The 51,808-nt window shown below is 59.5% G+C and carries 66 protein-coding genes, 3 tRNA genes and 3 pseudogenes (1 of these 72 cut by a window edge); 40 read left to right on the plus strand and 32 right to left on the minus strand.

The window, feature by feature from the left end:
• Nucleotides 1-184: 184 nt before the first annotated feature.
• The 5 genes from modA (at nt 185) to csrA (ending at nt 4,247) form a co-directional block, all read left to right on the plus strand.
• Complete coding sequence (gene modA, locus ACLCGK_RS15180) at nt 185-943, plus strand: molybdate ABC transporter substrate-binding protein (RefSeq protein ID WP_410952295.1); 759 nt, start codon at nt 185-187, stop codon at nt 941-943.
• The gene (gene modB / locus ACLCGK_RS15185) at nt 943-1,623 is read left to right on the plus strand and encodes a molybdate ABC transporter permease subunit (RefSeq protein ID WP_061551762.1); all 681 of its coding nucleotides are present in this window, start codon (nt 943-945) and stop codon (nt 1,621-1,623) included. The genes modA and modB overlap by 1 nt, the downstream gene beginning before the upstream one ends.
• Before the next feature lies 1 nt (nt 1,624).
• Nucleotides 1,625-2,716 (plus strand): molybdenum ABC transporter ATP-binding protein, encoded by a 1,092-nt coding sequence (gene modC, locus ACLCGK_RS15190; protein WP_410952296.1) that lies wholly within the window; start codon nt 1,625-1,627, stop codon nt 2,714-2,716.
• 57 nt (nt 2,717-2,773) lie between these two features.
• Nucleotides 2,774-3,796: a DNA topoisomerase IB gene (locus ACLCGK_RS15195; protein WP_013973191.1), complete on the plus strand. Its 1,023-nt coding sequence runs from the start codon at nt 2,774-2,776 to the stop codon at nt 3,794-3,796.
• A 253-nt stretch (nt 3,797-4,049) separates the two neighbouring features.
• The gene (csrA, locus tag ACLCGK_RS15200) at nt 4,050-4,247 is read left to right on the plus strand and encodes a carbon storage regulator CsrA (protein ID WP_004375914.1); all 198 of its coding nucleotides are present in this window, start codon (nt 4,050-4,052) and stop codon (nt 4,245-4,247) included.
• A 45-nt stretch (nt 4,248-4,292) separates the two neighbouring features.
• Here csrA and ACLCGK_RS15205 read toward each other — a convergent pair whose 3' ends face one another.
• Genes ACLCGK_RS15205 through ACLCGK_RS15220 form a run of 4 tightly spaced genes read right to left on the minus strand, consistent with a single transcriptional unit; the run spans nt 4,293 to nt 7,585 of the window.
• Nucleotides 4,293-4,646, minus strand: coding sequence for a response regulator (locus ACLCGK_RS15205; RefSeq protein WP_085622082.1), 354 nt, complete (start codon nt 4,644-4,646; stop codon nt 4,293-4,295).
• Between the two features lie 11 nt (nt 4,647-4,657).
• Nucleotides 4,658-6,103: an ATPase domain-containing protein gene (locus tag ACLCGK_RS15210; protein WP_410952297.1), complete on the minus strand. Its 1,446-nt coding sequence runs from the start codon at nt 6,101-6,103 to the stop codon at nt 4,658-4,660.
• Between the two features lie 6 nt (nt 6,104-6,109).
• Entirely contained in the window at nt 6,110-7,267 is a 1,158-nt protein-coding gene (locus ACLCGK_RS15215) for a two-component system sensor histidine kinase NtrB (protein ID WP_410952298.1), read from the minus strand.
• Nucleotides 7,268-7,309: 42 nt separating this feature from the next.
• Nucleotides 7,310-7,585, minus strand: coding sequence for a hypothetical protein (locus ACLCGK_RS15220; RefSeq protein WP_043935716.1), 276 nt, complete (start codon nt 7,583-7,585; stop codon nt 7,310-7,312).
• A 201-nt stretch (nt 7,586-7,786) separates the two neighbouring features.
• Between ACLCGK_RS15220 and ACLCGK_RS15225 the strand changes: the two genes are divergently transcribed.
• Both ACLCGK_RS15225 and ACLCGK_RS15230 read left to right on the plus strand, forming a co-directional pair.
• Nucleotides 7,787-7,871, plus strand: a tRNA-Leu gene (locus ACLCGK_RS15225).
• A 103-nt stretch (nt 7,872-7,974) separates the two neighbouring features.
• Complete coding sequence (locus tag ACLCGK_RS15230; RefSeq protein WP_015270882.1) at nt 7,975-8,388, plus strand: DoxX family protein; 414 nt, start codon at nt 7,975-7,977, stop codon at nt 8,386-8,388.
• Between the two features lies 1 nt (nt 8,389).
• Here ACLCGK_RS15230 and ACLCGK_RS15235 read toward each other — a convergent pair whose 3' ends face one another.
• Complete coding sequence (locus ACLCGK_RS15235; protein WP_015270883.1) at nt 8,390-8,587, minus strand: hypothetical protein; 198 nt, start codon at nt 8,585-8,587, stop codon at nt 8,390-8,392.
• A gap of 459 nt (nt 8,588-9,046) precedes the next feature.
• Here ACLCGK_RS15235 and adhP point away from each other — a divergent pair, with 459 nt between their 5' ends.
• Complete coding sequence (adhP, locus tag ACLCGK_RS15240; RefSeq protein ID WP_013973198.1) at nt 9,047-10,057, plus strand: alcohol dehydrogenase AdhP; 1,011 nt, start codon at nt 9,047-9,049, stop codon at nt 10,055-10,057.
• 165 nt (nt 10,058-10,222) lie between these two features.
• Nucleotides 10,223-10,459, plus strand: coding sequence for a hypothetical protein (locus ACLCGK_RS15245; RefSeq protein WP_247846079.1), 237 nt, complete (start codon nt 10,223-10,225; stop codon nt 10,457-10,459).
• 317 nt (nt 10,460-10,776) lie between these two features.
• On the opposite strand, the gene ACLCGK_RS15250 is transcribed toward ACLCGK_RS15245, so the two are convergent.
• Nucleotides 10,777-11,991 carry an aldose 1-epimerase family protein gene (locus ACLCGK_RS15250; RefSeq protein WP_410952299.1) on the minus strand — a complete coding sequence of 405 codons (1,215 nt, stop codon included), beginning with the start codon at nt 11,989-11,991 and terminating at the stop codon, nt 10,777-10,779.
• A gap of 217 nt (nt 11,992-12,208) precedes the next feature.
• On the opposite strand from ACLCGK_RS15250, the gene ACLCGK_RS15255 reads away from it, so the two are divergent.
• The 4 genes from ACLCGK_RS15255 (at nt 12,209) to ACLCGK_RS15270 (ending at nt 14,747) form a co-directional block, all read left to right on the plus strand.
• Nucleotides 12,209-13,102: a LysR substrate-binding domain-containing protein gene (locus tag ACLCGK_RS15255; RefSeq protein WP_013973201.1), complete on the plus strand. Its 894-nt coding sequence runs from the start codon at nt 12,209-12,211 to the stop codon at nt 13,100-13,102.
• 98 nt (nt 13,103-13,200) lie between these two features.
• Entirely contained in the window at nt 13,201-13,905 is a 705-nt protein-coding gene (locus tag ACLCGK_RS15260; protein WP_410952300.1) for an SDR family oxidoreductase, read from the plus strand.
• Between the two features lie 55 nt (nt 13,906-13,960).
• On the plus strand, nt 13,961-14,515 hold the full coding sequence (locus ACLCGK_RS15265) for a pyridoxamine 5'-phosphate oxidase family protein (protein ID WP_410952301.1): 555 nt from the start codon (nt 13,961-13,963) through the stop codon (nt 14,513-14,515).
• A 40-nt stretch (nt 14,516-14,555) separates the two neighbouring features.
• Nucleotides 14,556-14,747: a hypothetical protein gene (locus tag ACLCGK_RS15270; RefSeq protein ID WP_367244602.1), complete on the plus strand. Its 192-nt coding sequence runs from the start codon at nt 14,556-14,558 to the stop codon at nt 14,745-14,747.
• Between the two features lie 49 nt (nt 14,748-14,796).
• On the opposite strand, the gene ACLCGK_RS15275 is transcribed toward ACLCGK_RS15270, so the two are convergent.
• The gene (locus tag ACLCGK_RS15275; RefSeq protein ID WP_180355391.1) at nt 14,797-15,243 is read right to left on the minus strand and encodes a hypothetical protein; all 447 of its coding nucleotides are present in this window, start codon (nt 15,241-15,243) and stop codon (nt 14,797-14,799) included.
• 264 nt (nt 15,244-15,507) lie between these two features.
• A pseudogene (locus ACLCGK_RS15280) lies at nt 15,508-15,702 on the minus strand (hypothetical protein); the annotation flags it as partial.
• A gap of 108 nt (nt 15,703-15,810) precedes the next feature.
• On the opposite strand from ACLCGK_RS15280, the gene ACLCGK_RS15285 reads away from it, so the two are divergent.
• From ACLCGK_RS15285 to ACLCGK_RS15295, 3 genes are all read left to right on the plus strand, one after another.
• Nucleotides 15,811-15,878 (plus strand) — tRNA-OTHER (locus ACLCGK_RS15285).
• 144 nt (nt 15,879-16,022) lie between these two features.
• On the plus strand, nt 16,023-16,316 hold the full coding sequence (locus ACLCGK_RS15290; RefSeq protein ID WP_367244600.1) for a hypothetical protein: 294 nt from the start codon (nt 16,023-16,025) through the stop codon (nt 16,314-16,316).
• Nucleotides 16,313-16,741, plus strand: a complete 429-nt coding sequence (locus tag ACLCGK_RS15295; RefSeq protein ID WP_410952302.1) for a hypothetical protein — start codon at nt 16,313-16,315, stop codon at nt 16,739-16,741. Before ACLCGK_RS15290 ends, ACLCGK_RS15295 begins: the two co-directional genes overlap by 4 nt.
• A 458-nt stretch (nt 16,742-17,199) precedes the next feature.
• Here the strand turns inward: ACLCGK_RS15295 and ACLCGK_RS15300 are convergent, their stop codons facing one another.
• On the minus strand, nt 17,200-17,424 hold the full coding sequence (locus ACLCGK_RS15300) for a hypothetical protein (protein ID WP_367244599.1): 225 nt from the start codon (nt 17,422-17,424) through the stop codon (nt 17,200-17,202).
• A 52-nt stretch (nt 17,425-17,476) separates the two neighbouring features.
• On the minus strand, nt 17,477-17,662 hold the full coding sequence (locus ACLCGK_RS15305; protein ID WP_015270896.1) for a hypothetical protein: 186 nt from the start codon (nt 17,660-17,662) through the stop codon (nt 17,477-17,479).
• 347 nt (nt 17,663-18,009) lie between these two features.
• Between ACLCGK_RS15305 and ACLCGK_RS15310 the strand changes: the two are divergent.
• Nucleotides 18,010-18,450 (plus strand): annotated as a pseudogene (locus tag ACLCGK_RS15310) (Rad52/Rad22 family DNA repair protein); the annotation flags it as partial.
• Between the two features lie 283 nt (nt 18,451-18,733).
• Here the strand turns inward: ACLCGK_RS15310 and ACLCGK_RS15315 are convergent.
• The 3 genes from ACLCGK_RS15315 to ACLCGK_RS15325 all read right to left on the minus strand — a co-directional run bounded on the left by ACLCGK_RS15315 (nt 18,734) and on the right by ACLCGK_RS15325 (nt 20,148).
• Nucleotides 18,734-19,387: an SLATT domain-containing protein gene (locus ACLCGK_RS15315; RefSeq protein ID WP_367244598.1), complete on the minus strand. Its 654-nt coding sequence runs from the start codon at nt 19,385-19,387 to the stop codon at nt 18,734-18,736.
• A gap of 137 nt (nt 19,388-19,524) precedes the next feature.
• Nucleotides 19,525-19,821: a hypothetical protein gene (locus ACLCGK_RS15320; protein WP_410952303.1), complete on the minus strand. Its 297-nt coding sequence runs from the start codon at nt 19,819-19,821 to the stop codon at nt 19,525-19,527.
• A gap of 114 nt (nt 19,822-19,935) precedes the next feature.
• Nucleotides 19,936-20,148 (minus strand): hypothetical protein, encoded by a 213-nt coding sequence (locus ACLCGK_RS15325; RefSeq protein ID WP_054572104.1) that lies wholly within the window; start codon nt 20,146-20,148, stop codon nt 19,936-19,938.
• Nucleotides 20,149-20,434: 286 nt separating this feature from the next.
• Between ACLCGK_RS15325 and ACLCGK_RS15330 the strand changes: the two genes are divergently transcribed.
• The 4 genes from ACLCGK_RS15330 to ACLCGK_RS15345 all read left to right on the plus strand — a co-directional run bounded on the left by ACLCGK_RS15330 (nt 20,435) and on the right by ACLCGK_RS15345 (nt 24,916).
• Nucleotides 20,435-20,590, plus strand: a complete 156-nt coding sequence (locus ACLCGK_RS15330) for a hypothetical protein (protein WP_410952304.1) — start codon at nt 20,435-20,437, stop codon at nt 20,588-20,590.
• The gene (locus ACLCGK_RS15335) at nt 20,590-20,856 is read left to right on the plus strand and encodes a hypothetical protein (RefSeq protein WP_410952305.1); all 267 of its coding nucleotides are present in this window, start codon (nt 20,590-20,592) and stop codon (nt 20,854-20,856) included. The genes ACLCGK_RS15330 and ACLCGK_RS15335 overlap by 1 nt, the downstream gene beginning before the upstream one ends.
• 761 nt (nt 20,857-21,617) lie before the next feature.
• Nucleotides 21,618-24,017 carry an autotransporter domain-containing protein gene (locus tag ACLCGK_RS15340; RefSeq protein WP_410952306.1) on the plus strand — a complete coding sequence of 800 codons (2,400 nt, stop codon included), beginning with the start codon at nt 21,618-21,620 and terminating at the stop codon, nt 24,015-24,017.
• Nucleotides 24,018-24,082: 65 nt separating this feature from the next.
• The gene (locus ACLCGK_RS15345) at nt 24,083-24,916 is read left to right on the plus strand and encodes an alpha/beta hydrolase (protein WP_410952307.1); all 834 of its coding nucleotides are present in this window, start codon (nt 24,083-24,085) and stop codon (nt 24,914-24,916) included.
• 377 nt (nt 24,917-25,293) lie between these two features.
• Here ACLCGK_RS15345 and ACLCGK_RS15350 read toward each other — a convergent pair whose 3' ends face one another.
• The 9 genes from ACLCGK_RS15350 to ACLCGK_RS15390 all read right to left on the minus strand — a co-directional run bounded on the left by ACLCGK_RS15350 (nt 25,294) and on the right by ACLCGK_RS15390 (nt 30,503).
• A complete protein-coding gene (locus tag ACLCGK_RS15350) occupies nt 25,294-25,728 on the minus strand; it encodes a MarR family winged helix-turn-helix transcriptional regulator (RefSeq protein WP_410952308.1) in 435 nt (144 codons plus the stop codon).
• Nucleotides 25,725-26,150 carry an SRPBCC family protein gene (locus ACLCGK_RS15355; RefSeq protein WP_410952309.1) on the minus strand — a complete coding sequence of 142 codons (426 nt, stop codon included), beginning with the start codon at nt 26,148-26,150 and terminating at the stop codon, nt 25,725-25,727. Before ACLCGK_RS15355 ends, ACLCGK_RS15350 begins: the two co-directional genes overlap by 4 nt.
• Nucleotides 26,151-26,244: 94 nt before the next feature.
• Nucleotides 26,245-26,490: a hypothetical protein gene (locus ACLCGK_RS15360; RefSeq protein ID WP_410952310.1), complete on the minus strand. Its 246-nt coding sequence runs from the start codon at nt 26,488-26,490 to the stop codon at nt 26,245-26,247.
• Complete coding sequence (locus tag ACLCGK_RS15365) at nt 26,480-26,788, minus strand: hypothetical protein (protein ID WP_410952311.1); 309 nt, start codon at nt 26,786-26,788, stop codon at nt 26,480-26,482. Before ACLCGK_RS15365 ends, ACLCGK_RS15360 begins: the two co-directional genes overlap by 11 nt.
• A 74-nt stretch (nt 26,789-26,862) precedes the next feature.
• A complete protein-coding gene (locus tag ACLCGK_RS15370) occupies nt 26,863-27,087 on the minus strand; it encodes a hypothetical protein (RefSeq protein ID WP_410952312.1) in 225 nt (74 codons plus the stop codon).
• A gap of 75 nt (nt 27,088-27,162) precedes the next feature.
• Nucleotides 27,163-28,686, minus strand: coding sequence for a hypothetical protein (locus ACLCGK_RS15375; RefSeq protein WP_410952313.1), 1,524 nt, complete (start codon nt 28,684-28,686; stop codon nt 27,163-27,165).
• Nucleotides 28,687-28,755: 69 nt separating this feature from the next.
• Complete coding sequence (locus ACLCGK_RS15380) at nt 28,756-29,286, minus strand: DUF2514 family protein (RefSeq protein WP_410952314.1); 531 nt, start codon at nt 29,284-29,286, stop codon at nt 28,756-28,758.
• A complete protein-coding gene (locus ACLCGK_RS15385; RefSeq protein WP_410952315.1) occupies nt 29,283-29,729 on the minus strand; it encodes a structural protein P5 in 447 nt (148 codons plus the stop codon). The genes ACLCGK_RS15380 and ACLCGK_RS15385 overlap by 4 nt, the downstream gene beginning before the upstream one ends.
• Before the next feature lie 144 nt (nt 29,730-29,873).
• A complete protein-coding gene (locus tag ACLCGK_RS15390; RefSeq protein WP_410952316.1) occupies nt 29,874-30,503 on the minus strand; it encodes an acyltransferase in 630 nt (209 codons plus the stop codon).
• A 698-nt stretch (nt 30,504-31,201) separates the two neighbouring features.
• Here ACLCGK_RS15390 and ACLCGK_RS15395 point away from each other — a divergent pair.
• The 7 genes and pseudogenes from ACLCGK_RS15395 (at nt 31,202) to ACLCGK_RS15425 (ending at nt 34,537) form a co-directional block, all read left to right on the plus strand.
• A complete protein-coding gene (locus ACLCGK_RS15395; protein ID WP_410952317.1) occupies nt 31,202-31,450 on the plus strand; it encodes a hypothetical protein in 249 nt (82 codons plus the stop codon).
• Nucleotides 31,447-31,716, plus strand: coding sequence for a hypothetical protein (locus tag ACLCGK_RS15400; protein WP_410952318.1), 270 nt, complete (start codon nt 31,447-31,449; stop codon nt 31,714-31,716). Before ACLCGK_RS15395 ends, ACLCGK_RS15400 begins: the two co-directional genes overlap by 4 nt.
• 274 nt (nt 31,717-31,990) lie before the next feature.
• Nucleotides 31,991-32,395: a DUF2591 domain-containing protein gene (locus tag ACLCGK_RS15405; protein WP_410952319.1), complete on the plus strand. Its 405-nt coding sequence runs from the start codon at nt 31,991-31,993 to the stop codon at nt 32,393-32,395.
• Nucleotides 32,383-32,715, plus strand: a complete 333-nt coding sequence (locus ACLCGK_RS15410) for a hypothetical protein (RefSeq protein ID WP_410952320.1) — start codon at nt 32,383-32,385, stop codon at nt 32,713-32,715. Before ACLCGK_RS15405 ends, ACLCGK_RS15410 begins: the two co-directional genes overlap by 13 nt.
• Nucleotides 32,712-33,086 (plus strand): hypothetical protein, encoded by a 375-nt coding sequence (locus ACLCGK_RS15415; RefSeq protein ID WP_410952321.1) that lies wholly within the window; start codon nt 32,712-32,714, stop codon nt 33,084-33,086. The genes ACLCGK_RS15410 and ACLCGK_RS15415 overlap by 4 nt, the downstream gene beginning before the upstream one ends.
• A 43-nt stretch (nt 33,087-33,129) precedes the next feature.
• A pseudogene (locus tag ACLCGK_RS15420) lies at nt 33,130-33,468 on the plus strand (class I SAM-dependent methyltransferase); the annotation flags it as partial.
• Nucleotides 33,469-33,472: 4 nt separating this feature from the next.
• Entirely contained in the window at nt 33,473-34,537 is a 1,065-nt protein-coding gene (locus ACLCGK_RS15425; RefSeq protein ID WP_410952322.1) for an integrase, read from the plus strand.
• Nucleotides 34,538-34,639: 102 nt separating this feature from the next.
• Here the strand turns inward: ACLCGK_RS15425 and ACLCGK_RS15430 are convergent.
• Both ACLCGK_RS15430 and sohB read right to left on the minus strand, forming a co-directional pair.
• Nucleotides 34,640-34,713: transfer RNA gene (locus ACLCGK_RS15430), tRNA-Cys, on the minus strand.
• Nucleotides 34,714-34,867: 154 nt separating this feature from the next.
• Nucleotides 34,868-35,887 (minus strand): protease SohB, encoded by a 1,020-nt coding sequence (gene sohB / locus ACLCGK_RS15435; protein ID WP_015270902.1) that lies wholly within the window; start codon nt 35,885-35,887, stop codon nt 34,868-34,870.
• Nucleotides 35,888-36,084: 197 nt separating this feature from the next.
• Between sohB and ACLCGK_RS15440 the strand changes: the two genes are divergently transcribed.
• The 4 genes from ACLCGK_RS15440 (at nt 36,085) to ACLCGK_RS15455 (ending at nt 39,287) form a co-directional block, all read left to right on the plus strand.
• Nucleotides 36,085-36,795, plus strand: a complete 711-nt coding sequence (locus ACLCGK_RS15440; protein WP_410952323.1) for a histidine phosphatase family protein — start codon at nt 36,085-36,087, stop codon at nt 36,793-36,795.
• Nucleotides 36,796-36,851: 56 nt separating this feature from the next.
• Nucleotides 36,852-37,169: an SCP2 sterol-binding domain-containing protein gene (locus ACLCGK_RS15445; protein ID WP_410952324.1), complete on the plus strand. Its 318-nt coding sequence runs from the start codon at nt 36,852-36,854 to the stop codon at nt 37,167-37,169.
• A gap of 246 nt (nt 37,170-37,415) precedes the next feature.
• The gene (locus ACLCGK_RS15450) at nt 37,416-38,483 is read left to right on the plus strand and encodes a phosphotransferase family protein (protein ID WP_061551182.1); all 1,068 of its coding nucleotides are present in this window, start codon (nt 37,416-37,418) and stop codon (nt 38,481-38,483) included.
• 36 nt (nt 38,484-38,519) lie between these two features.
• Entirely contained in the window at nt 38,520-39,287 is a 768-nt protein-coding gene (locus ACLCGK_RS15455; protein ID WP_410952325.1) for an SDR family oxidoreductase, read from the plus strand.
• Here ACLCGK_RS15455 and ACLCGK_RS15460 read toward each other — a convergent pair whose 3' ends face one another.
• Together ACLCGK_RS15460 and ACLCGK_RS15465 are read right to left on the minus strand one after the other, a co-directional pair.
• A complete protein-coding gene (locus ACLCGK_RS15460) occupies nt 39,288-40,109 on the minus strand; it encodes a class I SAM-dependent methyltransferase (RefSeq protein WP_410952326.1) in 822 nt (273 codons plus the stop codon).
• 176 nt (nt 40,110-40,285) lie between these two features.
• On the minus strand, nt 40,286-40,636 hold the full coding sequence (locus ACLCGK_RS15465; protein ID WP_015270907.1) for a hypothetical protein: 351 nt from the start codon (nt 40,634-40,636) through the stop codon (nt 40,286-40,288).
• Nucleotides 40,637-40,841: 205 nt separating this feature from the next.
• On the opposite strand from ACLCGK_RS15465, the gene ACLCGK_RS15470 reads away from it, so the two are divergent.
• From ACLCGK_RS15470 to ACLCGK_RS15485, 4 genes are all read left to right on the plus strand, one after another.
• Nucleotides 40,842-41,033: a hypothetical protein gene (locus ACLCGK_RS15470; RefSeq protein ID WP_003257401.1), complete on the plus strand. Its 192-nt coding sequence runs from the start codon at nt 40,842-40,844 to the stop codon at nt 41,031-41,033.
• Between the two features lie 74 nt (nt 41,034-41,107).
• Nucleotides 41,108-41,491: a glycine zipper domain-containing protein gene (locus ACLCGK_RS15475; protein ID WP_013973215.1), complete on the plus strand. Its 384-nt coding sequence runs from the start codon at nt 41,108-41,110 to the stop codon at nt 41,489-41,491.
• A 136-nt stretch (nt 41,492-41,627) separates the two neighbouring features.
• Entirely contained in the window at nt 41,628-43,457 is a 1,830-nt protein-coding gene (locus ACLCGK_RS15480) for an SLC13 family permease (protein ID WP_039614496.1), read from the plus strand.
• Between the two features lie 137 nt (nt 43,458-43,594).
• Complete coding sequence (locus ACLCGK_RS15485) at nt 43,595-45,019, plus strand: GGDEF domain-containing protein (RefSeq protein ID WP_061304096.1); 1,425 nt, start codon at nt 43,595-43,597, stop codon at nt 45,017-45,019.
• A 1-nt stretch (nt 45,020) separates the two neighbouring features.
• Here ACLCGK_RS15485 and ACLCGK_RS15490 read toward each other — a convergent pair whose 3' ends face one another.
• Nucleotides 45,021-45,782 carry a sulfite exporter TauE/SafE family protein gene (locus tag ACLCGK_RS15490; protein WP_023662099.1) on the minus strand — a complete coding sequence of 254 codons (762 nt, stop codon included), beginning with the start codon at nt 45,780-45,782 and terminating at the stop codon, nt 45,021-45,023.
• A gap of 98 nt (nt 45,783-45,880) precedes the next feature.
• On the opposite strand from ACLCGK_RS15490, the gene ACLCGK_RS15495 reads away from it, so the two are divergent.
• Complete coding sequence (locus tag ACLCGK_RS15495) at nt 45,881-46,786, plus strand: LysR substrate-binding domain-containing protein (protein ID WP_410952327.1); 906 nt, start codon at nt 45,881-45,883, stop codon at nt 46,784-46,786.
• Nucleotides 46,787-47,013: 227 nt separating this feature from the next.
• Here ACLCGK_RS15495 and ACLCGK_RS15500 read toward each other — a convergent pair whose 3' ends face one another.
• The gene (locus ACLCGK_RS15500; protein WP_410952328.1) at nt 47,014-47,349 is read right to left on the minus strand and encodes a hypothetical protein; all 336 of its coding nucleotides are present in this window, start codon (nt 47,347-47,349) and stop codon (nt 47,014-47,016) included.
• 274 nt (nt 47,350-47,623) lie between these two features.
• Here ACLCGK_RS15500 and ACLCGK_RS15505 point away from each other — a divergent pair, with 274 nt between their 5' ends.
• The 3 genes from ACLCGK_RS15505 to ACLCGK_RS15515 all read left to right on the plus strand — a co-directional run bounded on the left by ACLCGK_RS15505 (nt 47,624) and on the right by ACLCGK_RS15515 (nt 49,029).
• On the plus strand, nt 47,624-48,202 hold the full coding sequence (locus ACLCGK_RS15505) for a cysteine hydrolase family protein (protein WP_410952329.1): 579 nt from the start codon (nt 47,624-47,626) through the stop codon (nt 48,200-48,202).
• 120 nt (nt 48,203-48,322) lie between these two features.
• Nucleotides 48,323-48,523, plus strand: a complete 201-nt coding sequence (locus ACLCGK_RS15510) for a hypothetical protein (protein WP_013973221.1) — start codon at nt 48,323-48,325, stop codon at nt 48,521-48,523.
• A 320-nt stretch (nt 48,524-48,843) separates the two neighbouring features.
• Nucleotides 48,844-49,029, plus strand: coding sequence for a hypothetical protein (locus tag ACLCGK_RS15515; RefSeq protein WP_280044273.1), 186 nt, complete (start codon nt 48,844-48,846; stop codon nt 49,027-49,029).
• Between the two features lie 176 nt (nt 49,030-49,205).
• Here ACLCGK_RS15515 and ACLCGK_RS15520 read toward each other — a convergent pair whose 3' ends face one another.
• The 4 genes from ACLCGK_RS15520 to ACLCGK_RS15535 form a co-directional block, all read right to left on the minus strand.
• Nucleotides 49,206-49,661, minus strand: a complete 456-nt coding sequence (locus ACLCGK_RS15520) for a terminase small subunit (RefSeq protein ID WP_410952330.1) — start codon at nt 49,659-49,661, stop codon at nt 49,206-49,208.
• 166 nt (nt 49,662-49,827) lie between these two features.
• Nucleotides 49,828-50,568 (minus strand): hypothetical protein, encoded by a 741-nt coding sequence (locus ACLCGK_RS15525; RefSeq protein ID WP_410952331.1) that lies wholly within the window; start codon nt 50,566-50,568, stop codon nt 49,828-49,830.
• Between the two features lie 45 nt (nt 50,569-50,613).
• On the minus strand, nt 50,614-50,898 hold the full coding sequence (locus tag ACLCGK_RS15530; protein WP_410952332.1) for a phage holin family protein: 285 nt from the start codon (nt 50,896-50,898) through the stop codon (nt 50,614-50,616).
• Between the two features lie 235 nt (nt 50,899-51,133).
• Nucleotides 51,134-51,808, minus strand: partial view of a hypothetical protein gene (locus tag ACLCGK_RS15535; RefSeq protein WP_410952333.1) — the 3' portion only. The gene runs 543 nt beyond the window's last position; only the last 675 of its 1,218 coding nucleotides appear in the window; its start codon lies beyond the right edge, outside the window — the gene reads right to left on this strand; its stop codon occupies nt 51,134-51,136.

Consider the following 51,808-nt stretch of genomic DNA (forward strand, 5'->3'; position numbering starts at 1 on the left):
CTTCGCGGGCTTGCCCGCTCCCACAGGTTCACCACTGGTTTTGAGTGCTGCGCAGTACTGTGGGAGCGGGCAAGCCCGCGAAGGGGCCGGACCTGCCCATGCATCATCCTGCCCCCTCTTCCCGGCCCATGACCTATCGCTATATAGTTAAGGATATAACGATAAGCCCCAAGGAGCTGTCTTCATGCGTATCTGCCCGCCCCACGTGGCTGCCACCGCCCTGGCCAGCCTGCTTGCCCTCAACACTGCCTGGGCCGATGAAGTCCAGGTCGCGGTCGCAGCGAACTTCACAGCCCCTATCCAGGCCATTGCCAAGGACTTCGAGAAAGACACTGGCCACAAGCTGATTGCTGCCTATGGCGCCACCGGCCAGTTCTACGCACAAATCAAGAATGGCGCGCCGTTCGAGGTATTTCTCGCTGCCGACGACAGCACCCCAGCCAAGCTCGAGCAGGAAAACGCGATTGCCCCGGGCTCACGCTTCACCTACGCCATCGGCACCCTGGCGCTGTGGTCGGCCAAACCCGGCTATGTCGACGCCAACGGCGAAGTGCTGAAGAACAACCAGTTCAAGCACCTGTCCATTGCCAACCCGAAAACCGCGCCCTACGGCCTGGCCGCCACACAGGTGCTGGACAAGCTGAAGCTGACCGAAGCCACCCGGCCCAAGCTGGTCGAAGGGCAGAACATTACCCAGGCGTTCCAGTTCGTATCCACCGGCAACGCCGAGCTGGGCTTTGTCGCCCTTTCGCAAATCTACAAGGACGGCAAGGTCGAAAGCGGTTCGGCCTGGATCGTTCCCTCGTCCCTGCACGAACCCATCCGCCAGGACGCGGTAATCCTCGAAAAAGGCAAGGACAACCCCGCCGCCAAGGCCCTGGTCGACTACCTGAAAGGCCCGAAAGCCGCGGCAGTGATCAAATCCTACGGTTATGAAATCTGATGCCACTGGATGCCAGTGACCTGGGTGCCATCTGGCTGACCGTGAAACTGGCCAGCATGACCACCCTCATCCTGCTGATCGTCGGCACGCCCATCGCCTGGTGGCTGGCGCGCACGCGCTCGTGGCTGCGCGGGCCGGTGGGCGCGGTGGTGGCCTTGCCGCTGGTACTGCCACCCACGGTGATCGGTTTCTACCTGCTGATCGCCCTCGGCCCAAATGGCTGGCTGGGCCAGGCGACCCAGGCGCTGGGCCTGGGCAGCGTGGTGTTCAGTTTTACCGGCCTGGTGATAGGCTCGGTGATCTACTCCATGCCGTTCGTGGTCCAGCCGCTGCAGAATGCCTTCGGCGCCATTGGCCAGCGCCCGCTGGAAGTGGCCGCGACGCTGCGCGCCAGCCCCTGGGACACCTTCGTCCACGTGGTGCTGCCGCTGGCCCGTCCGGGCTTCATCACCGCCAGCATCCTCGGTTTCGCCCACACGGTGGGCGAGTTCGGCGTGGTGTTGATGATTGGCGGCAACATTCCCGACAAGACACGCGTGGTCTCGGTGCAGATCTTCGACCATGTCGAGGCCATGGCCTATTCGCAAGCGCACTGGCTGGCCGGTGCCATGCTGGTGTTCTCGTTCCTGGTGCTGCTCTTGCTTTACGCAGGACGCCGCGGCAAGGCTGGCTGGAGCTGAAATGAGCGCATCGATTGTGGCGCGCCTGCAACTGGCACGCGACGACTTCACCCTGGACGTAGACCTGCACCTGCCCGGCCGTGGCATCAGTGCGTTGTTCGGCCACTCCGGTTCTGGCAAGACCAGCTGCCTGCGTTGCCTGGCGGGGCTGGAACGGGCCGCCAGCGCCTACATCGAGGTCAACGGCGAAGTCTGGGAAGACAGCGCCCGCGGATTCTTTCTGGCACCACACCTGCGCCCGGTAGGCTACGTGTTCCAGGAGGCCAGCCTGTTCCCGCACCTGTCGGTACGCGGCAACCTGGAGTTCGGCTGGCGCCGGGTGGCCGCTGCCGAGCGCAAGGTCAGCCTAGACCTGGCCTGCCAGCTGCTGGGTATCGGCCACTTGCTGGCACGCCGGCCGGCGACCTTGTCCGGTGGCGAGGCGCAGCGGGTGGGCATTGCCCGCGCCCTGCTCAGCAGCCCGCGCCTGCTGTTGATGGACGAGCCACTGGCTGCCCTCGACGGGCCGCGCAAACGCGAAATCCTGCCCTACCTGGAACGCCTGCACGACGAACTGGACATCCCGCTGGTGTATGTCAGCCATGCCCAGGAAGAAGTGGCGCGGCTGGCCGACCACCTGGTGTTGCTGGAGCAAGGCCAGGCAGTGGCCAGCGGCCCGATCGGCGAAACCCTGGCCCGTCTCGACCTGTCGCTGGCCGAGGGCGAGGATGCCGGCGTGGTGTTTGAAGGCCTGGTGGTGGCACATGACGCGCACTACGACCTGCTCGACCTGCGCCTGCCCGGCAACGACGGGCCGCTGTTGCGTATCACCCACCCTGCCCAGGTGATGGGCAGCACCTTGCGGGTCAAGGTGCAGGCGCGTGACGTCAGCCTGGCCCTGGCAGCTGACAGCACTTCGAGCATTCTCAACCGCTTGCCGGTGCGCGTGCGCGAAAGCCGCCCGGCCGCCAACCCGGCCCATGTACTGGTCAGCCTGGATGCTGGCGGCAATGCCTTGCTCGCGCGCATCACCCGCTACTCGGCAGACCAGCTCGGCCTGCACCCGGGCCAGGTGCTGTTTGCCCAGATCAAGTCGGTGGCGCTGCTGGGCTGAGCATCGGCCCCGTCGCTGGTGTCCATTGATCAGTGACCTGATCGAGGCCTGCCAACCATGCTTGACTGCCCCCTGCCGCGCACCCTGCACTACGTCGATGACAGCCAGCCGGGCCTGACCCGGCGGCGCTGGAGAGGGCGCTTCATCTACCTGGATGCCGACGGCCAGCGAGTGCGCGACAGCGATACCCTTGCCCGCATCGCTGCACTGGCAATCCCCCCGGCCTATACCGAGGTGTGGATCTGCGCCGACCCGCAAGGCCACCTGCAAGCCACAGGTCGCGATGCCCGTGGCCGCAAGCAATACCGCTACCACGCGCAGTGGCGCGAAATACGCGACCAGCACAAGTACGGGCGCATGCTGGCGTTTGCCCAGGCCCTGCCGAAATTGCGCGCACAGCTGCACGACCACCTTGCCCGACCAGGCCTGGACCGGGAAAAGGTGATGGCGCTGGTGATCAGCCTGCTGGACCACACCCTGATCCGCATCGGCAACCAGCGCTACCTGCGTGACAACCAGTCCTATGGACTGACCACCCTGCGCAACCGCCATGTCGAGGTGAAGGGCAGCAGCATCCGCTTCCAGTTCCGCGGCAAGCGCGGCGTCGAGCACAACGTCAGCCTCAACGATCGGCGACTGGCCAACCTGCTCAAGCGCTGCATGGAACTGCCCGGCCAAGCGTTGTTCCAGTACCTGGACGACGACGGCCAGCGCCATAGCGTCGGCTCCAGCGAGGTCAACCAGTTTCTGCAGCAACTGACCGGTGCCGACTTCACCGCCAAGGACTACCGCACCTGGGCCGGTAGCAGCCTCGCCCTGGACCTGCTGAGGCCCTTGGCCTGGGAGCCCGAGAGCGAAGCCAAGCGCCAGGTCGCCGCCATCGTCCGTCAGGTAGCATCACGCCTGGGTAATACACCGGCAGTGTGCAGGCGCTGCTACATTCACCCGGCTGTACTTGAACACTATGCCCTGGGGCGCCTGGCCAACTTGCCGAAGAACCGTGTGCGCAAAGGCCTGGACCGTGAAGAAGTAGCCTTGCTGTTATTTCTTCAGGCACTCGAGGAACAGGATGACCATTAACCCGGTCTATTCAGACCATGATGCGAAGAAATTTCCCATTGGCCGCCAAGCCCCCTATTCTTGCCACCGAGCACCTTGGCCGACAAACCGCTGGCGGTTTGCTTCGGCACCTGCGACTGAAGACACGCAACAGAATTTGTCTGTCGGGGAATTACTATCCGCCGAAAGCGTCTTTAATGAGAAGGAAGAGGGACAAGCTCCCGCCGCCGTGGCAACTAGCCCGACGGACTTTTACATCACCAAGGAGAACTACATGCTGATACTCACCCGCAAGGTTGGCGAAAGCATCGTCATCAACGATGACATCAAAGTCACCATTCTGGGCGTCAAAGGGATGCAGGTGAGGATCGGTATCGATGCACCGAAAGACGTCCAGGTCCATCGAGAAGAGATCTTCAAGCGTATCCAGGCCGGCAGCCCGGCCCCGGAAAAGCACGACGACTCGCACTGAGCGACCTGCCTCAAGCCGCACGGACGCGCTTGATCGCGCCGCGCCTCAGGTGCCCAGCAGTTCGCGCACCTTGGCGATCATACAGTCCATGTCGAACGGTTTGTCGAACACCGCGGCGAACAGTTCCGGGCATCCCTGGTTGGCCTGCGCGCCACTCATGAGGATGACCGGCAACTCGCTCAAGGCCGGGTCTTCACGCATCGAGCGCACAAGCTCCTCACCGTTGAGCAGTGGCATCATGTAGTCGGTGATGACCAGCTGAACGCGCTTTTCCTTCAGTGCCTCCAGCGCCTTGCAGCCGTTGCTCGCCTTTTCCACCAGAAAACCCTCGTCCTCCAGGGCAAAGCCGAGGATGTCGGCAATCAGGTACTCGTCATCGACGATCAGGATGGTGTTCATCGCCCGCCCCGTCACCCGCTCCCCTGCGGCACCGGCGTTCCCGAAAGCACACCGCAGGCGCCTTCGAACGCCTTGCGCAGGGTAATGCCTTGCGGCCCGATCAGCAGCTCGTGCAAGGCAGGGTCATGGTGGCTGTCACGCACCTTGAGGATCGACAGCATGCGCCGCAGCTGCGAATCCAGCTCGACGAAGCGCATCAGCATCAAGTTGTCGACGATGCTCGACAGGTCCGGGGCTGGCGCGCTGATTTCCGCGCCGAATATGTCGCGCATTTCCCAGGTCAGCATCACGCTGACATCGCGCGCGCGCAGTTCGCCGACCAAGGCGCGGAAAAACGCATTGAGCCGCGCCGGGTCGATGGCCAGGCGGCTGAACGCCCCCAGGCTGTCGATCAGCACGCGCTTGCTGCCTTGCGCTTCGAGCCGCTCGAGCAGGCGCGCACCGACCTGGTCCAGCAGGCCCTCGGTAGTCGGCTGCCAGCAAAGCTGCAGGATGCCAGCCTGCTCCATGGCTGCAAAATCGTAACCCAGCGACGCGGCCTTGATACGCAGGCGCTCCGGCGTTTCGTAAAAGCCGAAATGCAGCCCCGGCGCCTGCAGGCTGCTGGCACCGAGAAATGCCAGGCCCAATGACGTCTTGCCAATACCCGAGGGCCCGATCAGCAGGCTGACCGAGCCCGTGGCCAGGCCGCCACCGAGCATTTCATCCAGGGTCGCCACCCCGCTGCCGATGCGCTGCAAGGTGGCGCTGCCCGCCTGGCTGGGGTGGCTGAACAGTGACTCCAGGCGCGGGTATACATGCATGCCGGTTTCATCGATGAGGCATTCATGGCGCCCCGACAACGCCGCACTGCCCCGCGTCTTGCGCAGCTGGATATGACGCACGGCGCGGCTGCCAAACAGTTGCTCGCCCAGTTCGATCACCCCGTCGACCATCGTGTGCTCCGGGCTACCCTCTTCCAGCCGGGCGCTGGTCAGCAGCAGCACGGTGCAGCCCGCAAAGGCCGCATGGCCCTGAAGTTCAGAGACGAATTTCTTGGTATCCAGCGCGGTTTCCGCACGCACCCGGGCATTGAGCACGCCATCGACGATCAGCAGGCTGGCCTGCTGGCGGGCGATTTCCTGGCGCAGCAGCCGTACCACGGCGTCCAGGCCTTCCTGCTCCAGGGTATCGAATGCACTGACGAACTGGATCGGGTCGCCGACCAGCGCCGGGTCGAAGAACTCCAAAGTCGCCAGGTACTGGAACAGCCGCTCGTGCGACTCGCTGAGCAAGGTGGCCACCAGCACCCGGCCACCACCGCGCACATGCCCGCAGGCCAGCTGATTGGCGAGGATGGTCTTGCCCGCCCCCGGCGGGCCCTGAATGATGTAGGACGCGCCAGCCACCAGGCCACCCTGGAGCAACGCATCGAGCCCATCGATCCCCGTCACCAGCCGCCTGAGTGCCTGTGCCATGGTGTTCTACCTGTCGAGTTGGCTGTCCGTGTGCTGATAGATTGGCAAGTAAAGCTGCATGCAAGTTCCCCGGCCGGGCTCACTGTCGACGCAAATGGCACCACCGCTCTGCCTGGCAAAACCATACACCTGGCTGAGGCCCAGGCCAGTCCCCTTGCCAAAGGGCTTGGTAGTGAAAAACGGTTCGAAGATCCGCGGCAGTACCGCTGGCGCGATGCCCTCGCCGCTGTCTTCGACCTCAAATCGCACAAACCCGCCGTGCAGGCCCTCCACCTCACCGGTCAGTTCGACCACCTCGACGGTCAAGCCGATCCGGCCCTGCCCCGTGATGGCATCGCGGGCATTGAACAACAGGTTGAGCAGTACCATCTGCAATTGCCCGGCATCCACCTCGATCAGGGGCAGGTCCGGTTGCAGCACCACCTCCAGGTCAATCGATCCAGGCAGCGCATGCTCCAGTAGACCACGGGTGGCGGCAACAAGGTTCGCCGGGGCGACGCAAGCCACATCAAGCTTGCGGTGGCGGGCAAAGCTGAGCAACTGCTGGGTCAGCTCGGTGCCCCGCTGCCCGGCATCGAGAATGTGCTGCAACATGCGCTGGGCGCGTGCCGGGTCCTGGGTGGCCAGCGCCAAGCGCGCCGAGCTGATGATGATGGTCAGCATGTTGTTGAAGTCATGCGCCAGGCCACCGGTCAACTGGCCGAGGGCCTCCAGCTTCTGTGCCTGGAACAGCTGGGCGCGCACCGCGTCCAGTTGCAGCGCCGTCTCGCGACGGTCGGTGATGTCCCGGGTCACCTTGGCCAGGCCGACAATCTGGCCCTGGTCATCGCGAATCACATCCAGGGCGGCCAGCGCCCAGAACTGCGTGCCATCCTTGCGTACGCGCCAACCCTCATCCTGCGCCACGCCCTGCTCCAGCGCCTGGCGCAGCAAGCGCTCCGGGCGGCCCTCGGTGCAATCCTGCGGGGTGAAGAACAACGAGAAATGCTGGCCGATCACTTCATCGGCACGGTACCCCTTGATACGTTGCGCGCCTGCGTTCCACGACACCACATGGCCGGAAGGATCGAGCATGTAAATGGCGTAATCCACCACCGACTGAACCAGCTGTTCATAGCGGTGGGCAGGCATGACAGGGTGGTCGAGACAGTCAGCTGAAACCATGCGAACTCCACCGGCACAGCAGGAGGGAAAACATTGCGAGGTTCAACGCCCAGGCTCAACCAGCACAAGGCTGATGCGCCGAGGCATTGCCACTTTCAGCAGCCACAAGCCGACCAGCAGGATAAGCCCTCCACCAGCCAGGGCCATCAGCCGCTGCGGTTGAGAGTGTTCGGCATCGAACCCAAGCATCAGCAGATAACCGCCCAGGCTGATCAGGCTCAGGTAGAGAAATGCCGCCAGCACGACGACCAGCACGAACAAAAGTCTCCACAATAGCCGTGGGTGCACTATACGCTCGGGAGTATCGGACAGAGTCATCACCGCACACTCTTTGGATCCAATAAAAGGGCAACAGTGGCGTAATGATAGCAAGGTGTCAATTGCCCATTCGATCGACCTTCATTCTGTTGATCATAGGCGCTGTGGTTGACTCAACTATAACAATGGGTTATAAAGCGCGCTTGATTGCGAAGCCCTTCTGCTTAGAAGCGAGCTGGTCGTTACGGCCCCTTCAAGCGTGCGAGTGTGGTGGAATTGGTATACACAGCAGACTTAAAATCTGTCGGCGTGAGCCTTGCGGGTTCGAGTCCCGCCACTCGCACCAAATTCCTTGCGAAGGCGCCCTTGCGGCGCCTTTTTGCTGCCCGCCAGCAATCCTTTGCGCAGCTGCTAGAGTGGTGCTTGTACCCGTCCACTGGAACGCCGCCATGCGCTACTCCCTGTTCGATGGTCAACGCGACATCATTATCCTGATTGCCCGTGTGCTGCTGATGATCCTGTTCGTCTTGTCTGGCTGGGGCAAGCTGACCGGGTTCGAAGGCACGGTCGGCTACATGACTTCACTGGGCGCTCCTGCCCCCATGCTGGCAGCGGCAGTAGCCGTGCTCATGGAATTCGCCGTTGGCATCCTGCTGATCCTCGGATTCTACACCCGGCCGCTGGCCTTCCTGTTTGCGTTGTTCGTGCTGGGCACGGCGCTGCTGGGCCACCCGTTCTGGAACATGGTCGACCCTGAGCGCAGCGCCAACATGACCCAGTTCCTGAAAAACCTCAGCATCATGGGCGGCATGTTGTTACTGGCGGTAAGCGGCCCCGGGCGTTTTTCGGTGGACGGGCGCTGAGTCAGTCGTCTTCGCAGTCGTCGAACCAGGCTGGGTGACCACGCTCTTCTTCATCAAGGTCATCCAGCGTTTCTTCGTCTTCCTCGATGTCATCCTCGACGCCTCGGGCATCGGCTTCTGCCTCAGTGTCGTCGTAGAGGAATTCGTGATCAAGCAGGTGATCATGTTCGGGTTCGTGCAGGTCATCTTCGTCGCGCATGCTGACTCCTGGGCTGGTGGCAGGCCTGTATAGGCGGATCGGCTGCACAGGTCAATGCATTACCGCTTAATGCTGGGTTAACCGGCCGGACCCAAGCTGCAGGCTCTCCCTTCAAACGTTGCTTGCCCGCCATACCCGGCGGGCTTTTTTATTGCTGCCACTCCCCCTGCGTCCAGTGCAGTGAAATCACATGGAACCCGGCCCATGCTGACCACACTCGAGCTGAGCCATGCATGACAAGTCCATCACCTGAGCTTCACAAAATGCTGACATCCCGCTGGGCACACTAACCCTGCTCCCTATGTTCTTACAGCCCGCCGCATCGTTGCCGCGGGCTTTTCTTTTTGTGGCATGCACAGTGCCTCTGACCATGACCTGAGGCAGTTTTACCGTATCGGCCCAGGGCTATGCTTAGCCGGCGATAAGCAAGCCCATTCGGAACAGGATACGGAGGCTCGTATGAAAGCTGCTGTTGTTGCACCAGGCCGTCGCGTGGAAGTGGTGGAGAAAACCCTGCGCCCCCTCGAGCACGGTGAAGCGCTGCTGAAGATGCAATGCTGCGGTGTGTGCCACACCGACCTGCATGTGAAAAATGGCGACTTCGGTGACAAGACCGGTGTGGTGCTAGGTCACGAAGGCATCGGCGTGGTCCAGGCAGTAGGGCCAGGCGTCACCTCGCTCAAACCGGGCGACCGCGCCAGCGTGGCCTGGTTCTACCAGGGCTGCGGGCATTGCGAGTATTGCAACAGCGGCAACGAAACCCTGTGCCGCGAAGTGAAGAACTCCGGCTACACCGTGGACGGCGGCATGGCCGAAGCCTGCATCGTCAAGGCCGACTACTCGGTCAAAGTGCCCGACGGGCTCGACTCCGCTGCCGCCAGCAGTATTACCTGCGCCGGCGTCACCACCTACAAGGCGGTGAAGATCTCCAACATCCGCCCCGGCCAATGGATCGCCATCTACGGCCTCGGCGGCCTGGGCAACCTTGCCCTGCAATATGCCAAGAACGTCTTCAACGCCAAAGTGATCGCCATCGACGTCAACGAAGAGCAACTGCGCTTCGCCAGCGAGATGGGCGCTGACCTGGTCATAAACTCACGCACCGAGGATGCCGCCAAGGTCATCCAGGCCAAGACCGGTGGCGCCCATGCCGCCGTGGTTACCGCCGTTGCCAAGGCCGCCTTCAACTCGGCCGTTGACGCCCTGCGTGCGGGTGGTCGCCTGGTTGCGGTCGGCCTGCCGTCGGAAGCCATGAACCTGAACATCCCTCGCCTGGTGCTGGACGGTATCGAAGTGATCGGCTCGCTGGTCGGTACCCGCCAGGACCTGCAGGAAGCTTTCCAGTTTGCGGCGGAAGGGAAAGTGGTGCCGAAGGTGACCCTGCGACCGATCGAGGATATCAACCAGATCTTCGATGAGATGCTGGAGGGCAAGATCAAAGGGCGGATGGTGATTCAGTTCGAGGGGTGATGACCCATGTGCGCTGGCTGTTGGTGCAGCGCACACTTCCCTGAAATGGGCGCGCCTTAGGTCCTGGTTTCAGGTAAGCGCTATGCTTGATACACGATTTTATCCAAGTCGTGGTTTGTAGTCGGTTCGCAAGCAGAAGACTGGCTAGCACATCGGAGTGAACGTATGGGCATCCGCAGCTTGGCAAAAAACCTGCCACCCGACCCGGACAATGACGGCTGGGTACTTGGATGGGGCGTACTGAGAGACCGGCATCCCTGGCATTTCGTCGATGTGTTTGCCGACCAGAGGGCCGCCAGGGCCGAGGCGGTGCGCCGCGGGGCAGGCTATGTTGTGGAGTTCGGCTCGCACCGCCTGGGATCGGATGAATTCGTTTGTGGGATATCCCCGCCTGAAGGCTAGCGTTTGAATGGGCGGAGCGGCGGGCGATGGATCCTAGGGCCGTAGTCGACAGACAGCTATCGACCCATAGCGGAAATCTGTAACCAGGGCCGCTTCGCGGCCCATCGCCGGCAAGCGCGGCTCCCACAGCTACAGCGCATGCCTGAAGGCTGGTGATATTCCTGTGGGAGCTGGCTTGCCGGCGATGAGGCCGGTACTGACTACAGAGCTTTGGATCAGTGTCCGCCGTGGGTCGAAAGCAGCCTTTCAGCAAAGGTATGAAACCAACAACTTGATAGATCTGACTAGTCGACAGGGCCGACATGCCCTGGTCGGCGTTACCCCTTGGTCAGATCAACCAATGGCGTCTGCCGCACCTCGGTTTCGCGCCCACCTTGTATCTCGCCAACCTGCTTCAAGGCCTTGTCCACTGCCACCTTGTCCGCCAACAAGCTGTAGCTGATGTGGAACTGCCTGTGTTCCTTCGGCCCGATTGTCGGCACCAGGTTCAGTGGCCGCTGGTAACGGCGGTTGTAGGAAAAACTCGTCCCCGGCTCGAGCCCGGTCACATAACCCTGGCCTTGTGTATCGGTATTTTTCCACAGGGAAAATACAGGCAATGTCCGAGTATTGAAGCCGACCGAAACGCCCAGATTGCCAGCCTTGTCATGCAACACGGCCAATGTATTGCCCTGGTCATCGGCATACGGCACCACGTTGTAAACCGTTTCGTCATAGTCCTTGGTAGGCGCTCGGTAGGTTTGCCAGTCGGGCAGATCTGCCCTTGCCTTGTCGTTGAATGGCGACACCTGTTTCACTGGCGCGGCAAAACGAGCGCCCTGCTCCAGAAACGGGGTGCTGAAGTTACTGTGATAAAGCGCCTGGTATTCCTTCGGATAGTCACCGTTGTTGGTCAAGGTGTCGTTGAGGGCGAACTTCACGCTGCCGGGTTCGGTGACCAGTTCGGTCACGACGGAGAAGTCGACTTTCTTGAATGCCTGCTCTTTCAGTACACCACGCAAGGTAATGGCGTAAGGGGGCTTCTCATCAATGTGCAGGGTGACTTGGTTCGCAGGAGTGTTGGCAGCCCGACCGTGCAGGGTCAGCAGTTCGCCGTTGTCGACGCCAGGGTGGCCGACCCATTCGTAACCGCAGCGGGTGACCAGTTCATTGAAACCTTCCAGCCAGCCCAGGCCATTGCGCCCGTTGAGGTCGATGAAGGACGGGTTGACCACTTCCTTGACCGGCGAATCCCAGCCCATGCGCACATTGCCGACCGACGCCTGCAAGACGTTCATTCCACGGGTGGGCACGACCGAAAGTTTCATCGTACCGTTATCGATGTCGACGATGCTGACACCCTCTTGCCGACCGCCGTGCAAGGTGCGCAAGGTAACGCTGAAGGGCTTGTCGGTTTTTACGCCAAGTTGCTGGCTGGTGATCTGCCAGTTCTGGGCGGCTTTGTCGGTGTCGAGCAAAACGTAATCCCAGGCCAGGGTGTTGGAAGCCGCAGTCAGGGCGCCAAGCGCAACGAAGAGTTTGAGGAGGGGCATGGCAGGTTGCCTTTCTTGGAGTTGTTCCCTTTTATAGACTCGAAGAAACGTTTCAGCAAGCTAGCCAGGCGATGCTTTCGATTGGCACGGGTTTCTTTAGCTATTTTCGGGGAGTAGCCTCGGCACAGTGAATCTTTCGAGCCCGATCAGGTTATCAACCTTGTGAAGGCATCAGAGAAACAGAAAAACTGCACAACTCGATAGAATTTTCATTGCCATGCCAGACGGTTTCCCTGATTTGCCCTCGCTGAACGCGTTGCGTGTTTTTGAAGTGGTGGCTCGCCGCTTGAACTTCCGTGTGGCTGCCGAGGAACTGGGTGTGACCCAGGCGGCAGTTGCCCAGCAGATACGCGGGCTGGAAGCGAGCCTGGATCTGCGTTTGTTTGAACGCCTACCCCGCGGTTTGGCGTTGACTGATGCAGGCCTGGGCTATAGCGGGAGCATTCGAAGTGCACTGGCCATGATCGACGAGGCAACACGCCTGCTTCGGCCACAGACTTCTCACCTGACAGTCAGCGTTACACCTACCTTCGCCTCAAAATGGCTGATTCCCAGGCTCGGCAATTTTGCGCAGAGTCATCCAGACATCGATTTGCGTGTGCTGGCAACCGATCGGCTGTCGCACTTCAGCACCGATGGTGTGGATATCGCTGTCCGTTATGGCAAGCCCGAGTTCGGAGCGGGCTTGAATAGCGAACTGCTGATGGAGCAGCTAATCGTTGCGGTGGCCAGCCCAAAGCTGTTCGAAGGCAGCGAAATACCTGCAAGCTTTGCGCAATTGCAGGATTTCGTCATGTTGCACGATGCCCATAATTTCTGGCCTCAGTTCCTTGCAGAGCTGTTCCCACAACACATGCAGCCCACAGCCAGAAACCTGCGTTTCAATCAGACGTCATTGGCCATTGAAGCGGCAATCAGCGGTCAGGGCATTGCCCTGGCCAGCCCTGCGTTCGTCGGTGATGACATTGCCGCAGGCCGGCTGATGCAGGTTTTTCCCCAGCAACTCAGGATCGACAAGTCGTTTTATCTGGTCTGGCCACGCAAGATGAAACAGCCAGACTCGTTGAGCGTGGTCCAACGCTGGCTCAAGCAACAAGCTGCCGATAGTTAATCTATCGTAATAGTGAAGTTTAGCTGTCTCCCTCACCAATGGGGCTGCTGCTAAGGTGAATGCACCTGAAAAATCAGCATTCAGAGATTGGAGGCAGCATGTCAGTAGAAAAAGTTGCAATTATCACGGCAGGTGGCAGCGGCATGGGCGCTGCGGCAGCACGACGCCTGGCCGCCGAAGGCTTCAAGGTTGGGGTTCTTTCCTCTTCGGGCAAGGGCGAGGCGTTGGCTGCCGAGCTCGGCGGTATTGGTGTAACCGGTAGCAACCAGTCGGTTGAAGACCTGCAATGCCTGGTCGACGCTGTCGTGGAGAAGTGGGGCCGTATCGATGTGCTGGTCAATAGCGCCGGCCATGGTCCACGCGCGCCAATCCTGGAAATCAGCGACGAGGATTGGCACAAGGGCATGGATACTTACCTGCTCAATGTCATTCGCCCTACTCGGCTGGTGACGCCTTACATGCAGCGTCAGAAGAGCGGAGTGATCATCAACATCTCCACTGCCTGGGCGTTCGAACCCAGCGAACTGTTCCCGACTTCTGCGGTATTCCGCTCGGGCCTTGCCGCGTTCACCAAGATCTTCGCCGACAATTTCGCCGGCGATAACGTGCGTATCAACAACGTCCTCCCTGGCTGGATCGACAGCTTGCCGAGCACCGAGCAACGCCGCGACAGCGTGCCGCTCAAGCGCTACGGCACCAGCGAAGAAATCGCTGCGACCATTGCGTTCCTTGCTAGCGAAGGCGCGGCCTACATCACTGGGCAGAACATCAGGGTCGATGGCGGCGTAACACGCAGCATTTGATCGTCCGTGGCCGCAGCACTGCTGCGGCCCTCGTTTCATGGAACATGGTTTTTTCATGCTGGACGATCTGTATCAGACCATATGGGCGCAACTGGCGATCCCGGTCGGCCCCGTGCGCAACCCTTATCGGCTCATGCAACTGTCCACCCTGGACGAGCAAGGATGGCCCGCCTCCAGGACAGTTGTACTGCGAGATGCCGATGCCCGTGCAGGCGCGCTGTACTTTTACGCGGACAGGCGCTCGGCAAAATGCACGCAGATTGCCGTTGATCCACGCGTTGCACTAACGGCACTGAGCCCTTGCGGCCTGACCCAGGTGCGCATGGAGGGGCTTGCCACCCAGGTCGAGGATATCGAGTATCGACGACGCTGCTGGTCGGCGGCGCGTGACAAGACACAGGCATTGTTCCGTCATGGCGCTGTGCCGGGGCAGGTGATTGAAAGCCCTGAAGTCGCCTACGAACGCATCCAGGGCGGTTTCGAGCACTTCGCAATCCTATGCATCGAGCCGCGAGCGCTGGAGTGGCTGGATCTCACACGACCCGTTCAGCAACGGGCGCGCTTCCTGCGCCATGAAGGATTGTGGCAATCCTCCTGGCTGGCTCCCTGAGGCAGGCTTCTCGTACAGAACATGCAAACAGGAGTAATTGATGAAAGGTTACTGGATCATTCTGGGGACTGCTGTTACCGACACGCAGGCGCAGCAGGAATATGGCCGGTTGTGGGCGCCAATCGCCGAGCATTATGGCGCCAGGGGATTCAGGCTGATCAAGGGTTCGCTGATACGGATGCCATGGGACGATAGCGTCCGGCATCGTTCCCCTCCTCCAGCGCAATACTGAACAGCTCTGCCAAAAGAAAAGGCACCCGCAGGTGCCCTCTCAATACCGTTTACGGAATGAATCGAGTGCCACAAGCGTGGCACATCCAAGTGCGGCGCCACTCTTCCAATTTGTCGTACTGTGCGACGTTGAATTTCCAGTGGCGAACGAATCCAATTACACCGACGGTGATAAATGTCGCGCCTATGAAGAACCTTGACCAATCAACGCCCCAGAACGTGTTCATAAGCTTGAGGCCATCGTACAAGATGATTGCGCCAACCCCCGTAAGAATGACCGGGCCAAGCAAGCGCTTACCTGGAGGTGGACCGACGCTTGCCGCCAAATTGGTCTGATGCCGACCTGAAGTTTCAACGGTCACGCTTGGTCCGAATCCGGATTGGGACTGCGCTTGGTGGGTTGCTTGTATGTGAGAAGTGCCAGCAGCATGGATGATAGACAGAAGCTGGACGTTTTGACCTTGGCATTGCGGGCAGCAGATTGCGTTATTGCTCACCACGTATTCATTCCTTTGAGGGGTGAAAGGCGAGCATTCTAAGGCAATTGCATACATCAGCGCACTACGCGACTTTATCCGAGCGCTATTCACGACTTACCACGCCCACAAACAAACCTACCATCCACCCCATCTGTGTACCTTACACCCGCCCAACTACTCACATGAAGGGCGCGAACGCCCGATGATGAGAAGCGGAGATTTACCAAGGGGCTGGAGCACTGGGCTGATGCTTCTACGGCATACAAAACGCTCATGCACATCGTCATTGGTCGGTTCGGTGCTGCCAGTGATGGTGCCGACCACCATGTCTTCAGTGATCTCGAAGTCATAAGGGCCGTAATAGGCCACGGCCTGGAACATCCAGCGGCCACCAACACGGATCGTCCGGCCGCCGCAGGCTGCCTCGAGCTTCTGCAGCACGTTCGTACACTGCTCGTCGGCACCGATCAAGGCTGATAGCGCCAAGTCCGCCTGACGTTAACTGCCCGATGCCCTGCTCCCCATCGCAGGGTGTATCGGTGATTCATCTGCTCGCGGAAAAGGCAGGCATGCCAATGCCGCTTGAGGCTGGTAACTCAGTCAGGTAGAGGCCAGTGCACGGGAGGTCGCGGGTTCGAATCCCGCTCAGCCGAACAGATGAATCACCTATGCATCCCGCATCCCCTTCCTTCACATACGACCGCATTGGCAGGCGCCAGGCCACCTTTCACGGGGGGTTTGGTCACCTTCGCCTGGCTCCTGGCCAATGCGGCCGCACAACCACCAGGAGGACCGCCATGGGCGCACTTCGAGCAGCACAATGGCAGTACGACAACCAGTTGCCACCTCCGGTGAGCGAGAGCGCGGCTGAGGAAGCTGAGGCGCGCTGGATCGACGATGGCATCGCGGAGCTGTTGGCGCGCCGTAACGTAGTCTTCCAGCGCAACTTCCGCCAGCGTGGCGTGACCTACGAGCGCTTCGCCCAAGCGGTGGATGAGTTCGCGATGGGCCAGCTTGAAGAGATAGCTCGGCAGCTACTCACTCCTTTTGCCAAGGAAGCGGTGCTGGCCCAGGCCGAGGACGCGGAATGAATCCCCACAGCGTGGCGGTGAGCGCCATCGAGGCAGCAATCGAGACGATGCTTCTACCGGGCTCTGGCCCGGTGGAGGATGCGAAGGCCGAGACGATGGTCGTCGCCTACTTCTCCATCCTCGATCCTCGTCATCGACTCCAACGAGTTCAAACATTACTGCGAGCGCATTCGGCGTATTGCCGTTCGGCGCAAGGAGGCTGCATGACAACGCCACTGATCACCACGCTCATTGATGAGCAGGTCGCTGAACTGCCCGAGAGTCAGGCAATGCCCGGCGACCGGGTGCTGATGTTGTTCAAGGGTCCGACCTTCGCGGCCGCGATACACCAGGCCGAACTGGCCAGTATCGAAAATCCGCAGGCCTGGAACTGCCGGGCCTGCATCTGCGGAGAGTGGACCGTGGGCTACGAGGTTCGGGTGTGAACTCCTACCAGCGGGCCCGCCACTTGGTCATTTGGCGCGAAATCAACACCCAAAGAGCCCGGCACCGGGCCAGGCTTTTACATTTAGGCCCATCTACAGCTGAACGTTATTCCAATGGGCGCTTGTGATAACTATAACGCTCTGCATGGGATACCCTCGATGGGTCCGGCGGGCCCTGCTTCTGCCCTCTTCGAAAGGGAGGGCTGTCGAAATTGTCGTCACAGTTCTCTTGGAAAGCGCTCTCACTCTGATCGACTGATCTCTGTAGCCGCCCTTCATTATCGGCTGGCTGACTGACCTGTCTGTCACTATCTACGCCATACCTATCTCTGGACATACACACCTCTCAATGCTCAGAAGTCCTGAGCTATTTGAGTATGCGCTTCCCACTCTTCCAGAAGAGATAAAACGGACCACTGGGACAGGGCTTGGGCTGACTTGGCGTCCAGATCGTATGCTCAATCCAGCTCACTCATACGCCTGTCGCCTGTTTCTTTAATCTTGAAAAGGAGGGTGAAACTGCCAGTAAGGCTTTGCCGTAGCTCTTGGGGCATTGCGAAGGAAAAATGGATGAGCCACGAACCATCTTTCAATCGAAATGTATCACCCCGGTAAAGAGCTACATCCGCCTCGCTCACTCCAATCCGCACGGCAATATCTGAATCACTTGGCGCATCAAACACGGTTGTGCCCTCACGTTCACCATGGAGCGAGCAAGCAGTGCATCTGGGCGCGCTATCGTTTGTGAATCGGCTTGGCCGTGTGAGGGTTCGTCCAAACGACCTTCGGCTTGCTCGCTAGCACGCCGCTGACTCCAGAAGGAACGCTTTCAATCTGGCCTCCCTGCTTGATGAACAAATCAGTCTGTTCATTCAAGCGCTCATGGGCACGCTGCGTCTCTGGGGAAATGGCCTGGTGCATAAAAGCTACCTCTTAGTGAGAAGCCGCAGAAAACGGCTACGCAGCCACTATACAGGGAATTTGAAGCACCCGTGGGAATTAGAGCCAGATACTGAAAAATGCCAACATAATAAACGCAAAATCCTGCAAGTTTTGTTTAGAAATCCGTAAACCAAACCATCCGCCGCCGCTATAACGCAGCATCTGCAAGAATTTATCGCCGCTTTTCTTCGCGTCTCGGTGAGGCGCAAATGCCCGCCAGAGCGCACAACCATAGCCGACGCCCAGGCCGCTTGGCCTACATCAGGGCTTGACCTGGCATTTCCCCTATTTCAACTGACGGCGCCGGCCTGGCGCGAGGTTTTCCAATGTCCACAACCAACATGCGCATCTGGGAGCAGGTGCAGGCCACCGATACCCGCTACACCAAGAACGCCGAGGTCGGCGGCCAGAAGATCACCAACCTGAACGGCACCGCGATGGTCATGAAGGCGACCGAAATGTTCGGCCCGGTCGGTATCGGTTGGGGCTGGAAGGTGCTTGAGGAGCGATTCGACGACGGTCACGAGGTGTTTTCCGGCGAAGGCGACAAGCGAATCTGCTTGGGCCGGGAGATCGGCCACACCGTCAAAATCCAGCTCTGGTTCATGCAGGACGGCCAGCGCGGCGAGGTCGAGCAGTACGGGTGCACCCGGCACCAGTACAAGACCAAGTACGGCATGACCACTGATGGTGAGGCGCCGAAGAAGTCGTTGACCGACGCCATCAAGAAAGCCCTGTCCATGCCGGGCTTCAGCGCCGATGTGTATGCCCATCCTACGTCGCCGGCGTCATCAAGGTGGACGTGGCGGCTTTCTGGGCCGAGCAACCTTTTGACCTTGGCATGGAGTCGGACTACGGCAACTGCGACCTTTGCTGGAAGAAGAACGAGGCCAAGCTGATTAGGACCATCCAGGAAGATCCTTCCCGGGTGATCTGGTGGTCCGGCACCGAAGAACGGTTCGGCCAGGTGTTCAGACAGGACCGGCCTAATTACCGGTCGCTTGCCTGGTCAGCGGACCAACGCGCCAGGCAGACGGATTTTGATTTCGACTACTTAGCCGAAGACATCGACTGCTTCTGTGGGGACTGAAGAGTCGCTACAGACTCACCAGTTGCAGGCCCAAATCCAACCCAGACCCAATAAAGAGCAAGAACCAAAACAGCAGCAACCATGGGGTAGGTTGCGAAATTCAAGACGTAAGAGCCCCAAACCTTTGCCGACATCGTAAATTTCTGCCACCCATCCATAGGGTAGCCTGCAGTTTTATGTGGGTGAGCCTCCTGCTTCAGCTCGCCTAGCTTAGAGGCGCAGGAATACATCTTCTCTGACCTGTTGGAAAAGTCGTTCTTCTCGATCAGCAGCGAATACACAAGCACCGCGATCGATGCAAAAACCTGAAGAAGGACTACCTCCTTCCTTTTGATATTTGCGCCTAGATCGTAGGCCTGTATTAGAGATACCAGGATCAGAACCAGAGACAGGATGACGACCGTATAGGTCGAAAGCTTCGCATGCAGGCGCAGGCGCCGAGAGGCATGAAACCTAGTTTTCGACGTGGCATCCATCTTCTTGTACAGATTCTTAAAGCTATCAGCTCCCGACATTGCGCGTCCTCCGTGCGACAGGCGCGCATCTTGTAATTGAGGCTTTCCCATGCCCACAGAAAACCGATCCAGCAACACCGACCCACGCGATGTGTTCATCAGGCTCAACCCGCTCGGCCTGAGCGAGCAAGAACTGCGCAAGGACAGTAATGGCTTCGAAGACCAGCGCACCCACAGCGACTACCTGCTGTTCCTGGCTGGCTACCGCGAAACGCACCAGCAACCCCTCTCCCCTATCACGAGCAGGCTACCTGGTCGAATTTTGGGAGAGTTTCTGTGGCAATGCGGCGAGCCCGTCCGACGCCCCAGGCTAAAGCCCTGGTCATTGATTCACCGGGACGGGAATCGAACGCCTCCTCGTGAAGGGCCATGCCCGTCGAGGCATAGACTCCAATGAACATTTGCGTGTTACCTGCGCGCGACAGTCGCACCTGTACATCTATGTGCGTTCCATCGCCAAGGGTCTCGTCATGAGTGCGGTGGTGAAGCGTAGGATCAGCCCATTGCCAGAAAACTTCACCGCGTATCCTCATGTCGATCTCCTACGACTTTAGTTGTATGCGATAGGTGAACTTTCACAATAGCGAACACAAAGCGGTTATCAACCGCAGCGGGAGATACTGAAAACTGAATCGGACAAGCGGCGATCAGTCTTCGTCCGGCGGCTCAGGCAGGTGCATCGTTGCAGCAAAAGCCATCCATTCTTCAAAAATGCGTCGGTGCTGGTCGCAATCCGATCGCCAGCTGGAGGAGGACGTCACACCATACACAACCTGACTCATCGTTTGAGCCGTGTAGGTATCGAGCTTTCGAAGCAGTTCGTACGCATGAAACTGTTGATCCTTGCTAATAGAGCTCATGTGATCCACCGCTGATGAGGAGCGAAGCACTCCTCGTGACCGGTGGACACCCCGCCACAGATTAAAGTCACCAGAACTTAAACTTTTTTCGCCAACTGCCGCGATATGGCGGCCAGGGACGAATTCATGCCTGAAGACAGCAACCGGCTTGGCCGGACCACTTCCGCTATATCGACGAGATTAGCCCTGACGGGGTGACGATTGTCTGCCAGCGCTTTGTCGTGGTTCGCGAGTCGGAACACTGCTATTGGATTGCTCTCTATCGCTTTGTTGGCCTGGCCCGGATGTGCGTGGCCGAAGGTCGCAAGAGCCCGCAATCCAGCTCGCCATGGAGCGTGCCAAGACTGCTCTGGAAGATCTCAATGGCGTGGACGCGATTGCAGACGAGCGACTGTGCTCGGGTGGCGACTTCATCAAAGAACTGAACTGGGATGACTATTAATGACCCGCCTCGCCCTCTGCCTCCTGCTGCTGGTCACCAGCGCCAGCGCAGGCGAATTGCCCAAAGATGTTGACGTCTTCCACGACGACGAGCGCGGCGCAACCTGCTGGACCTTCGGTTTCGACTGGCGCGACGGCATCTGCTGCATCCCCGACAGCCAGCTGCAGGCCGGCAACCAGCTCCAGCTTTCCCCGCACGAAACCCAACCCGAACCTACACCCGCTCTGGCGCCTGGGCGCTGGATTGATGAGAGGTATCAGCCGTGAGCCCCAGGATTGTCCCAAATGGCCGGGATCAACAAAATCCGCAGGCATTAAAAAAGCCCCGCAACCTCAATGGTTGCGGGGCTTTCGAATGGTGGAGGCCGAGGTCGGAATCGAACCGGCGTAGACGGATTTGCAATCCGAGCCGCATTTCCTTGAATTTCAGTAGCTTACGAGAACATCAATTCCGCATAGAAGCATTTCTGGCCAGGCTGCAGCCCTTTAAAATCAAGGGGCATGGCAGGAGTTGCGGAACTGATTTTCGCGACTGGTCAGCGGTTTTCAAGACCGTGGCATGAGCGCCCTATCCATGCGGCGTCAACGGCGAAATCGATTCCAAAACAAAGAAGAAACGGCACGACCACATGCCGCATTCTGCAAGGGGCGCCGTTTCAGTTTTGGAATCGAAAATAGGCCCCTTCGAAGCCATTTCATAACTACTTGATAAAGCGATTTTTCTGCAACCGATGCAAATGCACATTTTTTCGGGTGAGGAGTGGTATGCCAAATCGGTAACCTTCACTTCTTTGGCCTTGCCATATCACCGCCCAATCCGGGTTCGCTTTACCGAGCAGAAAGAGATCTCGTCTACCTAAGCGAAAGCCGAAACCACCGGAATAGAGCGCTTAAATCAATGATGTCTATTTGACATCATTTCGGTGTGCCATGTACATTGCCCGCCGTCTGCAGAGCGTGACGCCACCATGCCGCGCTGCAACGTTGACCTTCCACGCTTGCACCCAGCTGTGAAAATAAGGATTGAAATGTATCTCAAGCAGAGCCTGTTGGCGGTTGCTGTTTCCGTCGCCTACGCATCCGCCGCTCACGCCTCCGATGGCAAAGTGATTGCCAACCAAAATTTTGAGAACGGGTTCACCAACTCGTCCCCGGTCAGCGGAAGTGGAGAAGATTCGATAGGTCTGCATTTGCTTGATGTCGTAGTAGGCAACAGGGAAGCTGAGAATGCGGGGCTGTACAACGGGACGATCACCAATTCGGCCGACGTGACGGCCAGCGGTATCGACTCCAGCGCTTTTACCATCGAGCAGAAACCCCGCCCGGACTTTTACAAGGTCATGGCCGGCTCGTTCATCAACGATAAAAACAGGACGATCAAGGCAGTGGGTGAAGGGTCTACCGGCCTGCATCTTGCCGGTGCTGTGCTGGGTGGCGTGGTTCAGAACGATGGCGTAATTTCCGGTGAGGGGGTTGGCCTGGACCTGGACAGCACTCGCAACGGCGACCACGAGGATGAAGACCACGAAAATAGCTTGCCGTCGTCCATCCAGAGTATCGACAATGCGGGCAATATCATCGGTGTCAGCGCCGATGGCCTCTCGGGGCGCGGCATCTTGGTGGACGGTGTGAACTTCACCAATCCAGAAAAAGGTATCACCAACACCGGCACCATCCGAGGGGGGGAAATCGGTATCGATATTGACCAGTTCTCGATGGATCCCAGTGCCTACAACCTCCCGACAGTCGACAATGAACGCCTGCAGATCAATGCCGACTCCGGCCTGATCCAGGGCGGCAGGTATGCCATCTATGGTGGCGGTGGCAAGGTCGACCTGAACATCGGCGAATCGCAGAGCAGCGAGCTTTCCAGCATCGTGGGCAATATCAATGGCATCGACCGCATTCTGGTCGCGGGCAACGGCCTGATCGACGCCAGCCTGATCGAAGCTAATCGACTGCGCGTCAGCGAGAATGCCACCCTGACGCTGGCGGCGACGCACACCACAGTGGACGGTAATTTCAACCTTATGCAAGGTGCAACGCTGGGCCTGCCACTGAGCGCAGAAACCCAGCAAAACACACCTGTGCTGGCCGTAACCGGCGCCGCCGATCTGGCCAGCGGCTCGACGGTGGTGATCAACGCCAAAGGTTCGGACTTTGCCCAAGGTGGCGCCAACTACGATCTGATCAGCGCCAAGACGCTGACCATTGCCCCGGACGTGGTAATCAAGAGCAGCTCGGCACTGCTGACGGTCGACAGCTCAACCTTGGCTGACGGCACGCTGAACATCAAGGTAACCGGCGTAGGCAACGAAGAAACCGGCAGTGTCATCGAGGCCGGCGGCGGCGACCTCAGCGTCCAGGGAGCAGCCCAATCCTTCATGTCTGTCGCCGAACTGCTGGCTCAGAGCAACCCTAATGACGCCGTGCTCAAAGCACTGATCGCCGCGGGATCCGACGCTCAAGCCATCGCCAACGTTGCCAAGCAACTGACTCCTGAAGTGAATGGCGGTGCGGCTTCGGCAGCCAATTCGAGCATCACACTGATCAACAATGCAATCAGCAGTCGCTCCAGCAACCTTCGCGCAGGCCAATCTTCGGGAGACATGCTGTCGGGCTCCGGGGCGTGGTTCCAGATCTTGTCCAGCCAGGCCAACCAGGATGTGCGTTCGGGGGTTGACGGCTACGATGCCAACTCCCGTGGCCTTGCATTGGGCGCCGACCACAACCTGAACGACAACACTGTGCTGGGTGTGGCGTACAGCTACGTGAAGTCCAATGTGCAGTCTGACAATGGCAACAAAACCGATGTCGAGAACAACACCCTGACCGCCTACGGCACCTGGACTGAAGGCAACTACTTCATCGACGGCGGCCTCTCGTATGGCAAAGGGCGCAACGACTCGAAGCGTTTTATCTCTGGCACCACGGCCAAGGGCAGCTACGACAGCGACATGATCGGCCTGAACGTCATGGCAGGTTATGGCTTCCACTTCGACCACGACCTGCTGGTAGAGCCGCGAGTAACAGCCCGCTATACAAACCTGTCCATCGACGGGTTCTCGGAGCATGGCTCTTCAGCGGCACTCAAAACCGGCGACCAGCGCCTGGAAGTGGGCGAGCTCGGCGCAGGTGTACGTGTGGCAAGCTCGTTCGACCTGGGACAAGGCACCCTGGAGCCTGAGTTCAAGCTGATGGGTTACCACGATTTCATCGGCGACAAATCAAGCACCACGTCGGTGTTTACACTGGGTGGCACTTCCTTCGTGGCCACAGGTGTTACCCCGGCCCGCGACAGCTACGAAGTGGGCGTTGGCGCCAACTACAAGCTGGGTGCAGTGACCATCGGTGGTAGCTACGAGCGCCTGCTGAAGACAGGCTTCGATGCAGATACCTTCACCGCGAAGGTGCGCTACGACTTCTGACCCCAGAAGCCTGCAAACTAATCAGCCCGCCCTTGGGCGGGCTGACGTGCCATGGAAACTGACCGATGCTGCCGCGCCTTTTCACCGTTACAGCATTGCCACTCATGTTACTGGCTGGCTGTACAAGCCCGCAGCAAAAACTGGTGCAATGGGCCCAGGCCAGCGGGGCTACCACTACAGTCATCAACGCGGTCGAATTTCCGATTCAGGCTGTGATACCCGCCAACCTGGAACCTGGCAGTCGGTTGACCTTCTACATCGAAGGCGACGGTCATGCGTGGGCAACCAGTAGCCAACCTAGCCTAGACCCCACGCCACGCTCATTCGCGGTGGCGAAGCTAGCAATGGGTCGATATCCAGGCATTTATTTGGCTAGACCGTGCCAGTTCATCATGAGCCCGGCCTGTAACAGAGCTTTCTGGACCGACTCCCGCTTCAGCCCACCGGTTGTCGAGGCAATGAATGCCGTGGTTGAGCAGCTCGTACAGCGGTACAGTGCCACATCTGTAGAGCTCATCGGGTATTCAGGGGGGGCAACAATTGCACTGTTAATTGCCGAGCGCCGCCATGATGTCAGCCAAGTCCAAAGTATTGCCGGTAACCTGGACCCTACCGCTTGGGTTAGGTATCATGGTTTTTCGCCTCTGGCGGGGTCGCTTGACCCGATGGCCGAAATTACCAAACTCGCCAACATCCCCCAACGGCACTTCAGTGCCAACAATGACCGCAATATTGCCCCCGCGCTCACGCGTGGCTATGCGCAAGACGACAGGCTGCGCTGCGTCCAAGTCATCTCGTTATCCGGTGACCATGCTACTGTACTGGCGGGCATTGACTCTTACATGCTGCGCGCCCCAATCCCATGCACTAGCGTCGATCGCGACACCTCATCTAATTGATCGCCGCCCCCTGGCGCCGGGATCGTTTCAAGCCATCCAAGTGAGGAAGTTTTGAGACTTTGGACTTTCCTGCACGCAAATAAAAACCCCGCAAACGTTAATCTGCGGCGCTTCTGAACGGTGGAGGCCGGGGTCGGTATCAAACCGGCGTAGACGGATTTGCAATCCGGTCTCAACCTGCTATTTTATTGAATCAAATCGCTCAACCCCTTGTATCAATTGGGATTTCACTCATTTTCCTGCATTTTGATTCATCATCATTTGGGACATTCGATGTCCCAAATTTGTCCCACGCTCCCTGCCGCCCCTCTTCGGCGTTCTGCCGGCCATTTCCCTTGCTTATATTGCTACTCGATACTCCGGCGAATTTCGTCCCTTCAGTCTCGGCACGCGGCATTACGGAAGAACTCTATGTCGAACGCTTCAACAACCGGCATCGCGACGCGCAACTTAGCAAGCCCTTCCTTGCTAAGTGATAGCAGGTTCGCGCGGTGATCTTGAGGGTCTATCCGTTTCTCGACAAGTCCATCTTTTTCTAAGCGAGATACGATTTGCGAGATGTGCATACGGTCCATGCCGGTGAAGCTCGCGATACTATGTTGAGTGATCTGCTCACAATTCCGCACCAACCAACCGCACACAGCTAGAATCGCGAACTGCGGCTGAGTGAGCCCTAGGGGTTTCAAGAGCGCATTGAGCTGTCGCTGCCAATCCAAGAATTCGCGCCACAGTTGGAACCCTGGGCTGCTGCTCGGTCCTGCGTAGGCAGAACCACTCCAATTTTCGTCAGTGCCCAAACTACCTGTACTCATGGAGCACTCACTCGGGTTTCGCTAGCTCGCTTGAGGCCTAGCATGGTGTTAGGCAACGAAGCCTGAATCGACCTGCCAACCAAATATCGAAACAAAAAGCTCAGAGGGCCTTTGAATTCGACCCAGTGGGTTGCAACAGTTGATCCACTACTCGACGACAAGCTGTGACCGAACCACATGCGGCACAACGGCAACCTGGTCTGCACCGAAAATGACAGGCCTTGCGTCACTTCCACGATCTGAATGTTGGCCTTAGGTCCGCTCTTGGGCTTCAGCCACCCCTTAGCCCCAAGCTTTAGACCATCGGGCAAACTCGCGGCCGCCACCTCTGGATCCCAGTCTACCCAACGGGTAGCGTCCTGATACAGGCGGAAAACGCGATCAGGCTCAGCATTAATTTCAACGGACGCTTTGATTTGCACGACTCATTCCCTGGATCGCTTATCGAAGCCACATAGTAAATGCATTTACAATCATAGGCTAGTAGGAAAACACTCTGGCCCCTACCAGCGGCATTCATCTCCTAAAAGCCAGAACACAGACGCCAAGTGGGCCGCCTGATTGATCATGCTCGAGCGCCCATAGCCGCGCTGCCTCGGCGAACTCAAGCATGTCAGATAGCTCATCGTCGCCGACCTCTTGGCGGCGATGGGCAGCGAAGGCCATTTCGCAAAGCACAGCAGCTCGCCCGTCAGGATCGCTCACCAGAGCGCTTTGGTCGTTCAGCTCGGCCAACCAGGCCTGCGGAAGCTCAGTTGCCATAATCGCCCACCGCCCGGCACCACCATGACTGGGCATAAAGGGCGCCGTCGATTTCCTCAACCCCGTTGATGTTGAGACCGAGCTGGGCCATGCCATTGAGCTTGGCGTCTTGCAGCCGGGGGATGATGTCGGGCCCGGGCGATGGGTTGAACACCCAAGCCTGGGTCGAAACCCGGCCCAGCGGCTCACTGTGGTGGTCACCGATGTGGATGTCAGCCCGCAGGGGCTGGATCTTCCTGAGCTGATCGGGAGGGATGGCCACGCCATTCACGCGGCGCCGAACGAGGAGAAAGTACATGCTGCACCAATACTGTATATCGATACAGCATCGTATCCACCAAGGCAGCACCTGGGCAACTGCCGGTCAGCGGATCAGTGCAGCGGGGGCAGTTCCTTGCCGCGCATCGTGGCAATTACGCGAAGCTGGTAATCGGAGACAACTTGGAATAGCGACTCAGCCAGCAAGCGTAGGCGCTCGACCTCTTCAGGCGGCGCGCCACGGTCCTGGGCCTTGTGGTACTCCCGCATGGCGTCGATGGCCTGCTGGATCAGCGGCTCGCCAGCCTCGACCATCCCGATAAAGGTACGCTTGTCCAATACTCCTCCCAATCTGCCGATCCTCGCGCAACACGCGGGTCGGCTGGAGGCGATTTTGCTGATGGGCTGATGGCATCATCGGCAGAATTGGAATTCCTCCCAATCTCTCGCCTTAGTCCTGTCACAGACTATAGCCCCATCGGGCTGACAAGATAGAAATTTACCACCGCAGTTGAGTGTAAATCTTTTTTCATTGACCTCAGAGGCTTGCAGTGAAGTTCCCAAAAAGCTCAAGCCCTCTGCAACCAATCCAAGAAGAACTGATTTCGACAATGCAATTCCGCCCTGAAATACAGACAGCTTAAATCGGTCAGACCCTACTTCAGCGAACAATGTAATTGAACCGTTCTCCTCCTGGATGCTAACGGGCCAAAGGCCTTCTGATCTGCCAGTCTTTCGCTCCACACTTACTGCAAGGCATCGATTATAAATCGCGTCGAAATAGATGTACCTGCCAAAGTTATCAACAAGTCCAGTTTTCGGTTCTGACTGCACTTTCACATCAACCTCGGACTCCATCTTGGAATAAAGCGCACTCATGACTCTGCTTCTTGGAGGACGTTTTCCAGCTGAGATGGCTGAAAAATCAAACAAACTATCGTAATCCTTGTCAACAAATACCGCATGTGAAATCTGGGCCTGGCTAGTCCCATGCTCGCCGCGAGACCTCTTAAACATCATCGGCGTATATGAGTCATTTGCGGCATCAGCTTTTACCGAAACCCTTGTTAGATCTATTCCATTAGGTATCGGAACGAATAATTTCAGAACTCTGTCGTCAATCCCACTGAAGAGATTGATGTCCAAACTTACAGACCCTTGCCCGCTCAATGTCGCAACGGCGTTGGTACCACGGTAGTTCACGTAGAGACCGATGCAGCGCATCCCTAACTCAAACGACAGACTCTCGCCTTCCTCCAGAAGGACAAATCTCTCACTCAGCAGGCTGTTGCTCCGCTCCACAACTCTGTGAGCAGAACCATTGACCATAGATGCATCCCATGCCAAGTACTTACTTTTATAACATTTACCACCTTTAGCTACTGGAGCAGGAGCACCTTTCAAACACGCGCCTATCAACCCTCCAAGGAAAAACATGTGCTTAGCTAAAGGGTGAGATGGATGATCCTCGTACAGGTCGCGCGAGCCTCCACGCTCAGCAAAAAAGCCTGAGAAACTATTAAATAGTTCTCGGACATCTATGAAGTCGGCGCCGCAGGCGCTTGCAAGATATCGACGCAGCGAGTAAACCTCGGACTCTCTATCCAGAAATCTCTTATTGCATATACCCAAAACAATTAAATTAGCTTTAGCTGAGATCGTAGAGAAAATATCAAACAATATCTGAGTACTAAACTCTATATCACTATAGCCCACATTGAGATACTGATACTCCTCATCATTTGGAACGCTATCAAAAAAGACGTAGTCAAAACTGGAGAAATCGGTATTTAACGATGCAGCAAACTGAATGCCAGGCGATGCGCCTATTGAGCGATTTTGGATATTCCAGCCGGGAAGCGCCTCTCGAAGACCATCGACCCACCCTCCCTTCAGCAGCGAATTCGAAGTACCAAGAATTAAAATGTTTCTAGTCATTTCCACATCCATGCTGAAGACTGACAACAAAATCCATTGGCTGAATATAGCGAACCTAGCTATGAACGGCTATCTGTTAATTCCTTTTATGATCGACTCGCACGCTAATCCCGCTATTCGACTCCGCTCAAGCGCTTTCGCGAGATCTCCCGCCATTCGGTCAGACTCTTCAAGCAATCCCCCGAGCACCACGACGGCAGAGGTTCCTGCCTGGCGCTGCTGGGTAGCGATGGTATTGCAGGTGGCTCGGCGGCCATCCCGCAATCGGGCGATTTCGCCGCGCAGGCCGTCAGCCCGAGACTCAGCAGCAACAGTCCTTCCCTCAAGATCGGTGTATTTCTCATCTGCTTTCCTTCCGGCTTCGTCCGCCACAGCCTGGCGGCGCTGTTCTTCAGTTCTGGCCTGGGCGGCGGCGCGACGGTCGCGCTCGGAAACCACCAGGCGGTAGTCGGCCAGTTCGGTTCGCGCCGCCTCCGTTTCGCCGCGGGCGGTGGCCGCTTCAGATTTTCCCGCTCCCACGCGAATTTCCTGGCCTCCAGCCACCAGCACCAGCGCGATCAACCACCAGCACCAGGCCGGTACCGCGCCGAGCCAGTTCATGCCAGCGCCCGCCGCACACCCTCGTCGATGATCTCCGGCGAATACGGATTGCCGCCGTTCTCGTGGACGATGATGCCGACCACAGCCTCACGCAGCACCTTCGGCTTGGAGATGTCGATGGAGTCGCGGATACCCACGCCGAGACGCTTGGCGATGGCCTGCGCGTAGGCCAGGGTGTTGTTCTCGCTAGATGGGGCCCAGCGGCTGATGAACTCCAGCGGGGTGTCGATTCCTGGGCGCCCAACCCCGGGCATACCGTCCTTGCCCCGGTAGTTGAGCAGAAGCTTGCCCAAGGCGCGTATGCCGTTCTCGGCCTGGTCGAATCGGGCGAAGCGCGACTTGGCCACGCCTACCTCCACGCCGATCTGGCCCTGCCAAGCGTTCCGTGGGTTGAAATCAATGTTGCCGGGGTTGTTGTTGCGAACACCACGGGGAGTTGTCATAGGTTTCTCCAAGCAAAAAAATACCCGCAGCTAGGCGGGCGTTTCGACTTGCGACTGTTATTAAGAAGGGTGACGCTTATGCCACCCACCCAAAGATAATCCTCTACGGCCAAACCACTTGAAAATAAATCACCAACTAAAGAATCACTCCTGATCTTCAGTCAAGTTCCAGTAGGGTGTCGTAGGTATTAGATCAGGATCGTCCTTATAGAATGGCTGTGCCAAGGTGAGGTGCGGCCTTTCCCATGCAATATTTTTCCTTACAACCCTTGCTGGGACACCAGCGACCACACAGTTATTTGGGAATTTACCCTTAACAATGCTGCCTATACCAACTACCGAGCCTTCCTTTAGGACAGTGCCGCCGAGAATCTTAGACGAGGCTCCTAGCCATACATGATTCTTGATAACGATATCTTTTGGAAGATTTATCCTCTTTCTGGAAACAACATCAAATATTGGATGCCCATCATCCGATCTGATTTCCACGCCACCTGCAATCATCACGTCATTACCAAGCAGAACGGAAGATTTTTCAGCAGTAGAAATGTAAGCTGGAGTCGTACAGGTCACACCGGCGCCGATTTTAACAGTGCACCCAAGCCCAAGTCGTACTGTTCCACGAAAATGGTTCTTGCCGATAATGCAAACAGCATCATCGCAATCAAAAACCACAACAACATCTTCCAATGATGCCTGCCGATGAATCTCCAACTTGTTATTTTTACCTCGAAAAACAACCTTAATGCCTGACTCAAAAACAGATGACGACATAATCACATTCCCGTTGTCGTCGGAATAATTCTGTATTTTCGTTATTACCTTCACCGCCGACCTTCCGTAATCCGCAACTAAAGCTGGCGATTATATATCAAAATACCAAACCATGCCACATGACATACGGGCATTGAGACTTATACAGCGAGACCCAGCCTTGACGTTCTTTTTCGCATAGCCGAGGCAACTTCATTTATCTCTGAATCAGTTAGGTATGAAGAATAAATTGCAACCGCAGAAATATCAGACTCTCCCAGATAATCAACAGTAGAGCTTCCGATCCTGAACATCAAATCGGATAGAACCCTTTTTGTCAGGTTAGCCCCCACCATAGAAACTGAGTTAGTTAAATCCATTATTTTGGAAGGACTTCCACTTTTAGCTTTCGCGCACAGTAGCCTCCAAGATGTTGGGCTGCCACCTACGGCATTAACCATTTCCAGGTCATACACACCGTTTGTAGATCTAGAGATCCCGGCACTGATTACAGAGTTGGCTCGCAGAAAAATGTTTGCCCCCCCAGATGCCCCTGGAAACTCAGGGGTTACTGAGTTTCCTCGATAGGTAGAAACGGGGGTAACCCCGTCAGCATTGGATGTCGGGGCCACAAGCGCACGCACCACCGCAAACAGCGTGACTTCATCCGTATCACGCGCCTGGGTGAGAATGTAGTTGGTGTTGCCCTTGAAGCGGCCGTGAGTGGCAAAGGCGGTCGGCGCACCAATGATGGTCCCGTTCGGCTTCCCGATCGCGCGATTGAAGCCGAAGCGCGAAGCCTCAGTGTCGAACGTGAACCATGCCTCAAGCCCGCGGGTACGGGCGGCGAAGACGTTGAGTTTGAGATGGACGATGACTCAACTCCTGAAGAGATCGCTCAAGAAGCCCAGCAAGCATTCTTTGATGTCTGCAACTACGGCTACTCGGTCAATGGTGAGCCGGTATGAACCGCATCGCCCTCTGCCTCCTGCTGCTGGCCACTGGCGCCAGCGCAGACCCACGCGAAACACGGCCACTGCCTTACAGCGCCCAGGTCTACCACGACGATCAGCGCGGCGTGACCTGCTGGCAGTTCTCGAATGGACTGAGCTGCATCCCCGACAGCCAGCTGCAGGTCGGCAACGAGCGCCAGCTCTCCCCGCACGAAACCCAACCCGAACCTACACCCGCTCTGGCGCCTGGGCGCTGGATTGATGAGAGGTATGAGCTGTGAAGATTGGAAAACTTTTTGTCGGCCTGAACTGGTGCTACGGCGGGAAGGAAGAGGCTGTGGTCGCCAGCTGGAGCCTGAAGTGTGGCTACTGGCGTTGGGCGGTGTGTTGGCGCAAGCCAAAGAAAGCGCTGTGCCTTCCGGCCTTCGGACCATCCATGGCGGCAGGTACCAGATACTTCGTTGGCCACGGTCACTTTGGTGCCTGGGCGCGGATTCCACTGATCGGCTCGTTGTCCATCTCAACCCAGCCTCCGTACCCGGCGCAGGTGCAGCCATGACCGACCTGATCGAAGTGAAGACGGCAGACCTGGCCGGCGAGGCCTTGGGCTGGGCAGTAGGCAAGGCGGAAGGCCTGGACCTGCAGCTGGCTCCGCCCGGCTACAACGGCGTGCCGTGGCGGGTGTTCGCCCTGTACCGCGCCGCAGCGACCGAGCGCACCGAGCGCTTTAACCCGTCGGAGGACTGGGCGCTGGGCGGGCCGCTGGTCGAGAAACGCATGGTCAGCCTCCATTGCCCACAGAGCACAGACGACATCTGGGCCGGCTGGGTGATCACCGACAAGGGGGAGTTTTGCCAGGCCGGTGACAGCGCCCTGATCGCCGCCTGCCGCGCAATCGTCGCTGCCAAGCTCGGCGATACCGTCCAGGTGCCGCAGGAGCTGATCTCATGCCCAGCCTGATAAAGGTGCAAACCTGCGACCTCGCCGACAAGGCGCTGCTCTGGGCTGTCGAGATGGTAGACGGACCGATGCCGGCGGTGGCCGGCCAACTGCAACTGCCGCTGGGAGGCCAGACCATCGACGACGCGGCGGGCGAGTATCTGATCCAGAGGCACGGCATCTGGATCGATCGCGGCTACAGCTCGCCCTGGCTGGCTTGCGTATCAGGGAATCCCCTAGATCGACAGCCCGGCGACACCCGGGCAGAAGCTGCAGCCCGCGCTGTCGTGCACAACGCCCGCGGCGAAACCATCAACGTGCCGAAGGAACTGATGCAATGACCGAAGTTCACCGTTACAAAGCCGTCAAGATGCTTTCCGAGGGCGGCAACCGGATCAGCTACGACCCACACGGGCCGGACGTCGTGATGGCAGAGGCCTATGACCAACTCAAAGCCGAGAACGAGGCGCTGAGCAAGGAGGCCGAGCGCAATGAGCGCATGCTGTTGGATGCTTGTGTGTCCATCGGCAGCATCGGCGAAGCCCTCGGCCTAGATATGGACGCCGACGCAGACATGATGATCGGCACGGCCCGCGATCTGATCGATGGCCTGAACCGAATTATCAAGGAATGCCCACTTGGGAGCCCTGGCTTTGCCATCGCCACCGAGGTGATGGGAGAGCTCGGCGTGCAGCAGGAGGACCCATCATGATCGCCCTCGCCTACATGGCCTACCTGATCTACAGGGGGCCGCGATGAGCGCAGCTGCCAAGGTACTCGACCCCTGCAGCGCAAGCAGGATGATGTGGTTCGACAAAGAGGACCAGCGAGCCCTGTTCGGTGACATCCACGACGAAGAACACCTGCTCTGCGATGGCCGTGTGTTGAAGGTGGAGCCCGATGTGCTGATGGACTTCCGTAGCCTTCCCTTCGAGGCCTCAACCTTTCGCCTAGTCGTGTTCGATCCGCCACACCTCACCCGGGCCGGCGTCGATAGCTGGATGCGCGCCAAGTACGGACTGCTGACCAGCGACTGGCGGGAGGACATCCGCCAGGGCTTCGCCGAGTGCTTTCGCGTGCTGGAGCCCGAGGGAAAGGATGCGCAACAGGAAGGCATCTAACAAGGACCTGCCGCCCAGAATGCTGCGGCGGGTCCGCAAGCTGAAAAGCGGCAAGCTGTGGGTTGGTTACTACTACGACGGGAGGGATGCAGACGGGAAGCGGCAGGAAGTGCCGCTGGGGACTGACCTCGCTGAGGCCAAATTGGAATGGGCCCGCCTGGAGCACAAGGCGAAGCCGAAAGTGATGGCGACGATGGGCGAGCTGTTTGACCGGTACGAGCGGGACATCATACCGGGCAAGTCGCCGCGCACGCAAAAGGACAACAAGTACGAGCTGGAGCGCCTGCGCAAAGCGTTCGCTGACGCGCCGATCGAGGCCATCAGCCCTCCGGTCATTGCCCAGTACCGGGACGCCCGCAGCGCCAAAACCCGGGCAAACCGGGAAATCGCCCTGCTCTCGCACGTTTTCACCATGGCCATGGAGTGGGGGTTTGCCGAGCGCAACCCATGCCTGGCAGTTCGCCGCAACAAGGAGAAGGTTCGCGACTTCTACGCGGCCGACGAAATCTGGGATGCGGTGTACGCCGAAGGCGACCAGGGCCTCAAGGATGCCATGGACCTGGCTTACCTGGCCGGTCAGCGCCCTGCGGACACCCTGAAATTCAGCACCGTCGACCTGGACGAGGACTACCTGTGGGTCGACCAAAACAAGACCGACAAGAAGTTGCGCATCCGGCGGCACGTCAACGGCGAGCTGACTGGCCTTGGCCTGTTCATCGAGGCGCTTTTGGAGCGGCGAAAGCTGCAGGGTGTGCGCAACTCACGCCTCATCACCAACGACTCAGGGCTGCGCATGAGCTGGGAAATGCTGAGGAACCGCTTCAGCGAAGCGCGGGACAGGGCTGCGCGCAGGTTGACTGCCGATGGCAATACAGACCTGGCCAGCAAAGTTCGGCAGTTCCAGTTCCGCGATATCCGACCGAAGGCGGCGTCGGAGATCGAGGACATCAGCCACGCCAGTCGGCTGCTTGGGCACTCCAAGGAGGAAATCACCAAGCGAGTTTATCGCCGAGTCGGCGAGGTGGTCAGCCCGACCAAGTAGAGGCCTGATGCGGAAACGATGCCAAATGATGCGGAAACGATCCGGGTTTTCTGCGCACAAAGAAAAACCCCGCAGACGTTAATCTGCGGGGCTTTCGAATGGTGGAGGCCGAGGTCGGAATCGAACCGGCGTAGACGGATTTGCAATCCGGAGCATAACCACTTTGCTACTCGGCCTCAAGGGTCGGATCTAGCAGCTTGCGCTTCGCTATCTCCTTGAAACGCTGAACCTTTTTCAAAGTTTGCTGCGTTTCGATGGGCGCCATTATGTCTTCATTCCTTTAACCTTGCAACCCCCTGAACGAAAAAAAATTTCAACGGGTTCAAGGTGTTAGCGCAGGCGGCCGAGTTTACTCCACAAGCCCACCACTGTGTTCTCCACGGTGCCACTGGCAGCCATGCCGATTCGCTCCTGCAGGCTCTTGCGTTCGGCGTAGTGCAGGTGGAACAGGTTGGCGTTGCGCGCGCGTTCGCTGAGGTACTCGTCGCTGGTCTGCAACTCGTCCACCAGCTTGCGGTTGAGTGCCGCGACGCCCAGCCAGACTTCGCCGGTGGCCACTTCGTCGATGTGCAGCTGCGGGCGATAGCGGGAAACGAAGTCCTTGAACAGCTGGTGGGTGATGTCCAGGTCTTCCTGGAACTTCTCCCGGCCTTTCTCGGTGTTCTCGCCGAACACGGTCAGGGTGCGCTTGTATTCACCGGCGGTCAGCACTTCGAAATCGATGTCGTGCTTCTTCAGCAGGCGGTTGACGTTGGGCAGCTGCGCCACCACGCCAATGGAACCCAATACGGCGAACGGTGCGCTGACGATCTTCTCGCCAATGCAGGCCATCATGTACCCGCCACTGGCGGCTACCTTGTCGATGCACACGGTCAACGGGATGCCAGCCTGGCGAATGCGCGCCAGCTGCGATGCGGCCAGGCCATAGCTGTGCACCAGGCCACCACCGCTTTCAAGGCGTAGCACCACCTCGTCGCGCGGGGTGGCGAGGGTGAGCAGCGCGGTGATTTCGTTGCGCAGGCTTTCGGTGGCAGAAGCTTTGATGTCGCCATCGAAATCCAGCACGAAGACCCGGCCCTTTTCCTCGGCCTTGCCCTTCTTCTGCCGCTTTTCCGCCTTGGCCTGCTGCTTGCGCAGGGCCTTGAGCTGGGCCTTGTCGAGCAGGCCGGATTCCAGGCGCTCGCGCAGGTCCTTGTAGAACTCGTTCAGGCGGGTGACCTGCAATTGCCCACCCGACTTGCGCCGCCCCTTGCCGCGCAGCCCGGCGATGGCCGACAGCACTATCAGGATGGCGATGACCAGGGTGGCGGTTTTGGCGAGAAAGCTTGCGTATTCAGCAAGAAACTCCACGTTGACTCCTTAAAGACTTGCGCCACTACGGCGCGTAACTGTAGCAAGCATACCGTTGCGCCTGAGGTGCTGCCAGCCGTGGCAAACGCTGGCAACACCTTTCAAACAACCTTTTCAAACGCTTGTATGTTTTTTCGTTGACAGCCCGTGTGCCGCATCCTAACCTCGCAGCAACCTCCAACAGGCCGGAACCTTTCGTGGGCAACCTCTACCTGATCCGACATGGCCAAGCCTCCTTCGGCGCCGATGACTACGATGTCCTCTCGCCCGTGGGCGTGCGCCAGAGCCAGGCTCTGGGTGAGCACCTGGCCCAGCTCGGTGTAAGGCTGGACCGCTGCGTGGCAGGCGACCTGCGCCGCCAGCAGGATACCGCGCGCCTAGCCCTGGATGCATTGCACGCCAATGGCTGCCCGGTGCCGGCTGTTGAGACCGATACAGCATTCAATGAGTTCGATGCCGATGGTGTGATCCGCGCCTTGTTGCCCGGGCTGCTGCCTGAGGAGCCCGACGCCCTGCACATCCTGCGTAATGGCGCGCAGCACCGCAGCGAGTTCCAGCGCCTGTTCGCACTGGTGGTGCAGCGCTGGCACGATGGCGAACATGCCGACGATGACCTGGAGACCTGGCAGGCGTTCACCGCCCGCGTGCAAGGCGGCCTGCAGCGCGTACTGGATGCTGCCGGTAGCGGTGACAATATCGCCATCTTCACCTCGGGCGGTACCATTGCCGCCCTGCTCCACCTGGTTACCCGTATTACCCCCGGACAGGCGTTCGCGCTGAACTGGCAGATCATCAACACGTCGCTCAGCCAGCTGAAGTTCCGCGGCCGCGACGTGGCACTGGCTTCCTTCAACAGCCAGGCCCATGTGCAGCTGTTGAGGGCGCCGGAGCTTGTCACCTATCGATGAGCCCGGCTTGTTGTGTCCCTGCGGGGACGTGTAAATCACTCTATAAGGAATGCGCCATGACCTCCGTAGCTGATGCCGTCAAAAAGATGCAAGAGAAGTTCAACCCATCCGCTGCCGCCGGCCTGGACCTGGTGTTCGGCTTCAACATCACCGACGAAGACAAGCACTACGCGCTGATCGTCAAGGACGGCACCTGCGACCTGCAGGAAGGCGAAAACCCAGATGCCAACTGCACCCTGGTGATGGATAGCGAAACCCTGAAGGGTATCGTCAGCGGCGAAACCGACGGCACGCAGGCATTCATGGGCGGCAAGCTGCGCGTTGAAGGCGACATGATGCTGTCGATGAAGCTCAGCGAGCTGTTCCCGTCCTGAGGGTTGGAAATAGCGGATGATCGAAAAACCGAAGCCTGACCGGCTTCGGTTTTTTTTTGCCCGTGCCCAACAGCCCGCACAAGGCCGCCTGGCTTGTGGGCACTTCCACAAAAACAAGTGAGCTCTATCAAGGCAGTTGATCAAACAGCAACACCCTCACCTATATGGCATCTGGCACGCTTGTCCCATCCCCGGCGGACCATTAGATTAGCCAATAGTCCTTGCGATCGAGAATAAGGAAAACGCATGACGCTCACCGACCAGTCCACCCAGGTACGCCCCGGCGAAGAACTCGACGCGGCTGTCATCGCCCCTTACCTCAAGGCAAACATCCCCGGCCTGGATGGCCTGCCGAGCATCAGCCAGTTCCCTGGCGGCGCCTCCAACCTCACGTATCTGCTCAGCTACCCGGGCCGCGACTTCGTGCTGCGCCGCCCACCGTTCGGGCAGAAGGCCAAGTCGGCCCACGACATGGGCCGCGAGTTTCGCATCCTCAACCAGCTGAACAGCGGCTTCCCCTACTGCCCCAAGGCCTATGTGCACTGCACCGACAGCAGCCTGATCGGCGGAGAGTTCTATGTGATGGAGCGGGTCAAGGGCGTTATCCTGCGCTCGGACATCCCGGCCGAGCTGGGCCTCGACGCCAACCGCACCGAGGCCCTGTGCAAGAGCTTCATCGACCGCCTGGTGGAACTGCACCAGGTGGACTACAACGCCTGCGGCCTGGCCGACCTGGGCAAACCGGAAGGCTATGTGCAGCGCCAGATCGAGGGCTGGACCAGCCGCTATGAAAAGGCCCTGACGCCCGACGCCCCTCGCTGGGAACAGGTGACTGCCTGGCTGCACGAAAAAATGCCCGCCGACCACCCGCGACCCGGCATCGTGCACAACGACTACCGTTTCGACAACGTGATCCTCGATGCCGACAACCCCATGCGCATCATCGGTGTGCTGGACTGGGAAATGGCCACCCTGGGCGACCCGCTGATGGACCTGGGCAACAGCCTGGCCTACTGGATCGAGGCCGACGACCCGGCGCCAGTGCAGCTGATGCGTCGCCAGCCGAGCAACGCACCGGGCATGCTCACCCGCCGCCAGTTCGTCGATTACTACGCCGAGCGCGCCGGCATCCGCCTGGACAACTTCGATTACTACTATTGCTATGGCCTGTTCCGCCTGGCCGGCATCGTCCAGCAGATCTACTACCGCTATTACCACGGCCAGACCCAGGACAAGCGCTTTGCCCAGTTCATCCACATGAACCGCTTGCTGGAGCAGATGACCTTGCAGGTCATCGCCAAGTCCAGCCTCTGAGCCCCGACCTCGACGACGGATAACAAGGAAAACAGCATGTCCAAGACCCACCTGTTCGACCTCGACGGCAAGATTGCCTTCGTTTCCGGCGCCAGCCGTGGTATCGGCGAGGCCATCGCCCACCTGTTGGCCCAGCAAGGTGCCCATGTGATCGTGTCCAGCCGCAAGCTCGACGGTTGCCAGCAGGTGGCTGACGCCATCATCGCCGCCGGTGGCAAGGCAACGGCGGTAGCCTGCCACATCGGTGAACTGGAGCAGATCCAGCAGGTATTTGCCGGCATCCGCGAACAATTCGGGCAGCTGGACATCCTGGTCAACAACGCCGCTACCAACCCACAGTTCTGCAACGTACTGGATACCGACCCGGGTGCTTTCCAGAAGACCGTGGACGTGAACATCCGGGGCTACTTCTTCATGTCGGTCGAGGCCGGCAAGCTGATGCGCGAGCATGGTGGCGGCAGCATCATCAACGTGGCGTCTATCAACGGGGTTTCACCCGGCCTGTTCCAGGGCATCTACTCGGTGACCAAGGCGGCAGTCATCAACATGACCAAGGTCTTCGCCAAGGAGTGCGCGCAGTTCGGGATCCGCTGCAACGCCCTGCTGCCAGGCCTGACCGACACCAAGTTCGCCTCGGCACTGGTGAAGAACGACGCCATCCTCAATGCCGCGCTGCAGCAGATCCCGCTCAAGCGCGTGGCCGACCCCAAGGAAATGGCCGGTGCCGTGTTGTACCTGGCCAGCGATGCCTCCAGCTACACCACCGGTACCGCACTCAATGTCGACGGTGGCTACCTGTCCTGATCAGGCTTTTACTGCAACCAGGGTGTAGCTCAGGGGCAGGCGTGCGGGCTGCTCGCGCAGGCGATATTCACCGTCGTCGCCCTTGACCATCTGCCCCGGCAGCGCCTCCCAGGGGATGCTCTGGTGCTCGACCAGGGCGGTCAGTTGCAGGCCGTGGGCCAGCAAGGCGCTGATCACCTCGCCCAGGCCGTGGTTCCACTCGTGGGTTTCGGTGTGGGAAAGGCGCTGCTCGGTTTCGACGTAGGTTTGGTCGTTGTGCCACACCGTCGGCTCTTCGTGTTCGAAATACGGGTATTCGAGTTGCAGGCGGTCCTGGTGGTCTTCGTTGACTGCCATCAGCATCGGGTGCCCGTCGCGCAGGAACAACCGCCCACCCGGCTTCAGCAGGGCCGCGACAGTACGCGCCCACGGCTCGATGCGAGGCAGCCAGCAGAGCGCGCCGATGCCGGTGTAGACCAGGTCGAACGTGCCGGCCGGCAACACCTTGTCGGCGGCGTAGACGTCGGACTCGACATACGCGATGGGTGCCGCACAGCGCTGGGCCAACGCACGCGCCTCGGCCAGCGAAGCCGCGGAATAGTCCAGGCCACAGACCTTGGCACCAAGGCGCGCCAGCGAGAGGGTATCGGTACCGATGTGGCACTGCAGGTGGACGGCGTTGAACCCGTCGATATTGCCAAGCAATGGCAGGTCGAAGCGTACGGTTTCGGAAAGGTGTTCGGGATGCTGGACGAGCCGTTCGACTTCGTAGTCGCTGGAAGCAGCGTGCAGCGGGGCACGTTCATCCCAGCTGGCGCGGTTGAGTTGCAGTGAGCGGTCCATGGTGTCTTCCTTGATTCGTGGGGGCTCATGCTAGCCCCCACCAATCTCCCTGCGACAGGACTGCCTTGCTAAAAATTGTAAAGCTGGCGCGGTCACTGTGGGAGCGGGCGCGCCCGCTCCCACCCGACCCCACAGAGCCCCTGCCAAGTCAACCAGCCATGTGAAGTCGCCAGCAGCTACAGGCAGGTCGCCGCCGCCGCCCGGCGCTGCAGGGCCACACCGTCGTTCTTCTGCGCGTAGTAATCCACCCGCGCCCCACCCACCTGCGGGTACACGTCCACGAACGCCTCGGCCTCACGGGTATACACGGTGAAGCCACCTTGCTTGCGTGGTTCCAGATAACCACTGGCGTCGTCGCCGAATACCTTCTCTTCCTGCCAGCTGAACTGGATGCACTGGGCCACCAGCTCTGGCGCCTTGTGCGAGTCGAGCTGCGCGGTCGGCTTGCCGCCTCGGGCCGTTTCCATGGTCGCAGAAGCACAACCGACCAGCATCAGCGCCGCGGCCATCGGCAGAATCGCACGCATGTTCCATCCTCAGGGTAAAAAAGAAGGCGACTCTAGCACTGGCAAGCATCGCGAGTGAATTGTCGCGCGCCGGTGACTATCGCAGGCAAGGCATGCCGCTCATCGCTGGCACGACAAATTTTTGCCTGCCAGCGAAACAAAATGGATCCTTTCCAGTCTCAGGGGGTGTGCCGTAAACCTTTGCGGATCAAGGACCTATATCGTGATGACCCGTCTTGCAAGCCTTTCGCTGATTGCTGTTGTCCTGCTGACTGCCGGGTGCCATAGCCATCGCTACCATGACGACGACGATGGCTGGCGTGACCGTGACCGTGACCATCGCCACCACCATCGGCATGACCGCGACGACGATGATGACGACTATCGTCGATATCGTGGTGACCGCTACTACCGCTGAAACGTCTTTTTCAACCCTGGCCCGCCGCCCATTGCGCGGCACCTTAACCTGATGATTCCTTTGAGGTTCGTATCATGCGTCTGACTCTGCCTTCCCTTGCCCTCGGCCTGCTGCTGTGCCAGGGCGCTTTCGCCGGTGACGGTACCGCCGCCATTGGCGGTGGCCTGGGTGGTGTTCTGGGTAACGTTGTCGGTCAACAGATCGGCGGCAAAACGGGGGCGGCCATCGGCGCCGGCCTCGGCGGCGCAGCCGGCAGTGCGGTAGGTGCACGCAAGGGCAACCGTACCGAAGCCGCCATTGGCGGTGGCCTGGGCTCGGCGGGCGGTTCGCTGCTGGGCGGCGCGGTGGGCGGCAAGACCGGCTCCACCGTGGGTGCCGGCCTGGGTGGTGCGGCCGGTGGTGCCATCGGCAACCACCTGGGCGACAACAACGGCAAGCACCACCGTCACCGCCACTGATTCCAGTGACAAAGGGGCCGCAATGCGGCCCCTTTTGTTTTAAACCCTGCAGTACATCAACACCCCCTTCAGCACAATCCGGCACACTGGCTGCTACTGTCTATCGTGCCCCCGTGTGAAGGAACACCCCCTCCCCATGAACCAAGAGCTGCTATGGGTCCTTGGCCTGCTGGCCATCGTCATCACCCTGTTCGTCATCAACCGTCCGCGCATGGACGTGGTCGCGCTGCTGGTGATCCTCGCCCTGCCGCTGTCGGGCATCCTCACCGTGGAGCAGGCGCTGGCCGGTTTCAGTGACCCCAACGTGGTGTTGATCGCCGCCTTGTTCGTGATCGGTGAAGGCCTGGTGCGCACCGGCATTGCCTACCGTATCGGCGAATGGATGAGCGAGCGGGCCGGCAACAGCGAGGCGCGCCTGCTGGTGTTGCTGATGGTAGCCGTGGCGGGGCTGGGTTCGATGATGAGCTCCACCGGCGTGGTGGCCATTTTCATTCCGGTGGTGCTGAGCATCGCTGCACGCCTGCAGCTTTCGCCCGCCCGCCTGATGATGCCGCTGGCTTTCGCCGGCCTGATCAGCGGCATGCTCAGCCTGGTGGCCACACCGCCCAACGTGGTGGTGCACAGCGAACTGGTACGCCATGGCGAAGCGGGCTTCAGCTTCTTCAGCTTCACCCCGTTCGGCCTGGTGGTGCTGGTGCTGGGCATCGGCTACATGCTGCTGACCCGGCACTGGCTGAATGGCGAAGTGCGCAAGGACGGCCGCGTGGAAAGCCGCCGCACCCTGCTGGACCTGGTGCTGGACTACAAGCTCAATGGCCGTGAACGGCGCCTGCGCATCCGCCCCCATTCACCGCTGATCGGTCATACCCTGGGCGAGCTGGAGCTGCGCACCCGGCATGGCGCCAACGTGATCGGTATCGAGCGCCAGCACAAGTTCACCACGCGGGTGATCGCCGCCGACTCCAGCACCGTGCTGCACCAGGGCGATGTGCTGCTGCTCGACCTGTTCGCCAACCGCGACGACCTGCGCAGCCTGTGCCAGACCATGCAGCTGGAGCCGCTGCACTTCAAGGCCGCCTACTTCATTGACCAGTCCCAGGAGCTGGGCATGGCCGAGGTATTGCTGCCACCAGGTTCGAAACTGCTCGGCAAGAGCATCCTCGAACTGGCCTTTCGCACTCGCTTCGACCTCAACGTTGTCGGCTTGCGCCGCGAGCAGGTGGCGATCGAAGAACAGCTGGTGGAAGAAAAGCTGCGCCTGGGCGACACCCTGCTGGTAGTCGGCCCGTGGAAAGCCGTGCGCCAGTTGCAAAGCAAGCCCAAGGACTTCCTGGTACTGAGCCTGCCCGCAGAAATCGACCTGGTCGCGCCCGCCCGCACCCGCGCACCACAGGCGTTGCTGAGCCTGGCGGTGATGGTCGGGCTGATGGTCAGCGGCGCGGTCCCCAATGTCATTGCCGCGCTGATCGGCTGCCTGCTGATGGGCGCAGGCCGCTGCATCGACATGAACAGCGCCTACCGGGCCATCCACTGGCAAAGCCTGGTGCTGATCGTCGGTATGCTGCCCTTTGCCCAGGCACTGCAGAAAACCGGCGGCATCGACCTGGCAGTGGGCGGCCTGGTCAGCGTGCTGGGCGGTGCCGGCCCCAGCGCCATCCTCGCCTGCCTGTTCGCGGTCACGGCGGTGATCGGCCTGTTCATCTCCAACACGGCCACTGCGGTACTGATGGCACCCGTGGCTGTCAGCACCGCCACGCAGCTGGGCATGTCGCCCTACCCGTTTGCCATGACCGTGGCGCTGGCTGCCTCGGCGGCCTTCATGACGCCGGTGTCATCGCCGGTGAACACCCTGGTACTTGGCCCGGGGCAATACCGCTTCGCTGACTTTGTCAAAGTTGGCGTGCCGTTCACCATACTGGTGATGCTGGTGACCGTGTTGATGGTGCCGTGGTTCTTTGGGCTGTAGGGTTTGGCCAGGAATGAAGGCAATTTGGCATTATCTCGACCGATCGCGGCAGATTGACATCAAGTCCCCTGACGAAACACACTTATGCGCAATTGCCCCAGGTGCTTCAAGCCGTTGTCCTGGATTTCGTTCCCGCCTTGCCGGTCGAGCCCATGGTTTTTCCAGCCCAATCGCGCTTGTTGCACTACGTCGTTCTACTCGGCCTGACCTTCGCCCTGACCCTGGGCGGCATCCTGGCCCGCCCGATCGAATCCCTGTCGCTGTTCTGGCCGGTCAATGCGGTCCTGGCTGGGGTGCTACTGCGCTACCCCCGCCAAGCCACGCTGACGGGCTTTACCCTGGTCTGGCTGGCCATGGTCGGCGCCGACCTGCTGTGCGGCAGCGCCTGGGTGCCTGCCCTGTGGTTCAACCTGTGCAACCTGGGCGTGGTGGTCACCCTCTGGCTGATGCTCTCGCGCTTGCCACGCCTGCACCGACGGATGCGTACTCCCCACGGCGTCCTCAGCGTGTTCGGCGCCAGTGCCGCCGGGGCAATAGTGGCTGCCAGCATGGCGGCGGCAGTGGCCGCGCCGTGGTTCGAACAGTCGTTGCGCGCCACCTGGCTGGCCTGGTTCAGTGAACAGTTCTCGACCAGCGTGCTGGTGCTGCCAGTGCTGCTGACAGCCCCTTCGGCACGAGCGCTGGTGCGCGGTGGCGCCCAGGCCATCCGCCTGGCGCCGTTGCTGGTGCTGCTGGCCTCGCTGGCGTTCAGCATTGCCTTCGGCGGCCCCGGGGCCATTGCCTTCCCGATTGCCGCGCTGCTGTGGTGCGCCTGGACTTACTCACCGTTCCTGGTTTCTCTGCTGACACTCACCGCTGGCAGCACGCTGATCGTGGCGGTGGCGCAAAACCTCATGCATTTCAGCGTGCCGCAAAGCGAGCCCGGAGTGACCACACTGATGTCGGCGCGCCTGGGCATCGCCATGCTGGTGCTCGGGCCGCTGGTGGTGGCCTGCGTCAGCCAGGCAAACCGCAGCCTGATGGCCCGCCTGGCGCATCAGGCCAGCATCGACCACCTCACCGGTGTGCTCACCCGCAGCGCCTTCACCCGCCGCGCCAACGCGCTGCTGGAAAGCCGCCAGCAACACGCCCAGGCGCTGCCGCTGACCCTGATGATGCTGGACATCGACCACTTCAAGTCGATCAATGATGTCCATGGCCATGCGGTCGGTGATCAGGTGCTGCGCCAGTTCGCCAGCACCCTGCAGGACCAGTTGCACGATGGTGAACTGTTCGCTCGCCTGGGCGGCGAGGAATTTGTCGTGGTCCTACCGGGCCTGGCGCCAGATCGGGCCAAGTTCACTGCCGAGCGCCTGCGCCGTGCGGTGCAGGACCTGCATGTGATGCAGGCCGGCCAGTCCCTGCAGATTACCGTCAGTATCGGCCTGGCCGGTTGTGCCGCCGACATGCCGGCCCCCACCCTCGATGAACTGCTGGCACGCGCCGACCAAGCGCTGTACCGCGCCAAGGCCCATGGCCGCAATCGCGTCGAACAGGCCGAGCCACAACGCCAGGCGATGTGAGCTAGCCACCCAGCAGGTCCCACGTCAACTTGGCGATCAGCACGCACAAGAGCACCAGGAACAACCCACGCACAAAGCCCGCGCCCTTGCGCACCGCCAGCCAGGTACCGGTCAGCGCGCCGAGGATGTTGCACACCGCCATGGGCAAGGCGATGGCGTACAGCACATTGCCTGATGGCACGAAGAACACCAGAGCCGCCAGGTTGGTAGCGATGTTCACCACCTTGGCCGATGCCGAGGCGTGCAGAAAGTCCAAAGCGAAGAAGCGGATGAACAGGAAGATCAGGAAGCTGCCAGTACCCGGCCCGAACAGGCCGTCGTAAAAACCGATCGCGCCACCGATCAGCACCGCCAGGCACTGCTCCTTGCGGCCGATCCTTGTGGGTTTGTGCAGCGTGCCGAAGTCCTTCTTGCAGAAGGTGTAGATGGCCATCAGCACGATCAGCACCAGCACCGCCGGGCGCATCACGCTGGGCGGCACCAGCGACACCGTGGCGGCACCGGCGAACGACATTACGAACGCACTGAGCGCTGCCGGCACGATCAACCCCCAGTCCAGCGTCACCCTGCGGATGAACGAACGCGCAGCGAAGGCCGTGCCACACACCGACGCCAGCTTGTTGCTTCCGAGCAATGCCGCCGGTTGCGCGGTGGGCAGCACGTTGAACAAGGCCGGGATCTGGATCAGCCCACCGCCACCCACGGCGGCGTCGATCAGCCCAGCGGCGAAGGCGAACACGGAAAGCACAGCGATATCCATCATGACGCGGTTCCAGGCAGTGAAGACGCCTGCAAGGCTAATCAAAGTGCCGCGCTTGTGTTGAAATGCCATATTGCGAAAACTGCAACGAGGAGCAGGCAATGGCATTGGACATGCTGCGGGAAATCCAGGCGTTCGTCAGCGTGGCGCACAAGCGCAGCTTCGTCGCCGCCGCCCGCGCCCTGGGGCGCTCCCCCAGCGCGGTAACCCGCGCGGTACAAACCCTGGAAAACAACGCCGGGAGCAAACTGCTCAACCGCAACGCCAATGCCGTGACCCTGACCGAAGCCGGCGAGCGCCTGCTGCCACACGCCGAACGCTTGCTGGATGTGCAACGTGATGCCGCCGACGAACTGGCCGCGCTCAGCGGCAGTGCACAAGGCTGGATCCGCTTCGCCGTGCCGCAGGTACTGGGCGAACATGTCCTGCCCCAGGTACTTGCCGAGTTTTCCCGCTGCCACCCCCAGGTAACCCTGGACGTGCAGTACAGCGACGGGGCCCTGGACCCGCTGCAAGGCAAGTTCGACTTCGTGGTGCGCGGTGCCTTCCCACAGTCGAGCGAGCTGATCGGCTACCCGCTGTGGGATTACCAGCGTCACCTGTATGCAAGCCCTGAATACCTGGCACTGGCCGGCACGCCACAACAACCCGAGGACCTCGAGGGCCACGCGCTGATCCTGCACACTGCCCCGCGCATCCTCAAGGCCTGGCACTTCTGCCGCGACGGCCAGATCACCAGCCTGCGCCCCAGGCCCAGGCTGCGCCTGGACTCAGGTGACGCGGTGTACCACAGCACCTTGGCCGGCGCCGGTATCGCCCGCCTGGCCGCCTGGGTCGGCGAAGCACAGGTCAAGGCCGGGCGGCTGGTGCGGGTATGCCCGCAGTACCGCCTGACCTCCAGCAACGGCCAGGACCCGCAGATGCATGCCGTGTACCCCGCCGGCGAGCTGCCGGCGCGGGTACGCGACCTGCTGGCAGCCCTGCGCCGCACCGGCCTGGCCTACTGAAACAACGCCCTGAAACGGCTGTTCAATTTCTGCTCAATTTAACAGAGCCCGCCGCGGGCTTGGCTTGCAGAACTTTATCCACAGACCTACCCACGTTTTTTGTGGACAGTTTTCCCAGTGCAAAGAATGACTTATCGTACAAATCGGTAGGGTGAATCGGCCAACAATGAAGAGGAATGGGCCCGCCCGAAGGACAGGCAGGCCGCGAGGGATAGGTGTGGTGAACGTCAGCTTGGCGGAATGGTGCCAAGGATACCGATCAGAATGGTCAGCAGCAGAAAACCACCCAGGAATAGCGCGAGCTTGCCCATTGGAACCTCTACAAGTGTGATGCGGGAATGGGCATATTGTCGGGCTTGGGCTGATACCGTTACAGATTCAGCTTTATGGAAAAAAAGCGGATCAGATGTGAGGCACCGGTTCTTTTGTGGGAGCGGCCTTGCTTCGCGAAAGGGCCGCAGGGCGGCCCCGGCAATCTTGAGGGATGCATCGAAAACCTGGGGCCGCTGCGCGCCCCTTTCGCGACACAAGGCGCCGCTCCCATAGAACTGCACATTACTCATTGAATTAGCAGGGGCCCTGTGGGAGCGGCTTCAGCCGCGAACACCGGCGCAGCCGGTGCCATGCACCGCGTTGGATTCTTCGCGGCTAAAGCCGCTCCCACCGGTACGCGGATTGCTTGCAATTTCAGTTATCTACGCGACAGCGCAGCCCAAAGGGCTGGGCCATCTCCCACAAGAGCGGCGCATCTGGTCCTTACGCGTGACAGCAATTTTTGCAGTCATCCACGCTGTGCTAGGGTCAAGCGCTCGAACCTGCCAGGAGTGCCATCCCTTCATGACCGCTTTCGCGACCAACGCTGCCTTGTTGTTGATCGACCTTCAGATTGGTATCCACCACCCGCGCCTGGGCCGGCGCAACAACCCTGAGGCCGAACTGTGTATAGGCGATCTGCTGGCTGCGTGGCGTCGGTCAGGACGCCCGGTGATCCATGTGCGCCACCTGTCCCGCTCGGTAGACTCGGTGTTCTGGCCGGGCCAGTCCGGTTGCGAATTCCAGCCCGCATTTACCCCACTGGCCAGCGAAACCGTGTTCGACAAACATGTGCCCGATGCCTTCGCCAACTCCGGCCTGGAGCGCTGGCTGCATGCGCGCAGCATCAACGCACTGGTCATCGCCGGGGTGATTACCAACAACTCCGTGGAATCCACCGCACGCTCGGCGGGCAATCTCGGTTTCGATGTGGTGGTGGTGGAAGATGCCTGCTTCACCTTTGACCAGCACGACCTGCAAGGCCGGCTTTGGCCGGCGGAGGATGTACATGCACTGTCGTTGAGCAACCTGGCTCTGGATTACGCGCGCATCCTGCGCACGGAGCAGGTTCTGATCGGTGACTCGCGTCAGGTCAACCGCTGAAGCTTCTGCGCAGGCAACCAGCCAACTCGTCATTGCCATGGCGGCGACACCAGACGCAGCCATTGAGCGGGCGCACCATCTGCACCTGCTCTTGGCGAAGCGGATGGGCGCAGATGCCCGATGTCTACCCGCCACTCGACCACCACCCTGCCACACCGTTTCAGCCGTACACTGCTCGCCTGTACCCTGCTGCCACCTGGCCTGCTGACGGCGGACATCACCACGGCTGCAGCACAGCAGCCCCAGCCAGCCGCTACAGCGGCGGATGACTTCGACCCGCTTAACAACTTGCCGCAGGAAGCGCCTCAGACATTCACCTAGGCGGTGGTGGATGCGGACCACCTGTAGCGCGCGGGGCGGCAATTGCTACATAAGGTTTCGAAAAGCACTGCAGCCTCTGGATCAATCCGCCTTGAGGGCCTGCATTGCCAAACACCTATCATCGCCACCTACCATGCGGGCTCAGGAGGGTTTGAAAGACATGATTTGAAACGCTGACTGTAGGATCTTTTACCGCGCAATGTAGGAAGAATCTATGTAGTGGGATTTGCCTGTATGAAACATCAGTTTCTCCAGCAAATTCGAACTGCTACGGTCCAGTTTTCCTACAGCGGCACGGAAGCCTACAGCATGAGAAAAGCATGGATCCGTTCAATACCTCGGCCCTGAAACTACAGAAGAATTTGCTTAACCTGCGCCTTGAGCGTGACCGCCTGAGAAGGGAGGGCAAGGACAAGGAGGCGGACGAACTCGCGGCACCGATCGAGCGGATAGAGGCAGCTATTCGTCAATTACCGGATGCCATGAAGCCACTGACCCTGCAATAAAACCTGCGGGAGCGGGCATGCCCGCGAAGAATGCAAATCGGTGTATGCCTCCGGCTGCGCCGGTGTTCGCGGCTGATGCCGCTCCCACAGATACAGTGCAGACCTCAAGCTTTCCAGCCTACGGATCCGATCTCCGCGCAGTTGTCAGTAATGCAATTTGGCTTGAGAGGCTGCGGCTAGCGCTCAGTAGCAAGCGAGGAGCTCGCCTCGGCGGGCTTTTTCGTGCCTGTAAGAATGGGATGAAGCCAGTTAAGTTGGAGCCTTGAGCCGATCAAACTGGTGATCCGGCTTAGGGCAAAGGTGACAAATTCGACGGGCACCAGGTTGCGGCGCTTGACCTCGTTACGCATGGCTTGGGCGTCGGCTTGCTCGCGAGTCAGGCGCAAGCGCTCCTGCAAAAGCTTCTGCTCGACAAGTGGGTCAATGTCCTCGCCGCCAAGTTGTTGCTTTCCGCTTTGGTGCTGCAGGCGGTTAGCCACCACCGAACGAACGTCGTAAAACGACTCGCGACCGATCTTGGCGACCGGCTCGACGCCCCATTTGTCAAAGGCTTGAACCGAAATCCCGAGGCTTTCGGCCATGCGTTTTTTGTTCAGCCAGAACGGCTGTCGGGTAATCGTTGGATTTGTCATGGACTAAACAACAACCAACCTCCGAATTTGAGTCATACATAGCGAAACGGCGGGGCCTGAATTACCCCCTAGCCCCGGTGGGTCCGGGAGGACCCGTTGCCGGGGGGCGGTGGGGGTGGGGTGCCCGCCGGCAGGGGTGCCGGGGGTCTTTCAGATCAGGTCGAGCCTATCGCGCCGTGCTCAGCGCATCGCGCAAGGCGGTGGTCAGCTCGGCGCGATATTGCGCCTGCACGATGTTCTCGCCGATCTTGAAGAACGGGAAAATCGTCCGGTACTGCGGGGCGCCGTCGGAGTAGATGAACGCCGGCTTGACGCCCTCACCGAAGGCCGAGGCCTTGCGCTCCCACATCCCCGCCTCGCCGTCGACCGCGCCGACAAAGTAACGCTCGGCATTGCCCTTGCACTGGCTGCGCTTGCTGCCGGTGGCGTTGGCCTGATAGCCACGGCCACCCTCAGCCGCGCCAAGCCCCGACAGGATGCGGGTCATCACCCCGCGCGAGACGTTGCCGTATTGGTTGAGCAGGCCCGGACTGGGGATCGCGTACTGCCCAGACTTCGTCAGGCCTTGCGCGATCAGCGATTTCTCGAAGCGCTTGTGCGGTCGCGGCCCACCCTGGACAGCCTGCTGTAGGTAGGCATCGGCCGGAATGCCGGTGGTCCACTGATCCTTGAACCAGACTTTCGCCCCGCGCTGCTTGGTCGCGGCCTGGGCAAACGGGCTTTTCATGGTGGTGGGCGTCGGCCGGTCGAGGCGCTGCACCATGACCTTGAGCATGCCCGGCTTCACCCGCTGGGTGGCCAGGCGCGTCTGCGCGAGCATCAGCGCATAGGGGATTTGCTTACGCTGAATGTCCGAGATTTCGCGAACCAGGGACACACTGTCAATATCGAGTTTCAGGTCGATCATGCAGCACCTCAAGTCACTTCTCGCTCTGGACTCCAGCGCGCTTGGCTAGGAACTGGGTATACAAGCCGCCTGCTCTGCGCCAATCACTGCAATTACGATTCCCAGACCTACGGCGAGATAAAGGTTGCTCCAGAGAGCCATTGCAAGCAGCAGCGTTGCCATACCGAGTAGTCCGGAAGCCAAAAAACGCAGAGCTACTCGCTGTAGTATCTGCTGGAGGCTCAGATCAGCACCCGAGGCGCGCAGCATCTCCCCGGACAAGCCAGCCATACTCAGCAGCACCAACAGCCACAGGGGCACATCAGCGAGCGCCTGATGCTCGTTGTTCATCTGCATTCCTCAAATTAGGTCGGCTCCTACGTCACCGGCATCCGCTAGGAGCGAGGAGCAGGCGTAGGGCCGAAAACGAAAATGCCCCGCACTATGGCAGGGTTTGTAATGGGCACAAAAAACCCGGCTCAGAGCCGGGTTCGAGAAAGCGTCGCGCTGCGTTCACAGCAACACACGCTGCTATAAAACCATAACTATTCCGCGCGGAAAAGGTTTTCTGTCCACCTTCCGAATTTCAGATCGGGGCGATAGCCAGATTCCAAACACAAGCACGTAGCAAGCTAATTTGGTCCCTAGAAGGTCGAACACCAAAGCGTTCGTAGTATTTCAAGTAGTCCGCACATTGAGCCAATGCGAAAGCCTCTCCGTGAAGCAGGTCATTTCTCATACGAAGAAGTAAACGACACCTTTCTTCTGCTTCCGCCACATCTTTAGCATGCCTCTCAACACCCTCTTTTATGCTCTGAGTGACGCGACCATTAACGCCAAATAATGCATCGAACGCGACACACAACTGCATAAACCTATCTCTCTCAGACTGCTTCCAAGCTGCACCACAGCACTCTAAAGCAACGGCCAGCCGCTTATCGCTCGAAGCTGCCCTCAGTACATTACGGACAAAATCCACCGCAGTGGTCGTTACCACAACAGGCGCTATTAAATGTGGCAATGGAGATGGAATTGTGCTGAAACTATAACTGCCCTGTCTAAGGACAAACAGGCCGTCGGGTTGCTTTGCACCAGAAATCAGCAAAGAATTTTTTAGCTCAAGGCCAAGAAACAGTGCTCCTGCTATGCGCCGAAGCATAGCTTCCCCATAAGTATCGTGAGTCGCAAAGCAGCCTAACCACGAATCATCCTTGAAAAGCGGGGTGATTTTGAAGTCATTGCGAAGAGGCGGGAACTGCCC

Source organism: Pseudomonas sp. S1(2024) (assembly GCF_046557535.1).

Bases quoted from the DNA above. Each gene is read 5' to 3' on its own strand.
- modA (WP_410952295.1), top strand. From the start codon at position 185: ATGCGTATCTGCCCGCCCCACGTGGCTGCCACCGCCCTGGCCAGCCTG.
- modB (WP_061551762.1), top strand. From the start codon at position 943: ATGCCACTGGATGCCAGTGACCTGGGTGCCATCTGGCTGACCGTGAAA.
- modC (WP_410952296.1), top strand. From the start codon at position 1,625: ATGAGCGCATCGATTGTGGCGCGCCTGCAACTGGCACGCGACGACTTC.
- ACLCGK_RS15195 (WP_013973191.1), top strand. From the start codon at position 2,774: ATGCTTGACTGCCCCCTGCCGCGCACCCTGCACTACGTCGATGACAGC.
- csrA (WP_004375914.1), top strand. From the start codon at position 4,050: ATGCTGATACTCACCCGCAAGGTTGGCGAAAGCATCGTCATCAACGAT.
- ACLCGK_RS15205 (WP_085622082.1), bottom strand. From the start codon at position 4,646: ATGAACACCATCCTGATCGTCGATGACGAGTACCTGATTGCCGACATC.
- ACLCGK_RS15210 (WP_410952297.1), bottom strand. From the start codon at position 6,103: ATGGCACAGGCACTCAGGCGGCTGGTGACGGGGATCGATGGGCTCGAT.
- ACLCGK_RS15215 (WP_410952298.1), bottom strand. From the start codon at position 7,267: ATGGTTTCAGCTGACTGTCTCGACCACCCTGTCATGCCTGCCCACCGC.
- ACLCGK_RS15220 (WP_043935716.1), bottom strand. From the start codon at position 7,585: ATGACTCTGTCCGATACTCCCGAGCGTATAGTGCACCCACGGCTATTG.
- ACLCGK_RS15230 (WP_015270882.1), top strand. From the start codon at position 7,975: ATGCGCTACTCCCTGTTCGATGGTCAACGCGACATCATTATCCTGATT.
- ACLCGK_RS15235 (WP_015270883.1), bottom strand. From the start codon at position 8,587: ATGCGCGACGAAGATGACCTGCACGAACCCGAACATGATCACCTGCTT.
- adhP (WP_013973198.1), top strand. From the start codon at position 9,047: ATGAAAGCTGCTGTTGTTGCACCAGGCCGTCGCGTGGAAGTGGTGGAG.
- ACLCGK_RS15245 (WP_247846079.1), top strand. From the start codon at position 10,223: ATGGGCATCCGCAGCTTGGCAAAAAACCTGCCACCCGACCCGGACAAT.
- ACLCGK_RS15250 (WP_410952299.1), bottom strand. From the start codon at position 11,991: ATGCCCCTCCTCAAACTCTTCGTTGCGCTTGGCGCCCTGACTGCGGCT.
- ACLCGK_RS15255 (WP_013973201.1), top strand. From the start codon at position 12,209: ATGCCAGACGGTTTCCCTGATTTGCCCTCGCTGAACGCGTTGCGTGTT.
- ACLCGK_RS15260 (WP_410952300.1), top strand. From the start codon at position 13,201: ATGTCAGTAGAAAAAGTTGCAATTATCACGGCAGGTGGCAGCGGCATG.
- ACLCGK_RS15265 (WP_410952301.1), top strand. From the start codon at position 13,961: ATGCTGGACGATCTGTATCAGACCATATGGGCGCAACTGGCGATCCCG.
- ACLCGK_RS15270 (WP_367244602.1), top strand. From the start codon at position 14,556: ATGAAAGGTTACTGGATCATTCTGGGGACTGCTGTTACCGACACGCAG.
- ACLCGK_RS15290 (WP_367244600.1), top strand. From the start codon at position 16,023: ATGGGCGCACTTCGAGCAGCACAATGGCAGTACGACAACCAGTTGCCA.
- ACLCGK_RS15295 (WP_410952302.1), top strand. From the start codon at position 16,313: ATGAATCCCCACAGCGTGGCGGTGAGCGCCATCGAGGCAGCAATCGAG.
- ACLCGK_RS15305 (WP_015270896.1), bottom strand. From the start codon at position 17,662: ATGCACCAGGCCATTTCCCCAGAGACGCAGCGTGCCCATGAGCGCTTG.
- ACLCGK_RS15315 (WP_367244598.1), bottom strand. From the start codon at position 19,387: ATGAACACATCGCGTGGGTCGGTGTTGCTGGATCGGTTTTCTGTGGGC.
- ACLCGK_RS15320 (WP_410952303.1), bottom strand. From the start codon at position 19,821: ATGAGGATACGCGGTGAAGTTTTCTGGCAATGGGCTGATCCTACGCTT.
- ACLCGK_RS15325 (WP_054572104.1), bottom strand. From the start codon at position 20,148: ATGAGCTCTATTAGCAAGGATCAACAGTTTCATGCGTACGAACTGCTT.
- ACLCGK_RS15335 (WP_410952305.1), top strand. From the start codon at position 20,590: ATGACCCGCCTCGCCCTCTGCCTCCTGCTGCTGGTCACCAGCGCCAGC.
- ACLCGK_RS15340 (WP_410952306.1), top strand. From the start codon at position 21,618: ATGTATCTCAAGCAGAGCCTGTTGGCGGTTGCTGTTTCCGTCGCCTAC.
- ACLCGK_RS15345 (WP_410952307.1), top strand. From the start codon at position 24,083: ATGCTGCCGCGCCTTTTCACCGTTACAGCATTGCCACTCATGTTACTG.
- ACLCGK_RS15350 (WP_410952308.1), bottom strand. From the start codon at position 25,728: ATGAGTACAGGTAGTTTGGGCACTGACGAAAATTGGAGTGGTTCTGCC.
- ACLCGK_RS15360 (WP_410952310.1), bottom strand. From the start codon at position 26,490: ATGGCAACTGAGCTTCCGCAGGCCTGGTTGGCCGAGCTGAACGACCAA.
- ACLCGK_RS15365 (WP_410952311.1), bottom strand. From the start codon at position 26,788: ATGTACTTTCTCCTCGTTCGGCGCCGCGTGAATGGCGTGGCCATCCCT.
- ACLCGK_RS15375 (WP_410952313.1), bottom strand. From the start codon at position 28,686: ATGACTAGAAACATTTTAATTCTTGGTACTTCGAATTCGCTGCTGAAG.
- ACLCGK_RS15380 (WP_410952314.1), bottom strand. From the start codon at position 29,286: ATGAACTGGCTCGGCGCGGTACCGGCCTGGTGCTGGTGGTTGATCGCG.
- ACLCGK_RS15385 (WP_410952315.1), bottom strand. From the start codon at position 29,729: ATGACAACTCCCCGTGGTGTTCGCAACAACAACCCCGGCAACATTGAT.
- ACLCGK_RS15390 (WP_410952316.1), bottom strand. From the start codon at position 30,503: ATGTCGTCATCTGTTTTTGAGTCAGGCATTAAGGTTGTTTTTCGAGGT.
- ACLCGK_RS15400 (WP_410952318.1), top strand. From the start codon at position 31,447: ATGAACCGCATCGCCCTCTGCCTCCTGCTGCTGGCCACTGGCGCCAGC.
- ACLCGK_RS15405 (WP_410952319.1), top strand. From the start codon at position 31,991: ATGACCGACCTGATCGAAGTGAAGACGGCAGACCTGGCCGGCGAGGCC.
- ACLCGK_RS15410 (WP_410952320.1), top strand. From the start codon at position 32,383: ATGCCCAGCCTGATAAAGGTGCAAACCTGCGACCTCGCCGACAAGGCG.
- ACLCGK_RS15415 (WP_410952321.1), top strand. From the start codon at position 32,712: ATGACCGAAGTTCACCGTTACAAAGCCGTCAAGATGCTTTCCGAGGGC.
- ACLCGK_RS15425 (WP_410952322.1), top strand. From the start codon at position 33,473: ATGCGCAACAGGAAGGCATCTAACAAGGACCTGCCGCCCAGAATGCTG.
- ACLCGK_RS15445 (WP_410952324.1), top strand. From the start codon at position 36,852: ATGACCTCCGTAGCTGATGCCGTCAAAAAGATGCAAGAGAAGTTCAAC.
- ACLCGK_RS15450 (WP_061551182.1), top strand. From the start codon at position 37,416: ATGACGCTCACCGACCAGTCCACCCAGGTACGCCCCGGCGAAGAACTC.
- ACLCGK_RS15455 (WP_410952325.1), top strand. From the start codon at position 38,520: ATGTCCAAGACCCACCTGTTCGACCTCGACGGCAAGATTGCCTTCGTT.
- ACLCGK_RS15460 (WP_410952326.1), bottom strand. From the start codon at position 40,109: ATGGACCGCTCACTGCAACTCAACCGCGCCAGCTGGGATGAACGTGCC.
- ACLCGK_RS15465 (WP_015270907.1), bottom strand. From the start codon at position 40,636: ATGCGTGCGATTCTGCCGATGGCCGCGGCGCTGATGCTGGTCGGTTGT.
- ACLCGK_RS15470 (WP_003257401.1), top strand. From the start codon at position 40,842: ATGACCCGTCTTGCAAGCCTTTCGCTGATTGCTGTTGTCCTGCTGACT.
- ACLCGK_RS15475 (WP_013973215.1), top strand. From the start codon at position 41,108: ATGCGTCTGACTCTGCCTTCCCTTGCCCTCGGCCTGCTGCTGTGCCAG.
- ACLCGK_RS15480 (WP_039614496.1), top strand. From the start codon at position 41,628: ATGAACCAAGAGCTGCTATGGGTCCTTGGCCTGCTGGCCATCGTCATC.
- ACLCGK_RS15490 (WP_023662099.1), bottom strand. From the start codon at position 45,782: ATGATGGATATCGCTGTGCTTTCCGTGTTCGCCTTCGCCGCTGGGCTG.
- ACLCGK_RS15495 (WP_410952327.1), top strand. From the start codon at position 45,881: ATGGCATTGGACATGCTGCGGGAAATCCAGGCGTTCGTCAGCGTGGCG.
- ACLCGK_RS15500 (WP_410952328.1), bottom strand. From the start codon at position 47,349: ATGAGTAATGTGCAGTTCTATGGGAGCGGCGCCTTGTGTCGCGAAAGG.
- ACLCGK_RS15505 (WP_410952329.1), top strand. From the start codon at position 47,624: ATGACCGCTTTCGCGACCAACGCTGCCTTGTTGTTGATCGACCTTCAG.
- ACLCGK_RS15510 (WP_013973221.1), top strand. From the start codon at position 48,323: ATGTCTACCCGCCACTCGACCACCACCCTGCCACACCGTTTCAGCCGT.
- ACLCGK_RS15515 (WP_280044273.1), top strand. From the start codon at position 48,844: ATGGATCCGTTCAATACCTCGGCCCTGAAACTACAGAAGAATTTGCTT.
- ACLCGK_RS15520 (WP_410952330.1), bottom strand. From the start codon at position 49,661: ATGACAAATCCAACGATTACCCGACAGCCGTTCTGGCTGAACAAAAAA.
- ACLCGK_RS15525 (WP_410952331.1), bottom strand. From the start codon at position 50,568: ATGATCGACCTGAAACTCGATATTGACAGTGTGTCCCTGGTTCGCGAA.
- ACLCGK_RS15530 (WP_410952332.1), bottom strand. From the start codon at position 50,898: ATGAACAACGAGCATCAGGCGCTCGCTGATGTGCCCCTGTGGCTGTTG.